Origin of the sequence: Acinetobacter sp. 5862 (assembly GCF_024494585.1) — a bacterium.
GTDB lineage: Bacteria > Pseudomonadota > Gammaproteobacteria > Pseudomonadales > Moraxellaceae > Acinetobacter.
In genome coordinates this window covers 56,344-114,014 of record NZ_JANHGP010000053.1, presented here as the reverse complement: position 1 = coordinate 114,014, position 57,671 = coordinate 56,344, and the positions used below count along the sequence as shown (strand labels likewise).

55 protein-coding genes and 6 pseudogenes (2 of these 61 only partly in view) are annotated in these 57,671 nt (G+C 37.6%); 27 read left to right on the top strand and 34 right to left on the bottom strand.

Annotation, left to right across the window (positions count from 1 at the left end):
• Window positions 1-31, bottom strand: the beginning of a protein-coding gene (metK, locus tag NO346_RS10110) for a methionine adenosyltransferase (protein ID WP_256415088.1). The gene continues 1,136 nt to the left of window position 1, outside the view; 31 of the gene's 1,167 nt are visible here — the first part of the coding sequence; the start codon lies at window positions 29-31; the stop codon falls past the left edge of the window.
• 385 nt (window positions 32-416) lie between these two features.
• Between metK and tkt the strand changes: the two genes are divergently transcribed.
• The gene (gene tkt, locus NO346_RS10105; protein ID WP_256415087.1) at window positions 417-2,405 is read left to right on the top strand and encodes a transketolase; all 1,989 of its coding nucleotides are present in this window, start codon (window positions 417-419) and stop codon (window positions 2,403-2,405) included.
• A 185-nt stretch (window positions 2,406-2,590) separates the two neighbouring features.
• Window positions 2,591-2,863 carry a hypothetical protein gene (locus NO346_RS10100; protein WP_256415086.1) on the top strand — a complete coding sequence of 91 codons (273 nt, stop codon included), beginning with the start codon at window positions 2,591-2,593 and terminating at the stop codon, window positions 2,861-2,863.
• A gap of 170 nt (window positions 2,864-3,033) precedes the next feature.
• On the opposite strand, the gene NO346_RS10095 is transcribed toward NO346_RS10100, so the two are convergent.
• A complete protein-coding gene (locus NO346_RS10095) occupies window positions 3,034-3,444 on the bottom strand; it encodes an OsmC family protein (RefSeq protein ID WP_256415084.1) in 411 nt (136 codons plus the stop codon).
• Window positions 3,445-3,671: 227 nt separating this feature from the next.
• Here NO346_RS10095 and NO346_RS10090 point away from each other — a divergent pair, with 227 nt between their 5' ends.
• The gene (locus NO346_RS10090) at window positions 3,672-4,250 is read left to right on the top strand and encodes a YceI family protein (protein ID WP_256415083.1); all 579 of its coding nucleotides are present in this window, start codon (window positions 3,672-3,674) and stop codon (window positions 4,248-4,250) included.
• 123 nt (window positions 4,251-4,373) lie between these two features.
• On the opposite strand, the pseudogene NO346_RS10085 reads toward NO346_RS10090, so the two are convergent.
• Window positions 4,374-4,487 (bottom strand): annotated as a pseudogene (locus tag NO346_RS10085) (GNAT family N-acetyltransferase); the annotation flags it as partial.
• Window positions 4,488-4,523: 36 nt separating this feature from the next.
• Window positions 4,524-5,063, bottom strand: coding sequence for a lecithin retinol acyltransferase family protein (locus tag NO346_RS10080; RefSeq protein WP_256415082.1), 540 nt, complete (start codon window positions 5,061-5,063; stop codon window positions 4,524-4,526).
• Between the two features lie 165 nt (window positions 5,064-5,228).
• Between NO346_RS10080 and NO346_RS10075 the strand changes: the two genes are divergently transcribed.
• The gene (locus NO346_RS10075; protein ID WP_256415081.1) at window positions 5,229-5,966 is read left to right on the top strand and encodes a phosphodiester glycosidase family protein; all 738 of its coding nucleotides are present in this window, start codon (window positions 5,229-5,231) and stop codon (window positions 5,964-5,966) included.
• A gap of 46 nt (window positions 5,967-6,012) precedes the next feature.
• Here the strand turns inward: NO346_RS10075 and NO346_RS10070 are convergent, their stop codons facing one another.
• From NO346_RS10070 to putA, 3 genes are all read right to left on the bottom strand, one after another.
• Window positions 6,013-6,240 carry a hypothetical protein gene (locus tag NO346_RS10070; RefSeq protein ID WP_256415080.1) on the bottom strand — a complete coding sequence of 76 codons (228 nt, stop codon included), beginning with the start codon at window positions 6,238-6,240 and terminating at the stop codon, window positions 6,013-6,015.
• A 249-nt stretch (window positions 6,241-6,489) separates the two neighbouring features.
• A complete protein-coding gene (gene trmA / locus NO346_RS10065) occupies window positions 6,490-7,575 on the bottom strand; it encodes a tRNA (uridine(54)-C5)-methyltransferase TrmA (protein ID WP_256415079.1) in 1,086 nt (361 codons plus the stop codon).
• A gap of 212 nt (window positions 7,576-7,787) precedes the next feature.
• Entirely contained in the window at window positions 7,788-11,549 is a 3,762-nt protein-coding gene (gene putA / locus NO346_RS10060; RefSeq protein WP_256415078.1) for a trifunctional transcriptional regulator/proline dehydrogenase/L-glutamate gamma-semialdehyde dehydrogenase, read from the bottom strand.
• Window positions 11,550-11,669: 120 nt separating this feature from the next.
• On the opposite strand from putA, the gene NO346_RS10055 reads away from it, so the two are divergent.
• Entirely contained in the window at window positions 11,670-12,161 is a 492-nt protein-coding gene (locus NO346_RS10055) for an Lrp/AsnC ligand binding domain-containing protein (RefSeq protein WP_004662457.1), read from the top strand.
• 45 nt (window positions 12,162-12,206) lie between these two features.
• Here the strand turns inward: NO346_RS10055 and putP are convergent, their stop codons facing one another.
• Window positions 12,207-13,703: a sodium/proline symporter PutP gene (gene putP / locus NO346_RS10050; protein WP_087545693.1), complete on the bottom strand. Its 1,497-nt coding sequence runs from the start codon at window positions 13,701-13,703 to the stop codon at window positions 12,207-12,209.
• Between the two features lie 484 nt (window positions 13,704-14,187).
• Here putP and aspA point away from each other — a divergent pair, with 484 nt between their 5' ends.
• Entirely contained in the window at window positions 14,188-15,630 is a 1,443-nt protein-coding gene (gene aspA / locus NO346_RS10045) for an aspartate ammonia-lyase (RefSeq protein ID WP_256415077.1), read from the top strand.
• Window positions 15,631-15,696: 66 nt separating this feature from the next.
• On the opposite strand, the gene gcvH is transcribed toward aspA, so the two are convergent.
• The 5 genes from gcvH to NO346_RS10020 all read right to left on the bottom strand — a co-directional run bounded on the left by gcvH (window position 15,697) and on the right by NO346_RS10020 (window position 20,403).
• The gene (gcvH, locus tag NO346_RS10040) at window positions 15,697-16,071 is read right to left on the bottom strand and encodes a glycine cleavage system protein GcvH (RefSeq protein ID WP_256415076.1); all 375 of its coding nucleotides are present in this window, start codon (window positions 16,069-16,071) and stop codon (window positions 15,697-15,699) included.
• Window positions 16,072-16,168: 97 nt separating this feature from the next.
• Complete coding sequence (locus NO346_RS10035; protein ID WP_256415075.1) at window positions 16,169-17,194, bottom strand: AraC family transcriptional regulator; 1,026 nt, start codon at window positions 17,192-17,194, stop codon at window positions 16,169-16,171.
• Between the two features lie 127 nt (window positions 17,195-17,321).
• Window positions 17,322-17,762 (bottom strand): MaoC family dehydratase, encoded by a 441-nt coding sequence (locus NO346_RS10030; protein ID WP_256415074.1) that lies wholly within the window; start codon window positions 17,760-17,762, stop codon window positions 17,322-17,324.
• The gene (locus tag NO346_RS10025) at window positions 17,762-19,612 is read right to left on the bottom strand and encodes an ABC transporter ATP-binding protein (protein ID WP_256415073.1); all 1,851 of its coding nucleotides are present in this window, start codon (window positions 19,610-19,612) and stop codon (window positions 17,762-17,764) included. Before NO346_RS10025 ends, NO346_RS10030 begins: the two co-directional genes overlap by 1 nt.
• Before the next feature lie 260 nt (window positions 19,613-19,872).
• Window positions 19,873-20,403 (bottom strand): hypothetical protein, encoded by a 531-nt coding sequence (locus tag NO346_RS10020; RefSeq protein ID WP_256415072.1) that lies wholly within the window; start codon window positions 20,401-20,403, stop codon window positions 19,873-19,875.
• Between the two features lie 605 nt (window positions 20,404-21,008).
• On the opposite strand from NO346_RS10020, the gene NO346_RS10015 reads away from it, so the two are divergent.
• Complete coding sequence (locus tag NO346_RS10015; RefSeq protein ID WP_004662441.1) at window positions 21,009-21,203, top strand: hypothetical protein; 195 nt, start codon at window positions 21,009-21,011, stop codon at window positions 21,201-21,203.
• 127 nt (window positions 21,204-21,330) lie between these two features.
• Window positions 21,331-22,067, top strand: a pseudogene (locus tag NO346_RS10010) (transposase).
• Between the two features lie 72 nt (window positions 22,068-22,139).
• On the opposite strand, the gene NO346_RS10005 reads toward NO346_RS10010, so the two are convergent.
• Window positions 22,140-22,919 carry a ferredoxin--NADP reductase gene (locus NO346_RS10005; protein WP_005159755.1) on the bottom strand — a complete coding sequence of 260 codons (780 nt, stop codon included), beginning with the start codon at window positions 22,917-22,919 and terminating at the stop codon, window positions 22,140-22,142.
• Between the two features lie 100 nt (window positions 22,920-23,019).
• On the opposite strand from NO346_RS10005, the gene tsaA reads away from it, so the two are divergent.
• On the top strand, window positions 23,020-23,754 hold the full coding sequence (tsaA, locus tag NO346_RS10000; protein WP_256415071.1) for a tRNA (N6-threonylcarbamoyladenosine(37)-N6)-methyltransferase TrmO: 735 nt from the start codon (window positions 23,020-23,022) through the stop codon (window positions 23,752-23,754).
• An 8-nt stretch (window positions 23,755-23,762) separates the two neighbouring features.
• Here tsaA and NO346_RS09995 read toward each other — a convergent pair whose 3' ends face one another.
• The gene (locus NO346_RS09995) at window positions 23,763-24,983 is read right to left on the bottom strand and encodes an MgtC/SapB family protein (protein WP_371924555.1); all 1,221 of its coding nucleotides are present in this window, start codon (window positions 24,981-24,983) and stop codon (window positions 23,763-23,765) included.
• A 281-nt stretch (window positions 24,984-25,264) separates the two neighbouring features.
• Between NO346_RS09995 and NO346_RS09990 the strand changes: the two genes are divergently transcribed.
• Window positions 25,265-27,022, top strand: a complete 1,758-nt coding sequence (locus NO346_RS09990; protein ID WP_087546957.1) for a GspE/PulE family protein — start codon at window positions 25,265-25,267, stop codon at window positions 27,020-27,022.
• A gap of 136 nt (window positions 27,023-27,158) precedes the next feature.
• On the opposite strand, the gene hemP is transcribed toward NO346_RS09990, so the two are convergent.
• On the bottom strand, window positions 27,159-27,329 hold the full coding sequence (hemP, locus tag NO346_RS09985) for a hemin uptake protein HemP (RefSeq protein WP_004661888.1): 171 nt from the start codon (window positions 27,327-27,329) through the stop codon (window positions 27,159-27,161).
• A gap of 176 nt (window positions 27,330-27,505) precedes the next feature.
• Between hemP and NO346_RS09980 the strand changes: the two genes are divergently transcribed.
• Window positions 27,506-28,417 (top strand): thiamine phosphate synthase, encoded by a 912-nt coding sequence (locus NO346_RS09980; RefSeq protein ID WP_256415069.1) that lies wholly within the window; start codon window positions 27,506-27,508, stop codon window positions 28,415-28,417.
• A gap of 9 nt (window positions 28,418-28,426) precedes the next feature.
• Here the strand turns inward: NO346_RS09980 and NO346_RS09975 are convergent, their stop codons facing one another.
• Window positions 28,427-28,996 carry a tetratricopeptide repeat protein gene (locus tag NO346_RS09975; protein ID WP_256415068.1) on the bottom strand — a complete coding sequence of 190 codons (570 nt, stop codon included), beginning with the start codon at window positions 28,994-28,996 and terminating at the stop codon, window positions 28,427-28,429.
• Between the two features lie 19 nt (window positions 28,997-29,015).
• Window positions 29,016-31,430 (bottom strand): penicillin-binding protein 1B, encoded by a 2,415-nt coding sequence (gene mrcB / locus NO346_RS09970; protein WP_256415067.1) that lies wholly within the window; start codon window positions 31,428-31,430, stop codon window positions 29,016-29,018.
• A 234-nt stretch (window positions 31,431-31,664) separates the two neighbouring features.
• On the opposite strand from mrcB, the gene NO346_RS09965 reads away from it, so the two are divergent.
• Window positions 31,665-32,573, top strand: coding sequence for an NAD(+) kinase (locus tag NO346_RS09965; RefSeq protein WP_256415127.1), 909 nt, complete (start codon window positions 31,665-31,667; stop codon window positions 32,571-32,573).
• On the top strand, window positions 32,570-32,842 hold the full coding sequence (locus NO346_RS09960) for a YeaC family protein (RefSeq protein ID WP_005230905.1): 273 nt from the start codon (window positions 32,570-32,572) through the stop codon (window positions 32,840-32,842). The genes NO346_RS09965 and NO346_RS09960 overlap by 4 nt, the downstream gene beginning before the upstream one ends.
• Window positions 32,843-33,052: 210 nt before the next feature.
• Here NO346_RS09960 and NO346_RS09955 read toward each other — a convergent pair whose 3' ends face one another.
• On the bottom strand, window positions 33,053-34,048 hold the full coding sequence (locus NO346_RS09955; RefSeq protein WP_256415066.1) for a glycosyl transferase family protein: 996 nt from the start codon (window positions 34,046-34,048) through the stop codon (window positions 33,053-33,055).
• Between the two features lie 249 nt (window positions 34,049-34,297).
• On the opposite strand from NO346_RS09955, the gene NO346_RS09950 reads away from it, so the two are divergent.
• The gene (locus NO346_RS09950) at window positions 34,298-35,443 is read left to right on the top strand and encodes an acyl-CoA dehydrogenase family protein (RefSeq protein ID WP_256415126.1); all 1,146 of its coding nucleotides are present in this window, start codon (window positions 34,298-34,300) and stop codon (window positions 35,441-35,443) included.
• Between the two features lie 40 nt (window positions 35,444-35,483).
• On the opposite strand, the gene NO346_RS09945 is transcribed toward NO346_RS09950, so the two are convergent.
• Window positions 35,484-36,110 carry a hypothetical protein gene (locus tag NO346_RS09945; RefSeq protein WP_256415125.1) on the bottom strand — a complete coding sequence of 209 codons (627 nt, stop codon included), beginning with the start codon at window positions 36,108-36,110 and terminating at the stop codon, window positions 35,484-35,486.
• Window positions 36,111-36,411: 301 nt separating this feature from the next.
• Here NO346_RS09945 and pheA point away from each other — a divergent pair, with 301 nt between their 5' ends.
• The 4 genes and pseudogenes from pheA to NO346_RS09925 all read left to right on the top strand — a co-directional run bounded on the left by pheA (window position 36,412) and on the right by NO346_RS09925 (window position 41,993).
• The gene (pheA, locus tag NO346_RS09940; RefSeq protein ID WP_004911627.1) at window positions 36,412-37,521 is read left to right on the top strand and encodes a prephenate dehydratase; all 1,110 of its coding nucleotides are present in this window, start codon (window positions 36,412-36,414) and stop codon (window positions 37,519-37,521) included.
• A 110-nt stretch (window positions 37,522-37,631) separates the two neighbouring features.
• Entirely contained in the window at window positions 37,632-39,881 is a 2,250-nt protein-coding gene (locus tag NO346_RS09935; RefSeq protein WP_256415065.1) for a bifunctional prephenate dehydrogenase/3-phosphoshikimate 1-carboxyvinyltransferase, read from the top strand.
• A gap of 280 nt (window positions 39,882-40,161) precedes the next feature.
• Window positions 40,162-40,431 (top strand): annotated as a pseudogene (locus tag NO346_RS09930) (hypothetical protein).
• A gap of 101 nt (window positions 40,432-40,532) precedes the next feature.
• Window positions 40,533-41,993 carry an aminoacyl-histidine dipeptidase gene (locus tag NO346_RS09925; protein WP_256415064.1) on the top strand — a complete coding sequence of 487 codons (1,461 nt, stop codon included), beginning with the start codon at window positions 40,533-40,535 and terminating at the stop codon, window positions 41,991-41,993.
• Between the two features lie 169 nt (window positions 41,994-42,162).
• Here NO346_RS09925 and NO346_RS09920 read toward each other — a convergent pair.
• The 3 genes and pseudogenes from NO346_RS09920 to NO346_RS09910 all read right to left on the bottom strand — a co-directional run.
• Window positions 42,163-42,467 (bottom strand): annotated as a pseudogene (locus NO346_RS09920) (DUF2157 domain-containing protein); the annotation flags it as partial.
• 124 nt (window positions 42,468-42,591) lie between these two features.
• On the bottom strand, window positions 42,592-43,023 hold the full coding sequence (locus NO346_RS09915) for a hypothetical protein (RefSeq protein ID WP_005159807.1): 432 nt from the start codon (window positions 43,021-43,023) through the stop codon (window positions 42,592-42,594).
• A gap of 28 nt (window positions 43,024-43,051) precedes the next feature.
• Window positions 43,052-43,681, bottom strand: a complete 630-nt coding sequence (locus NO346_RS09910) for an alpha/beta hydrolase (RefSeq protein ID WP_087546948.1) — start codon at window positions 43,679-43,681, stop codon at window positions 43,052-43,054.
• Window positions 43,682-43,805: 124 nt separating this feature from the next.
• Between NO346_RS09910 and yaaA the strand changes: the two genes are divergently transcribed.
• From yaaA to NO346_RS09895, 3 genes are read left to right on the top strand one after another with little or no spacing between them, the layout of a single operon-like run.
• On the top strand, window positions 43,806-44,588 hold the full coding sequence (yaaA, locus tag NO346_RS09905) for a peroxide stress protein YaaA (protein ID WP_256415063.1): 783 nt from the start codon (window positions 43,806-43,808) through the stop codon (window positions 44,586-44,588).
• A 21-nt stretch (window positions 44,589-44,609) separates the two neighbouring features.
• Window positions 44,610-44,873 (top strand): hypothetical protein, encoded by a 264-nt coding sequence (locus NO346_RS09900; RefSeq protein ID WP_087546946.1) that lies wholly within the window; start codon window positions 44,610-44,612, stop codon window positions 44,871-44,873.
• A gap of 9 nt (window positions 44,874-44,882) precedes the next feature.
• Complete coding sequence (locus NO346_RS09895; RefSeq protein ID WP_256415062.1) at window positions 44,883-45,500, top strand: metal-dependent hydrolase; 618 nt, start codon at window positions 44,883-44,885, stop codon at window positions 45,498-45,500.
• A 46-nt stretch (window positions 45,501-45,546) separates the two neighbouring features.
• Here the strand turns inward: NO346_RS09895 and NO346_RS09890 are convergent, their stop codons facing one another.
• Both NO346_RS09890 and NO346_RS09885 read right to left on the bottom strand, forming a co-directional pair.
• Window positions 45,547-45,858, bottom strand: coding sequence for a metalloregulator ArsR/SmtB family transcription factor (locus tag NO346_RS09890; protein ID WP_005215950.1), 312 nt, complete (start codon window positions 45,856-45,858; stop codon window positions 45,547-45,549).
• A 482-nt stretch (window positions 45,859-46,340) separates the two neighbouring features.
• Entirely contained in the window at window positions 46,341-46,910 is a 570-nt protein-coding gene (locus NO346_RS09885; RefSeq protein ID WP_087545325.1) for a TetR/AcrR family transcriptional regulator, read from the bottom strand.
• Window positions 46,911-47,468: 558 nt separating this feature from the next.
• Here NO346_RS09885 and NO346_RS09880 point away from each other — a divergent pair.
• The 4 genes and pseudogenes from NO346_RS09880 to NO346_RS09865 form a co-directional block, all read left to right on the top strand.
• Entirely contained in the window at window positions 47,469-47,690 is a 222-nt protein-coding gene (locus tag NO346_RS09880; protein WP_256415061.1) for a hypothetical protein, read from the top strand.
• Between the two features lie 23 nt (window positions 47,691-47,713).
• A pseudogene (locus NO346_RS09875) lies at window positions 47,714-48,010 on the top strand (transposase); the annotation flags it as partial.
• A gap of 87 nt (window positions 48,011-48,097) precedes the next feature.
• On the top strand, window positions 48,098-49,018 hold the full coding sequence (locus NO346_RS09870; RefSeq protein ID WP_162620833.1) for a LysR family transcriptional regulator: 921 nt from the start codon (window positions 48,098-48,100) through the stop codon (window positions 49,016-49,018).
• Between the two features lie 194 nt (window positions 49,019-49,212).
• Window positions 49,213-49,460, top strand: a pseudogene (locus tag NO346_RS09865) (IS3 family transposase); the annotation flags it as partial.
• 231 nt (window positions 49,461-49,691) lie between these two features.
• Here the strand turns inward: NO346_RS09865 and NO346_RS09860 are convergent.
• The 9 genes from NO346_RS09860 to NO346_RS09820 form a co-directional block, all read right to left on the bottom strand.
• The gene (locus NO346_RS09860) at window positions 49,692-50,942 is read right to left on the bottom strand and encodes a mechanosensitive ion channel family protein (RefSeq protein WP_256415060.1); all 1,251 of its coding nucleotides are present in this window, start codon (window positions 50,940-50,942) and stop codon (window positions 49,692-49,694) included.
• A 117-nt stretch (window positions 50,943-51,059) separates the two neighbouring features.
• Window positions 51,060-51,599, bottom strand: coding sequence for a DUF2058 domain-containing protein (locus NO346_RS09855; RefSeq protein WP_004662427.1), 540 nt, complete (start codon window positions 51,597-51,599; stop codon window positions 51,060-51,062).
• 3 nt (window positions 51,600-51,602) lie between these two features.
• On the bottom strand, window positions 51,603-52,283 hold the full coding sequence (locus NO346_RS09850) for a YoaK family protein (protein WP_256415059.1): 681 nt from the start codon (window positions 52,281-52,283) through the stop codon (window positions 51,603-51,605).
• 9 nt (window positions 52,284-52,292) lie between these two features.
• Window positions 52,293-53,492 (bottom strand): serine/threonine transporter SstT, encoded by a 1,200-nt coding sequence (gene sstT / locus NO346_RS09845; protein WP_256415058.1) that lies wholly within the window; start codon window positions 53,490-53,492, stop codon window positions 52,293-52,295.
• Window positions 53,493-53,914: 422 nt separating this feature from the next.
• Window positions 53,915-54,700, bottom strand: coding sequence for a thiazole synthase (locus NO346_RS09840; RefSeq protein WP_256415057.1), 786 nt, complete (start codon window positions 54,698-54,700; stop codon window positions 53,915-53,917).
• Window positions 54,701-54,723: 23 nt separating this feature from the next.
• Window positions 54,724-54,921, bottom strand: coding sequence for a sulfur carrier protein ThiS (thiS, locus tag NO346_RS09835; protein ID WP_005159852.1), 198 nt, complete (start codon window positions 54,919-54,921; stop codon window positions 54,724-54,726).
• Window positions 54,922-54,930: 9 nt separating this feature from the next.
• Complete coding sequence (locus NO346_RS09830; protein ID WP_005159854.1) at window positions 54,931-55,296, bottom strand: DUF423 domain-containing protein; 366 nt, start codon at window positions 55,294-55,296, stop codon at window positions 54,931-54,933.
• 107 nt (window positions 55,297-55,403) lie between these two features.
• Window positions 55,404-56,273: an RNA polymerase sigma factor RpoH gene (rpoH, locus tag NO346_RS09825; RefSeq protein WP_004662417.1), complete on the bottom strand. Its 870-nt coding sequence runs from the start codon at window positions 56,271-56,273 to the stop codon at window positions 55,404-55,406.
• A 131-nt stretch (window positions 56,274-56,404) separates the two neighbouring features.
• A complete protein-coding gene (locus NO346_RS09820; RefSeq protein WP_005159855.1) occupies window positions 56,405-56,644 on the bottom strand; it encodes a sulfurtransferase TusA family protein in 240 nt (79 codons plus the stop codon).
• 564 nt (window positions 56,645-57,208) lie between these two features.
• On the opposite strand from NO346_RS09820, the gene NO346_RS09815 reads away from it, so the two are divergent.
• Together NO346_RS09815 and rhlB are read left to right on the top strand one after the other, a co-directional pair.
• On the top strand, window positions 57,209-57,421 hold the full coding sequence (locus NO346_RS09815) for a cold-shock protein (protein ID WP_004653893.1): 213 nt from the start codon (window positions 57,209-57,211) through the stop codon (window positions 57,419-57,421).
• A 100-nt stretch (window positions 57,422-57,521) separates the two neighbouring features.
• On the top strand, window positions 57,522-57,671 hold the 5' portion of the coding sequence (gene rhlB / locus NO346_RS09810; protein ID WP_005159857.1) for an ATP-dependent RNA helicase RhlB. It continues 1,002 nt past the right edge of the window; 150 of the gene's 1,152 nt are visible here — the first part of the coding sequence; it begins with the start codon at window positions 57,522-57,524; its stop codon lies beyond the right edge, outside the window.

Below are 57,671 nucleotides of genomic sequence, written 5' to 3'. Positions count from 1 at the left end.
ATTCTGAAGTAAAAACAGCATACTCGCGCATGAACGTCCTATCATGGTTATTTTCAAAAAGACAGAGTATGTTACATCGACTTGGCGGATAGGACTAGCATAAGCTGACTAAAATGCATGAATTTATTTCATTTTCATTGTGTTTTTATTGATATGTGTATCAGTAAAACTAATATTAATGCTTTAATTAATAAAGTTTTTCTGAATTGTAAATTTTCATATTGGAGTGAATGCATTTTAGTGGTTGTTTAGATGGTGAGCATTTATATAAAGAATTGTATTTGAATGATCAAAATATAAGAAATATCGTGTATTGCACTTTACCCCATCTTGTTTTTTTAAGACAATAGTCGCAGTTTTTGAAAGATGATTTCTCATCTTCTCTCATCTTATTTGATTTAATCGGATTCTGACTTATGACAACCCCTTTAAATGAACGTCGTATTGCAAATGCAATTCGTGTCTTGGCTATGGATGCTGTGCAACAAGCAAACTCAGGGCATCCTGGTGCTCCAATGGGGATGGCAGATATCGCTGACGTAGTTTGGCGCGAATTTTTAAATCATAACCCAAGTAACCCACAGTGGGCGAACCGCGACCGTTTTGTATTGTCAAATGGTCACGGCTCAATGTTGCAATATGCATTATTGCATTTGACAGGTTATGAGTTATCTATTGAAGATTTAAAACAATTCCGTCAATTACATTCTAAAACACCAGGTCACCCAGAATATGGCTACGCACCTGGTATCGAAACCACAACTGGTCCATTGGGTCAGGGCATTGCTAACGCAGTTGGTTTCGCTTTAGCTGAAAAAACTTTAGCTGCACAATTTAACAAAGATGGTTTAAACGTTGTTGATCACTTCACTTACTGCTTCTTGGGTGATGGCTGCTTGATGGAAGGTATTTCGCACGAAGTATGTTCACTTGCAGGTACTTTGGGTCTAGGTAAGTTGATTGCTTACTACGATGACAACGGGATTTCAATTGATGGTGAAGTAGAAGGCTGGTTCAGTGATGATACTGAACAACGTTTCAAAGCCTATGGTTGGCAAGTGCTTCGCGTAGATGGTCATGATGCTGATGCGATTCGTCAAGCAACTGTTGAAGCGAAAGCTGAAAGCAATAAGCCAACAATTATTATCTGTAAAACGATTATTGGTTTAGGTTCTCCGAATAAACAAGGCAAAGAAGATTGCCACGGTGCGCCATTGGGTAAAGACGAAATTGCTTTAACACGTGAAGCATTAGGTTGGAAAGAAGACGCATTTGTTATTCCTGAAGATGTATATGCAGCTTGGGACGCAAAAGCTAAGGGTCAAACTTCTGAAGCCGCTTGGAATGAATTGTTTGCTCAATACCAAGCAAAATATCCAACTGAAGCAGCTGAATTGTTACGTCGTATGAATGGTGATTTACCTGCGGAATTTGCAGCACAAGCCGATGCATTTATTGCTGAAACCAATGCAAAAGCTGAAACCATCGCAACTCGTAAAGCTAGCCAAAATACTTTACAGGCATTCGGTCCATTACTGCCTGAATTATTAGGTGGTTCTGCTGACTTGGCTGGCTCTAACTTAACACTTTGGAAAGGTTGCCAAGGCGTACAAGAAAATCCAGCGGGCAATTACGTGTATTACGGTGTTCGTGAATTCGGTATGACTGCAATTGCGAATGGTGTAGCTTTACACGGTGGTTTTGTTCCTTACGTTGCAACATTCTTAATGTTTATGGAATATGCACGTAATGCGGTACGTATGTCGGCATTGATGAAGCAACGTGTGATTCATGTTTATACACATGATTCGATCGGCTTGGGTGAAGATGGTCCAACGCATCAACCAATCGAACAAATTGCATCGTTACGCGGTACGCCAAACTTAAATACTTGGCGCCCATGTGACACAGTTGAAGCAGCAATTTCTTGGAAATCTGCGCTACAACGTAAAGATGGTCCAACAGCATTAATTTTCTCTCGTCAAAACTTGCCATTCCAAGCACGTAATGAAGCTCAAATTCAAAATGCTGCAAAAGGTGGTTATGTACTTGCAGAAGAAAAAGGTGAGTTGAAAGCAATCATTATTGCGACTGGTTCAGAAGTTTCATTGGCGATGGAAGCATATGCACAACTTGAAGGTGTGCGTGTCGTGTCTATGCCATGTGCTGAAGAGTTTATGAAGCAAGATGCTGCTTACCGTGAAGCTGTATTACCTGCACATATTCGTGCCCGTGTAGCGGTTGAAGCGGCTCATGTGGATTACTGGTGGAAGTTTGTTGGTTTAGACGGCAAAGTGATTGGTATGACCACTTACGGCGAATCTGCGCCAGCAAAAGACTTGTTCCAGTTCTTCGGTATTACCACTGAAGCGATTGTTGCTGCGGTTAAAGAATTGACTGCTTAATTGAATTAAGTGGTATAAAAAAGCGCTCTGATTCAGGGCGCTTTTTTTATGATGAGACACAGGAGTAATAAGAAAAATGAGACGATTTTCTTGGTTGAATAATATAGTTAATTAGTTTAATTAATTATATTGAATCTATATAACCTAATGAAAATATCAATAATCCGTCGGAGGAAAATAATAATATGAATTTATTGGAAGCTTTAGTACAGATAGAAAAATATTCTGAGGAAGAAACAATTTACTCAACAAAACCATGGACACTAAATTCAGAGACAATCATTATGATTGAACCAGATGAAGGGGGGCTCGAATTTACAGTGGATGGACGAGTATATAGTTACTTTCTAGAAATTTTCTTAGTTAAAGAGCTCTTAAGTGATTTAGCTGCAGAAAATTGCCTGTCTCTGGAAGGAAAGGTGCTTCGTATCATTCAATATGCTTATAATGATGCATAATTTTTTAAAAGCACACTAGCGAAAGTGTAGTTATCCTCAACTGAGACGACAATATTATTTAAACAAAGTTGATTCTAGGTCGCAATTCTAGACCGGTTTAAGCCTAACCTGTTCTTGTGAGGAGATGACTTGCTGAAACCTAAATTGACAACAAGTCTATTGATATAAGTTTACCCAATACTTAATTCACTCTGAATCGAAATATTTGAGGTCAATAACTTATGAATCGGGCAGCTTTCCGCAACTTTTAACAAACGTTTGTGCTGATCTTCGGTAAATTCACCTTTTAAGATAATTTTACGTTCAATATTATTGTGTCCTGATTCAGGTTCACCGTTCGGATTTAAGGCTAAATCGACCTGCACATGCTCAAGCTTGATGCCTTTATGGTTTGCATACATTTCCAGTGTAATGGTTGTGCACGCACCTAAAGCTGAAAGTAGCAGTTGAATTGGATTTGGTGCTGTATCTTGACCACCTTTATCTGTTGGTTCATCTGCATACCAAGTATGACCCGAAGAATCCGTAAGCGTAACACGATAAGGGGTTGGGGTATTTAGAGCTTGAACTGTATGAGTCATATTCTACCTTGTTGTATATCTTTAAGAATTTAAATCTAAATTTATCAATCGATCATGTTATTCCTCAGATCAATTGTCCACTACCTAATGGTCTTATGATAATTGTGTTTGATATGTGCTGTAACGTTTTTATTGTTGCACGGATGAAACATATCGTTTTATAAAGAATAGTGAATAAAAATACTTGATCTATAAACTATTGCTTATATCAAACAAGGATACGAAAAATGCAATTTAAAACATTAAGCCTCGGTTTATCAGTTGCCATTGCAAGTTCAGTTGCTTTGGCTGCCCCAGTCGATTATAAAATTGATCCAACCCATACAGCCACCGTGTTTAGCTGGAACCATTTTGGTTTCTCTACGCCGAGTGCAAACTTCACTGATATTCAAGGTACAATTAAAGTTGATAATGCAAAACCTTCAAATTCATCTGTAGAAGTGACGATCCCTTTAAGCAGCGTAAATACCAATGTTGTTGCTTTGGATAAAGAATTCCAAGAAGAAGCTTGGTTTAATGCTGCGAAATATCCAAACATTACTTTTAAAAGTACTAAAGTAGAAACCAAAGACAAGAAACACTTCAAAATTACAGGTAATTTAACCGTTAAAGGTGTGACTAAGCCGGTGGTATTGGATGCTGTGCTGAATAAACAAGGCGAGCATCCAATGGCGAAAGTACCTGCGATTGGCTTCAATGCAACAACAAGCTTTAACCGCTCTGCATTTGGTATCGGTAACTACGTGCCGAATGTTGGAGATAAGATCACTGTGAATATTACGACTGAAGCAACTGCTGCAAAGTAATATCAAACAAATCGTTAGATTGATAAAAAAAGCTCATGGAACTAATCCCTGAGCTTTTTTTAATTTTGCGTGTAGATTTGGTGTATTGATTCAATATTATGCTGTTGCGTTGAAAGCTTCGGCTTAAACAACGCTACCTGTTGGGATGGTTTTGGAGAAAGCAAGCACCTGAAAATATTCAGCAGGTACATTTTCTAAAACCAGTCTCGGATCCGCTTTAAAGCCAAATCTGCCATAAACGATAAATCATTAATCTGATAAAGCCTACGCGTTTTAATCTTTCGCCTGTTTTTCTTCTGGCAATAAATATTCAGGCATAGATTTCTTCGCTTGTCTGCGTAGCATCATTTTGATGTATAAAACAATTGCAAAACAAGCCGTCGCAATCGTTAACATGATGCTATTCATATAACTCATGATCGAACTAATATAACCAATGGTCGCAAGACGGCGTTGCATACGCTCAACCTGCGTGCTGGACTCAACACCTGTAATTGCCCATGTACATAAATGTTCGCAGTTATTGATAATCAAATGATACTGGTTTTCATGCATACGTGAACGCATACGTCTTACTACAGCTTTGGCCTTGTAGCGAGGGGATAGATAATTCTTGATATGGATTGTTTTGCCATGTGCAAAACGTTGCAGTGAGGTTGTTTCAATCGGACGTTTTTTAAAAATATGGGCAAAACCTGAATAATGAATAACTCGTCCACGACCTGCATAAATACCATGGTGACTATAGCCAAAGTGTTTAACAATTAGGTGCGCACCGAGAGGGAAATGTCGCTGTGTTTGCTGTATACTCATACAAGACTATTGTATTTACAGATGTATTTTAATCAAAAAATATGAATCTATCGAGTGCATTTAAAGACTCATTTATACGATTATGTGTGGAGATTGTATCTATTCTTTTTATGTTGAAATACATTGTGGGACAATGCGGTTAGTCGATTTGAACAATATTAAATTATGCTAAAAAAATGGTTTATAGCCGCATTGGTCAGTATTTGTATGTCTCATGTTTATGCGATGCAGCATCAAATAATTAAAGTAGACAATATTTCATACGATGTAATTAAAGTAGACCATTTACAGCAACTCAGACTTTTCCTAAAAGATCCAAAGAATGCTCGTTATTATCAAAAATTTGCTCATATCCAAAAAATGCTTCCAACATGTGAACAGTTAAGTTTTGCTATGAACGCAGGTATGTATCACCCTGATTTTCAACCTGTCGGTTTATATGTTGAGGAGGGTAAAGAAATTGTTGAACTTAATGAAGCGCAAGGATTTGGTAATTTTTTTATGCAACCAAATGGCGTGCTTGCATGGAATGATAAATATGCTGTAATTAAAACAACGACAGATTATAAATCCATGAGATTTAAGCCACGGTTTGCTACGCAGTCTGGACCAATGTTGGTTTATAAAGGCCAAGTAAATCGCCAATTTTTAGCAGATTCAAATTCTCTAAAAATAAGAAATGGAGTCGGTGTTAGAAATAATCAGTTGTACTTTGTGATTTCACAACAACGGGTCAATTTTTATCAGTTCGCACAATTTTTCAAGCAAAATTTAAAAATTGATAATGCGTTGTATCTGGATGGTTCAATTTCAAGTTTATATTTATCCAAAACTAAACGTCAGGACAAGACTTTTAATTTAGGTCCAATCGTTGCTGAAATTGCTCAAGTGAATTGTAATTAATCAACTTCTCATCTTCTAGGCATTAGAAGATGAGAAGCGTTTATTTTTATTGAATTGGCGTTTTGATAAGAGCAAGAAGCTCTTTACGGCTATAGCCTCGGGAAATGAGAACTTTCTTTATACCTTTAATCACATCTTCATCTGTCGCTTTGACTAAAGCATCCAGTAGTTGTTCATTTGATTTGCAAGAACAATCATTTTCAACGCAAGAGGTTTGGTTCTTGTGTTCATTATATTGCTGATCTGCATTCAACAATTTTTGCCAAAAACTCATAGAGCCTTCATATACAACCTAACATAGATCGAAATATAGTCACTTTAAAATAAATTACAAGTCAGCTTAAGTGATAAAAGCAGCAGTTGATCTTCAGTTTTTTCGATGATTCTTTTTGTTTCTAACGAAATTATGACAGTTGAATGACTTGATCTTTGAAAAACATCATTTTTTCTAGTAAAAACTTTAAATAAAAATAGAGAGTTATGAGAACTCTCTATTTTTAATGGTTACTTTGCAATAATTTGTTTAAATCTTTTCGAGCAATACACCAGATTCCACATGATGAGTAAAAGGGAATTGATCGAACATCGCAAATTTTATAATACGATGTGTTTGACTGAGTGTTTTTAAATTATCGTGTAAGGTATCTGGGTTGCATGAAATATAAAGAATACGCTCAAAACCCTGTAGTAATTTCAGTGTTTCATCATCAATGCCTGCACGCGGTGGATCGACAAATACCGTGTCAAAGTCGTAGCTTTGAATGTCGATCTGAGCTTCCTGCAAACGTCTAAATTCACGTTCACCTTGATACGCCTGAGTAAACTCTTCGGCAGATAAACGCGCCACCTGAATATTCTCAATCTGATTTTGCTCAATGTTCCATTGCGCTGCGTAGACTGAAGATTTAGCAAGTTCAGTTGCAAGGACACGTTTAAATTTCAAAGAGAGTGGTAGAGTAAAGTTACCATTACCACAGTACAATTCTAATAGGTCTTTCTCAGAGCTTTCAGCAGCATCACAAGCCCACTCCAACATATGTTGGCACACTTTTGCATTGGGTTGTGTAAAGCTACTTTCAATTTGTTTGTATTTAAAAGTACGACCATGAACATTGAGTTGTTCAACCACGTAGTCGTCACCAATAATCACTTTTTGGCCACGGCTACGCCCCATAATTTTAATCTTCAGCTTTTCTGCTAAAGCTTTCGCAGCGATTTCCCAATCTGCATCTAAACGGCGATGATAAATTAAAGTCACCAACATTTCTCCGCTCAATGTGGCGAGGAAATCAGCTTCAAAAATACGTTGCGATAAAATAGGAATTGCTTTTAATTCTTCTAATAAACGTGGCATCAAATCATTGATGCTTTGATCTGCGATAGGAAACTCATCAACTCGTATAACTTCTTTTTGTTTACCATCTTCAGCACGTTCAAACATGGCATAGAACAAATCATTTTCGGTATGCCAGAGACGAAATTCTGCACGCATACGAAAATGTTGCTCAGGTGATTGAAATACTTCTAAAGCAGGGGGATTGAACGGTGCAAATTGTGCGGTGATTCGTTCAACTTTCTCTTGAAGTTGCTGTTGGTAAGATACGGTCATAAAAAGAAAGCTACAGCTGAAATCTAAAGCCGAATGGTATCAAAAAAGCAGTTAAAGGTGCAGGGAAATTATGATTATCCCTGATTTAAACGAATTAGTTTTATTTAAATGATCGTAGGGAAGTTTTTGCTGAAATCCATTTGCTTCAAAGCTAGAAAATAAAAACCCGAACCATGTAAACATGATTCGGGCTAGGAGATTGAAGACTTAAATTAGTCTTCAGATAAAGTCATCAAGCTTGCATTGCCACCTGCTGCTGCCGTATTCACACTGATTGCACGTTCGATAACAAGACGTTCTAAAGGAATCTGCTCATCTTTCTTGAGATGAGTAATGCCCACGATTGCTCCAGAACGGTTCGCAACTTTAGTTTGCAAATCTTGTAACTGTTCAACAGAACCATGATGAAGCACTGCATCAAACGCATCTTTTTCAACACTTGAAATCACAGTGATTGCATCTAAGACATCTTTTGGTAAAGACGCTTTGTGTTTTACTAAGAATGCATTGTCTTTCAACACAGCAGCAGTACTACTGACGGAGAAAATTGCAAGTAACTGTTGTAACTGGCTCGCTTCATCATCTGCGATAGAAAGCACACGATGACGAGGTAAGATAATATATTGATTGCTTTCGCCTGTTGGGCCTTGCAACTCGTAGAATTTACCAACACCAAATGCTGGAATTTTCGGAATTGCGTGAGGCATGTTTTGTTTAGCCCAAGTCAACAAGTTCTGGTAAGCAACATTTGATACAGCATCAAAGTTAGAGATTTCAGCTTTCACTGCAAATGGGGTTGCCAATACTTTCTCTGAACAATGTTCCATCAAACGGTACATATACAGAGGACCACCCGCTTTCGGACCAGTACCAGATAGGCCCTCACCACCAAATGGTTGAACGCCTACCACAGCACCAACGATGTTTCGGTTGATATATAAGTTACCCACTTCAGCACGTTGGATGACAGTATTAATCGTTTCATCAATACGTGTGTGTAGACCCATCGTTAAGCCGTAGCCTTTTGCATTGATGCGATCAATCAATTGCTCAAGTTCACCATATTTATAGGTAATGATGTGCAAGACCGGACCAAATACTTCACGCTCTAAATCATCAAGCTTTGGTAATTCAATCGCTGTTGGCGGAACGAAAGTACCTTGTGTAAGTGCCTGTTGGCTTGCAGCATCGTTAAACATCAATTGATGAACAGGGTAGCCCTTAGATTTCATCTTTTGAATGTGCGTATCGATGGTTTGTTTCGCTTCAATATCGATAACAGGGCCAATGTCAGTTTTTAAGATTGCAGGGTTGCCTACGATCAACTGCTGCATTGCGCCTTTCAACATTTTAATCACAGTTGCAGCACTGTCTTCTTGCACACATAAGATACGAAGTGCAGAACAACGTTGACCAGCACTGTCAAATGCAGAGCTTACAACATCGAGAACGACTTGTTCAGTGAGTGCAGAAGAATCGACGATCATCGCATTTTGACCACCTGTTTCCGCGATGAGCGGAATCGGTTGACCATTTGGAGATAAACGTTTTGCCACAGTTTTTTGCAAGATTTTTGCAACTTCTGTCGAACCCGTAAACATAATGCCTTGAATGCGATCATCTTGGCTAAGTTGAGCACCAACAGTTTCACCACGACCCGGCAGAAGTTGAACAACGCCGTGTGGCACACCAGCTTCCCAAAGCATTTGAACGGCTTGTGCTGCAATGAGTGGTGTTTGTTCTGCAGGTTTGGCAATCACACAGTTACCACTGACCAATGCAGCAGCAATTTGACCAGAGAAAATCGCAAGAGGGAAGTTCCATGGGCTAATACACAAGACTGTACCTAATGGCTTTACTTGTGCATTTGCAGGCAAGTTTTCGATTTGTGTCGCGTAGTAACGCAAGAAATCAACGGCTTCACGAACTTCTGCAATCGCATTGGCATAAGTTTTACCACTTTCACGGCAAAGTAATACCATCAATTCTTGGATGCGAGCTTCCATCAAATCTGCAGCGCGTTTTAAGCAAGCTGCACGTTCAACTTTATCTGCTGCAGCCCAGCTTTGTTCAGCTTGTACCGCTGCTTCTAATGCCAGTTGTACATCCGCACTAGTCGCTTCATTCACATGACCGACAATTTCACTATTTTGTGCAGGGTTTGTAATTGCAATCACATTACTTTGATCGTGAACAGTTGATTCAAATCCAAGTAAAGGCGCACTTTTCCAAATATGGCTACGGAGTTTTTGTGCTGTTGTATCTAATGCAGCTAAAGGCTGGTCGTTATTTAAATCAAAACCACTTGAGTTCGGACGTAATGGGTAAAGATCATGCGGAAGTGGAATCGCAGGATGTTTTAAGCCAATCTGACCTTCATCTTTCGCAGCAGTTTGAATATCTTTAATTGGAGACTGAATTAAGTCTTCAACTTTTAATGTCTTGTCTGCAATACGGTTTACGAATGAGGTATTTGCACCATTTTCAAGTAAACGACGTACCAAGTAAGCGAGTAAAGTTTCATGGTTACCCACTGGCGCATAGACGCGGCATGGTACACCAAGTTTATTGTCTGCTTTTGAACCTACAACTTGCTCATACAAAGGTTCGCCCATACCGTGTAGGCATTGGAACTCATATTGACCTGGATAATATTTGCTTGGGTCTGCAAGTGTATAAATCGTTGCAAGTGATTGTGCATTGTGCGTTGCAAATTGCGGATAGACTTGATCTGGTGCAGCAAGAAGCTTTTTCGCACAAGCAATGTATGACAAATCAGTGTGAACTTTACGAGTAAACACAGGGTAGTCAGTCATGCCGTCAATTTGCGCTTTCTTGATTTCGCTATCCCAATATGCACCTTTCACCAAACGGATCATCAGGCGTTTGTTACTGCGTTTTGCAAGATCAACGATATAATCAACCACGTAGAAACAACGTTTCTGATAAGCCTGAATAACGAAACCAATGCCTTTCCAATTCGCAAGTTTTGGTTCGAAACATAAACGCTCAAGCAATTCGAGTGAAATTTCTAAACGTTCAGATTCTTCAGCATCGATGTTTAAGCCGATGTCATATTGTTTTGCTAAGCATGCAAGTTCGAAAACTTTGTTGTAAAGCTCATGATGTACACGATCAATTTGCGCACGTTGGTAACGTGGGTGTAAAGCAGAGAGCTTAATCGAGATACCAGGACCTTCATAAACACCACGCCCGTTTGATGCTTTACCAATGGCATGAATCGCTTGAGTGTAATCGTTATAATAACGCTCAGCATCATGATCAGTTAGCGCAGCTTCACCGAGCATATCGTATGAATAGCGGAAACCTTTGTGTTCAAATGGTTTTGCATGTTCAAGTGCTTCTTCGATGGTTTCACCCGTAACGAATTGCTCACCCATCATACGCATCGCGACATCAACCGCTTTACGAATGATGCCACGTCCACTGCGAGCGAGAAGACCTGTTAAAATACTGGATAAGCTGGTTTGTTTAGGTGTTTCCATTAACTTGCCAGTCAGCATTAAACCCCAAGCAGCGGCATTTACGAACATCAGATTACTTTGACCCAAATGCTCTTTCCAATTGCCTTGGTTAATTTTGTCACGAATGAGTAAATCACGTGTTGCTGTATCTGGAATACGAAGTAATGCTTCTGCCAAACACATCAATGCCACACCTTCTTGTGAAGAAAGTGAGAACTCTTGGAGTAAACCTTGAACAATACCCGCTTTTCCAGCCGAGCTTTTACGTTCACGTAAATTATGTGCAAGACTGAATGCTAATTCATAAATTTTTTGATCAAGATCAGGAGAAATATCTGCTGATTCTGCAAGTTGTTTAACCGCTTCATGCTCAGCACGTCGCCAAGCTGTATTAATGCGTTGCTCAAACTCACTTTTTTCTTTAAATTCGGTGATATAACCGTTTGTGTGAGCTGTGTCCATTTGTGCAGGAGTATCCAATGTATTCATACTAAATTCCAATAACAATCTCTAGAACATATTGAGTAGAGAGGTTTAGATAATTTATGATTACAGAATAAAACCCGAGTAACTCACTATAATTTACCTATTTTTTAGAGGAAAATTCAGTTGAATGGCCCTATTTATACATTAGATCGTACCGATCTGAAAATTCTGGATATTCTTCAAACAGATGGAAGAATTTCCAACAGTAAATTGGCTGAATTAGTGAACCTTTCGCCGACTGCCGTGATGGCTCGTGTCCAAAAGTTGACGAAGGATGAATTTATCTTGGGATATGAGGCAAAACTCAATCCGAATAAGTTAAATGCGAGTTTTCTTGTGTTTGTTGAGGTGCTTTTAGATAAAACCACACCAAATGTGCTCGAGGATTTTATTGATGCAGTGACACAATATCCAGAGATTGTTGAGTGTCATATGGTAAGTGGTGGCTTCGACTTTTTGATCAAATTGCGTAGTGCAGGGATGGAGGAGTTTCGTCGTATCGCAGGGCAAATTTTATGGCAACTTCCTGGGGTGAAGGAAACACGTAGTTATCCTGTGATGCAGGTTGTGAAAGACAGCTCTAAAATAAAAATTAAATCAAGAACCAAATTTTAATAAAAGATTAAATAAAACAAAGGGGCTCGAAAGCCCCCTTAAATTTTATTTCATTTCTCTCGTATAGATTTCATCTGCTTGTTCAAAACGACCAGTCACAGTTGCGTTAGGTGCTTTACCAAGTAAGCTCACCACAACAATACTGATCAGGGCAAAAATGAAACCAGGAATAATTTCATAAATACCAGTACTAGCAAATACATTTTTCCAAACAATCACTGTAACTGCACCGATCACCATACCCGCTAAAGCGCCGTTTAGCGTCATACGTTTCCAGAACAATGACATGATAATCAATGGACCGAAAGCAGCACCGAAGCCAGCCCAAGCATAAGAAACTAAGCCAAGTACTTTACTATCGGGGTTTTGAGCTAAAGCAAGCGCCAACATTGCAACAGCGAGTACCATTCCTCGACCGATCCAAACTAACTCTTTTTGAGTTGCATTTTTACGGATCAAGCCTTTGTATAAATCTTCAGTTAATGCGCTTGAACATACCAATAACTGACAACTTAAGGTACTCATGACTGCTGATAAAATTGCAGCAAGGATCACACCAACAACCCAAGGGTTGAATAAAATTTTAGTGAGTTCCATGAATACTGTTTCAGGGTTAGCTGTCACAACCGCTGCAAATTCAGGATGTTGATGGAAATACGCAATCCCGACAAAACCAGAACCAACTGCACCTGCCAAGCATAAAATCATCCATGTCATACCGATACGACGAGCAGCAGGGATTGATTTAACAGAATCGGCAGCCATAAAACGAACTAGAATGTGAGGTTGACCAAAATAACCCAAGCCCCAAGCAGCTGCTGAAAGAATACCAACGATACTTAAATTTGAAACAAAATCATAAGCGTGTGGGCGAGCACTCTCAACAATTGCTGTAAATTCTTCGACACCTACACCCAAAGACATGTATGTGACGATAGGTAAAAGCAATAACGCAAAAATCATCAAACCAGCTTGGAACGTATCTGTCCAACTGATTGCCAAAAAGCCACCGATACAAACATAGCCAATTGTTGCAAACGCACCAAGCCATAAAGCGGTTTGGTAAGGTAAGTGGAACAATGTTTCAAATAGACGTGCACCAGCTACCATGCCAGAAGCACAATAAATCGCGAAAAAGATGAGAATAATCAGTGCGGAAGTTACACGTAAGATCTTTTTCTGATCATCAAAACGACCAGTGAAATAATCTGGTAACGTAAGCGCATTATTCTGAACCTCAGTATGAACGCGTAAACGTCCAGCCACAAGATACCAGTTGAGCCATGCACCAATGATCAAACCGATTGCAATCCATGATTCAGATAAGCCTGTCAAATAGATTGCCCCAGGTAAACCCATGAGTAACCAGCCACTCATATCGGATGCACCCGCAGATAAGGCGGTAACGAAACTACCTAGGCTTCGTCCTCCAAGAATATAATCATCAAGGTTTTTGGTAGAAAAATAGGCGTATAAGCCGATACCAAGCATGGCGATAATATACACCACGAACACAACAACAGTGGGATTCGAAAAATTCATAATGGATGCCTGTCCTTACATATCCATAACTGTGCAATCCCATCTGAATAGCCAAAAAATTGATTTACTATTCTAATAAGACTGATAAGGTCACAGATTCAATCACGAATGATTTTTAAAATACTGTTTTGTTTTTGTATATTGTTTGTATATTTTGTGTAATTTAAATTAAGTGTATGAATCTTAATTTTTAAATCTGAAAAAGCTCACTTTTTTTTAAATAAAAGAAAGATATTTGTGGCTTAAGAATAGGCTATATGTTTCAAATTATTACCAAAGCAAAAAAATGATAGAAATAACAGGCATTTTTGAACAGAAAAATAGGGTGAAATGACGACACATGTTATTACAAAAACAACAATACAGAGAAATTACATTATAAAAAGCTCGTAATGTTAAGCAATTCTGCTAATGAAAATTTATTTGAAATCTTCCATATTATTTCTTTGCACCATTAGGGTGCATTGTCTGAGAGAAATGGAAAGTGGACACGGTTCAAGCAGCAACTATAAGAATAGAGCATGATTTACTTGGCGCAAAAGAAGTGCCAATGGATTGTTATTACGGAATTCATACTTTACGCGCAATTGAAAATTTCAAAATCTCTTCGCAAAAAGTTGGACAAAATAGTCACTTTATTCGTGCATTAGCACAAGTGAAGAAAGCATCTGCTCAAGCGAATCTAAGTTTTGGAAAACTAACGGAAACACAAAGCCTTGCTATCCAGCATGGATGTGATGCTTTAATCAATGAAACTGAAAAATGGCAGGACTCATTCCCGATTGATATCTATCAGGGTGGAGCGGGTACGTCGATTAATATGAACACGAATGAAGTCATTGCGAATATTGCCCTTGAGTCATTGGGATATCAAAAGGGTCAGTATGATGTGATCCATCCAAATGACCATGTCAATAAATCGCAGTCAACCAATGATGTGTATCCAACAGCAATTCGTCTATCTACCTATTGTTCACTGGATGCCTTGTTTACACAAATGGATAAGTTGATCACTTCATTTGAGAATAAAGCAATCGAGTTTCGCTATATTTTAAAAATGGGGCGTACTCAACTCCAAGATGCAGTGCCGATGACACTTGGGCAAGAATTTCATGCATTTGCAACTTTATTAAAAGAAGATGTTCGTCTGATTAAACGTACACGCGAGTTGTTGCTTGAAGTCAATTTAGGCGCAACTGCAATTGGTACTGGTGTAAACACACCTAAAGGCTATGCTGTAAAAGTAGTTTCGTGTTTGAAACAAATTACAGGTTTAAATTTAGTTGGTGCTGAAGACTACGTTGAAGCAACCAGTGATTGTGGCGTCTTTATTATTTTATCGAGTGCCTTAAAACGTCTTGCATGTAAACTTTCGAAGATTAGCAATGATTTACGTTTGCTAAGTTCAGGACCTCGTACTGGTTTGGGTGAAATCCAATTACCTGAATTACAAGCTGGCTCATCAATTATGCCTGCAAAAGTAAATCCAGTTATTCCAGAAGTTGTAAATCAGATTGCATTTAAGGTGATTGGTAACGATCTTACGATTACATTTGCAGCAGAAGCAGGACAGTTACAGTTAAATGTCATGGAGCCTGTGATTGCAATTTCCCTCAATGAATCAATTGAGCTATTAACCCATGCGATTCAAAGTTTGGATGAAAAATGTGTACGTGGAATCAAAGCACATGAACAAGCATGCCATGATGCGGTCATGCGTAGTGTAGGGATTATTACTTTGCTCGATCCATTATTAGGTCATGCTTTGTGCGATGAAATTGGTAAGCAATGTATTGCAGAGAATAAAACGATTCAGGAAGTTGTGCTAGAGCGAGGTTTACTCACACAGGCTCAACTTGATGAAATTTTCTCTTTTGACAATTTGGTTTCAGAAGTAGATGGTATTCAGGTTGATTATGTTGCTTAATTAATTAAGCATAAATAAAAAGCCCAGTTCTTGACTGGGCTTTTTAATGTTTGAATTTATTTAAAATTATAAACCCGATTCATATTCTTGATTGGAAAGTAGTTTTTCAACATCAGCCATATTGTCTGGTTTGATTTTATAAATCCAACCTTTACCATAAGGCTCTTCATTAACAAAATCAGGATCATCTTCAAGCGCAGTGTTGACTTCAACCACTGTACCTGAAACAGGGGCATGAATGTCAGAAGCAGTTTTGACTGATTCAACAATACCCGCCTGTTCAGTTGCAGTCACATGGCTGCCTACTTCTGGTGTTTCCACATAGACTAAATCGCCCAACTCATCCTGTGCATGGTCACTGATTCCAGTAACAACTAAATCACCTTCGATTCTTACCCATTCGTGTGTTCGTGCATATTTTAAATCTGCTGGATGATTCATGACAACTCCTTAAACAATCTGTCGTATCATTTTATTTGGCTTTATACAGGTTTTTTAGTTAAAACAAAAGTGTTTATAAATGAAGCACTTTGCAATATTACAAATAAGGGTCTTTACGCCAGTTACTCGGACTGCGTCCACTCCAGCGCTTAAATGCACGGCTAAAATTTGCTACATCAGAATACCCTAATTCATCAGCAATTTGTTCTAAACTATAATCTGTTCTAGATAGTAAAGATGTTGCATGACGATAGCGTACTTCATCTACCAAGGTAGAGAAGGATGTACCCTCAGCTGCTAGTTGACGTTTGAGAGTGCGATCTGACATATGCAGAAGCTCAGCAACACTCTCGATGCTTAAATAATGCTGTTCTGAATTGGTTAAAATATCACGTACACGCATTGCAAGGCGACGACGTTCGCCTAAAGCAGAAAGTTCAGTTTCACACTGATTAATTGCAATTTGGCTGGCAATTGGATCTGCATTGACCATTTTTAAACCGAGGTATTTTTTATCAAAACTCGAAATTAAATGTGGCTGATTAAAACGTACTGTACTGGTTAATTTATCACGATATTTATCAAAGCCCACAGGCTCAGGGAAATCTAAATCAACTTCACTCTTTAAGTCTTCAATTCCTGTCAAGGCTTTGGCCATGGTCATAATACCAATCGTTAAACCTAAGATAATTTCAGTACGTAATGGTTCAACTTCAATATCACATTGTAGTTGTAAGGTTGCTTTAGATCCAAAAGTAGAAAAGTAAAGTTGTAAAAAAGGTAAGCGTAATTGAATGAAACGGCTTGCAAGTGCAATTGCATCGGTAATGTCATGCGCAGTCATAATGGCGTAGCCAATGAAACCATGAATCGAAATTCGCATTTGCGTACCTAGGTGAAATCCTAATGTACTTTCACCTGTTAAACGCAAGGAATGTTTAACTAATTCATTCGCGATAGGCGTAGGAATTCGATAATTTGGGTCAGCTAATTGCTCACTGGTTAAATGAAAAGGAGCAAATAAGGTTTCATCGCTATATCCCCAGCGTGAAACAACATCCAATAGCAATAAGCCATAGACGCCTGGTATACCTTGATCTTGACGAGTTGAAGTTGTTTTCATGTGCTTTCCGTGGCGCTCATCAATTTTGCCAATGTCTTTTAAACATTTAAGTCCGAAACATCTTTACACGAAATAAAATAATCAATCATAAAAATTGTTGGACAAAAGAGTTATCCAATCTCCAAAATTAAGCTGCTTTTCTAAAGACCATTATTTTGGTTGTTGATATTAATAGCACATCGCCATGTTGGTTCAAAGCTTGCGTAACGTAACTGACGATACCGCGATCGGTTTTGGTTTTAGACGGCACGATTGCCGTAATTTCAACTTCTACATGTATCTTATCGCCAACACGTGTTGGGCGGGGCCAGCGTAAACTGGATTCTGTTCCCACGAGACCACCTGCGACAGGAAAACATTCAGTCCATAAACGCATGGTGACTGCCGAGGTGTGCCATCCACTTGCTGCCAAACCCTGAAAAATAGGATGTTGCTCAGCTGCTTGCTCATCTAAATGAAATGGTTGGGGGTCATACTGGCTTGCAAATTGTTTCACTTCTTCAAGCGTGATTTCATAGTCACGACTAATGAAGCGGTCTCCAATATTTAAGTCTTCTAAATACAACATTATTCTGTGTCCTGAGCCACTGCTCGCTCCTCAACTAAAAAACCACCTGTTTGGCGTTTCCATAATTGTGCATACAAGCCATCATTTGCAATAAGCTGCTCATGTGTACCTTGTTCAGCAATTTTGCCTTGATCAAGTACAATGAGACGATCCATTTGAGCAATAGTAGATAAACGGTGTGCAATTGCAATGACTGTTTTGCCAACCATTAAGTCATTTAAACTGCTTTGAATCGCGGCTTCAACTTCTGAGTCAAGCGCACTTGTTGCTTCGTCTAAAATAAGAATAGGTGCGTCTTTCAAGAAAACTCTAGAAATAGCAATACGTTGACGTTGGCCGCCAGAAAGTTTTACGCCACGCTCACCGACATAAGCATCAAATCCAACACGTCCTTTCTGATCAGTCAATTGTGGAATAAATTCTTCTGCTTTGGCTTTTTTGATAGCAAGCTGAATCTCTGCTTCAGTCGCATTAGGGCGACCATATTTGATATTTTCAGCTACCGTACGATGCAGTAGAGAGGTGTCCTGAGTCACCAGAGCGATGTTGGCACGCAAACTATCCTGTGTAACTTCCTGAATATCCTGACCGTCAATCAGGATACGGCCTTGCTTGATCGTATAAAAATGCAGAAGCAGTTGAATCAGGGTAGATTTACCCGCGCCAGAACGACCAACAATTCCAATTTTCTCGCCTGGTTTGATGGTCAGGTTGAAATGATCAATGACATTTTTTTGATTATAAGCAAAACTAACATCTTCAAAACGAATTTCACCCTGTTGAACTTTTAGTTCAGTTGCATCTTTTTTATCTTGAATCTGGATAGGCTTACCTAGAGTTTTCATACCATCTTGAATGGTACCAACATTTTCAAACAGCATGGTGATGTGCCACATGATGAATTCTGCAAGGCTATCCAGTTTTAATACCATTGCTGTGGTCGCCGCAATGACCCCAATGGCAGCCTGACCCTGCGTCCACAGCCAGACCGATGTGCCAATTACGCCAATAAACAGAAAAGCACTCAATAGGCGAATACTGATCTGGTATTTCACAGCTAAGCGCATCTGTTTATAAACAGTGACCATAAATTCTTGCATGGACTCTTTTGCATACTGACTTTCACGACCAGCATGTGCAAACAATTTCACAGTTTGAATATTGGTATAAGCATCGGTAACGCGTCCAGTCATAATAGCGCGCGCATCTGCCTGTTGTTGTGAAACTTTACCAAGTCGAGGAATGAAATAACTGGCAATGGCGATAAATAAGATCAGCCATAAAAGCAAGGGGATGATTAAAACAGGTGAAATAGAGCCTAATACAAAGCTAATCGTAATAAAGTAAATCAGTACATAAACCAACATGTCACCAAGGATCATCCAAAACTCACGAACTGCTAATGCAGTTTGCATAACTTTGGCAGACAAGCGGCCAGCGAAGTCAGTGTGGAAAAAATCTAAGGTTTGTTGCAACAATAAGTTATGGAATAACCAGCGCATACGCATTGGAAAATTACTAAATAACACTTGGTGTTTGACGATAGATTGCAAACTTACGAAGAAAATATTTGCGAATAAAATACTTATGAGAATAGTTAGATTTTCATGATTCGTTTCTAAAAAGGTATTAGGCTGACTTTTAGTGAGCCAATCAACTAGTTTACCAATATAAGAAAAGAATAATGCCTCAAAGCACGCTGCAGCAGCTGTACAAGCAATAAGTAAAAAGAGGAATGGTCTGACTCCTTTCGTTGATTGCCAAACAAAAGCAAAAAAAGTAGTCGGTAATGGTTTGTTTAAATCTTTCGTTGGGTAAGGATCAACTAATTTTTCAAACCAACTCAGCATTACACTTATCCTCTGATGAAATTCTAATTCAGCTAGTTCAGTAGCATATCAGAAAATTAGCTTTAGAGATGAAAAGAGCGAATGTTGCTTAGTTCAAAAAAGGATAATTAAACTTGCAATTTAATTTCGAAAATAGTTTATCTCAAATAATATTTGTTATTAATTTTTTCTTAACAAATAATATGGTAAATGAAATTGCTATGAAACTGTCGCACCTCATGTTTGAATTCGCCGATCATTAGCAATCCAAATGGTTGATATTAACGAATGGTGTAAATGGTATCGAAGTTAACATCTACTGAACAAATAAGTAAATTACAAATTAAATTATTGTTTAGTAAATTTGAAATTTGATTACTTAGATTCATTTCAAATGCCGTTAATTCTCTCATGATTATTTGGCATGCATTATTAAATTCATGAATATTCCAGTCTTTATTAAATAAAAATTTTATAGCGCTTAAATTGTTTAATTCATACATCAAGGTGTGATGAAGTGAGAATCCTTTATCATCAACTATATTTGAACTTTGGAAGAGAATTGGTTCGAGTTGATTCGCTTTGATGAGCATTAATGAATCAATTATTTTGTTTCTAAGCTGATTATTTAAGCTATTGAAGAAGCCAAAAGAAAATGTTGCAATGACCGCAGCATCCATCCAAAGTGTAGATTTATGACTCATTTTTTCTAAATGAAGTTCTATAAATTCAGATTGATTTTCGATATTCTCAGTTTGGGAGAAAAATGAGTAATCTTTTTCATTTTTGAATTTTATTGCTGAGTGAGGCATCTTCTAACTCATTATTAGATTAATTAACAATATTGATACATAATGGTTTTTTTTAAATTAAAATTTAATAGGTTTTATTAATATTTATTTCTTTTGATTGGTTATTGATCCGAAAATGCCTATTTGATCAATCTTTCTATTTGGAGAGTTATAATAAGTTAATTATATTAAATTAATATGAAAGGTATTTAATAATATTTAAAACTTAAGGGTATTATCTCATTTTTTATAGAAACTGCGAATGAGATCTAAGTTTTGTATTCAAATAACTATTAGTAGGATAGAAAATTTCTGTCTTTTCCCCACAAGTGTTTAGGAGATAAAACTGATATAAGTGAAAGACATTTTAGATGTATGTTGAACGAGTCGGTTTGATACAAAAGATGGGAAACCTAAGCGAGTAGTTAACAGGCTACGGATTGGTAATGGAGAGGAGTGTACCCACTTAAAGTTCTATTTGTTTCATAGAGGAAGAGCAAGACACTACGCTAGGCAATTATTTAAAAATTCATTTGAGATACGGCTTTTACAGTGAAAAATCAATACATGAAATGTGATACAAGGCGTATACTCAAATTAACCATTACAATCACATAGGATTAGAAATGCTTCTTAAATTTGCGATTCGCTTTATGGCTGTCCTCCTTTCAGTACTTATCTTGGCTGCTATCGTTATTCAGTTCTTCTTCTCAAGCAAATTAACCACAGATTTGTGGATTATTGTAGTTCCTGTGATCTTGGGTATTCCAATTCTTACCTCAGTCGTCATTGCTAAAGACGATGAGTTAAGCATTCAGTGATACATACATGAATAATTAAAGTAATTATTTAAAAAGCCCATGCCAATGGGCTTTTTTCTTTGTACACGACAAAAAAGATAACTCATTGAAATAATGGCATAATACTTGTTTTCTGAAGACGAATATGATGAAATATTTCAATGAGTTACATCTCATCTTAAAACAAATATCTAAAGTGGAACAAGTCACATGTAAAATGTTTTACACTGATTATGCTGGCATTAATTGTAAAACAGACATGTAACCTTTCTTCTGCATCTAAAGCCTTACCCATCAAGTGCTTACCACAATCATTTTATCGACGTATACAACGCTTCTTTGCAGATCAGTATTTCAATTATCGTCAAATTTCTCAGTTAATTTTCAATATATTTTCATTCGATAAAGTCCAATTAACTTTGGATAGAACCAACTGGAAATGGGGAAAACGAGATATCAATATCTTGATGTTAGCCATCGTCTATCGTGGAATAGCGATACTTGTTGTTTCTCCTATGTTTAATGCTTCAGCTATTCGTGATTATGCATTACGCTGGGAAATCGAAACCTTATTTAGTTGTCTCAAAGGACGTGGATTCAATCTTGAAAATACTCGTTTAACAGACCCTAGACGAGTCAAGAAATTGATAGCAGTGCTAGCGATCGGTTTCTGTTGGTGCTATTTAACAGGTGAATGGCAACATGATCGAAAAAAGCGATAAAAATAAAGAAGCATGGACGACTTTCAGTAAGTTTATTTCGCTACGGTTTGGACTATGTTCAAATGGCTATTCTACGTTTGATTGGTTTTGGAAAAAAGAAGAATTTAAGAAAGTGCTCGCAATTTTAAGGAAGAAAAAGCCTGATAGGACAAGGGCCCTATGAAATTTGTCGTGTACAGAGAGATAAAAAGAAACCGAGGGATCACCTCGGTTTCTTTTATATCGTTATTGACGTTTATTTTTCAACAAATGCACGTTCAATAACATAATCACCCATTACACCCATACGAGGGGATTCAACTAAACCATGTTGGTCAAGTAAAGCAGCCACGTCTTTTAGGAAAGCAGGGCTACCACAAAGCATTGCACGGTCAGTTTCACGATTGAAACGTGGCAAACCAATTTTTTCAAATAATTGACCAGATTCAATTGCGGTTGTAACGCGACCTTGGGTGTGGAAAGGTTCACGAGTCACTGTTGGATAGTAGATTAATTTATCTTTGATACCCAATTCTTCAAAGAACTCATGGTTTGGTAGTTCATTTAAGATTAAATCTTGGTATGCAAGCTCTGATACATAACGCGTACCGTGAACCATGATCACTTTTTCAAATTTTTCATATGTTTCAGGATCACGTAATAAAGCCAAGAATGGTGCTAGTCCTGTACCTGAAGATAACAGATATAGGTTTTTACCTGGCAATAAATCATCATGTACAAGAGTACCTGTAGGTTTTTTAGAAATAAGGATTTCGTCGCCCACTTGTACTTTTTGTAAGATAGAAGTGAGTGGACCATCTTGTACTTTAATTGAGAAGAATTCGAGTTCTTCTTCATAATTCGCACTCGCAATCGAATACGCACGCATTAAAGGCTTACCATTCACTTCAAGTCCGATCATCACAAACTGACCATTTTTAAAACGTAAGCTTGTATCGCGCGTGGTTTTAAAACTGAAAAGCGTGTCATTCCAGTGGTGAACATGAGTAATGCGTTCAACGTTAAAAGCAGCCATTAAAGGTCTCGATCACAGTTAAAAGAAACAGATTGCTATTCTAATCTAAAATCATTCTCTATAAACTGAATATATTTAATTGTGTTTATAAGAAAAAGTGATGAGCAATTCTGTGGTCATGCCGATCATCGGTTATATGCATTCTCCTTATCAGGAGAAATTTGGTATTCCAAGACAGCCAAATTTGGTGCAGGTGGAGTCCTATATAGAGTTGTCAGAACCTTATAATGATCTTTCGGCATTTGAGGGAATTGAAGACTTCAGTCATTTATGGTTATTGTGGCAATTCCATGATAATAAAAATACTGATAACTCTTTGAATCAAATGTCTAAATTTCGTCCACAAGTACGTCCACCTAGATTAGGTGGTAATCAAAAAATTGGAGTATTTGCAACGAGGAGTATGTATCGTCCATCTCCTATAGGTCTGTCGGTCGTTCGCTTTTTACGTGTTGAAAAATGTGCTAAGAGTGTTCGAATGTATGTGATGGGAAGTGATTTACTCAATAAAACTCCAATTTTGGATATTAAACCTTATATCCATTATTCAGATGCTGTGATGGATTCGGTCAGTGGCTATGCGCAAGATGAGCCGATTCGAAAGCGTGTTCTATGGAGCGAATTAGCACAATCGATTAAGCACAAGTTCATTCAAGAGAATGACACTCAGCCGAGAATCTTTGATGAGTTAGAACAAGTTTTATCTTTAGATCCACGGCCTGCTTATCATGATGATGCGAGTCGAATTTATAAAATGAAGTTTTCCACGTTCGATGTGAGTTTTAATGTTGACGATGAAAAGATCAAGATATTAAAGCTTGAAACTCTCAATTAGCATTGATATTAGTGTTGCTGCATCCAGAACATGATAATTAACACAGTCATATGTATGATTTGGGCTGGAATAAAAGCAAGAGCAAATTTATATCCTCCTGTTAGCGCAGCGTTGATACTTTTCGCTAAAGCATGGACAGCGAGTCCAATCATTAATGCAATCATAAGTGTTGTTGCTTGAACGGTATCAGGCTCTGCTTGAACAACGATTGCAGCAATTGCCGCATGTATTTCAAAAAGAGATGCGATTAATGTACCTAAAATCAGACCTGAACTACCGAGCCAAAGGTTGAGAGCATATACTGCGGCTTGAATTGCTGATAAGGCAAAAGTAATAATGATGGCATTTTTGAAGCTGAACATGCGGCTGTTATCATTGGTTGCGATTGTTTCACCATCGCCAATAGATGTCCGCATCAAATATAAAGCCCAAATAGATAGAACGATGGTAGAAATGATAGTTGGCAAAAATATGATTTTGAACCAAGCCAAGCTAATGCTTGCAACAATAATGAGCATTTGAATAAGCGTAGATACGCAGGACATCAAGGCAGCACCAGCATTTACATGAGGGTTCGCACCATTGTTACGAACTTCCATACCCAGATTTGCGATAGTTGCTGTGCTTGAGACAAAACCAGATGCCAAAGCAGAAAATACGATTGCATTTTTTGATGATAGAAGTCTTTTGGCAAAATGTGCTAATGCTTGTACAAATAGTATGAGGCTTAATAATTTCAAAATTGTATAGGGATTTAATACTGGTCCCCAAAATGCTTGGTTAGGTACTAAGGGCAGTGCAATCAGTATTAAAGCCAGTAGTAGCACGCCATCCCTTAATTCACTTTCATTAATCCACTGGTTTGCGAGCCCGTGAAGTGATTGTTTTGCAAAAAGTAGAATGGTCAGCGTCACTGCAAGCCCAGCAGCTAAATTGATATTCCATATGCAAACAGCACCAATGAAATAGGTCATTATGAGTGCAAGTTCAGTCGTCACACCAGGATCATCGGGTTGATTTTTAAGTGATGCAATACTTATAGCACCAATTAAAATTGCCCCCGTAATTCCTATTTCTAAATTAAATAAAAAGCACAGTGTTCCTAAAAGAGAGCTAATTGCAAACGTTCTAAAACCAGCAAAGGTTTTGGTCTTATGTTTAGCTTTGCTTTGTTCTCGTTCTAAACCGATCAATAATCCACAACCGAGCGATACAGCAAAGATCATCATTAACTGATTTAAAGCCGTATTTTGTATTGATAAATCAAGTAAATCAGTCATGTCATATCCTTTCGTTTAGAGGATCATCATTATTGTTTAGGCAAAATTGAGTTGAATTTATATACTTTAAAATTGCATAAATGCATCGCTCTATCTTAACCCTTTTTGCTTTTATGACTAAGTTATCTATATGTTTTTTAAAGTGCATTTAATCATTCTTGAGTCATGAAATGATTTGGGAGATTTCAATAAATCTCTGTTATATTATAGAAATAACTTGGGGTATAACAATGACGTTTAATTTTCAAATCGATATTTTTTGGTGCTTAGAACAATTACAAAAAGATGGACGAATCACTGAACGGGATAAATTATTAGTACAAACAACACATCGTCAAAAAGATGAATTGAAGTGGCATCCTTTACAGTGGGTTGCAAAATTTAATCTGAAAGATCAATTAAATCAAGAAACCATTTTAACACTCAATCGTCTATGTCTATGGTTAGCTGAAAAATCGCATGTTCCTTTGTTTGTCATTGATCCTCTAAAGGCTGATGTGACGGCATTAACCAGTGTTATGTCTCAAGAGTTTGCAGCTCGAAATCATATTTTGGCAGTAGAAGTTCACTCTGATCGTATTTTAATCGGTACAGATCAGCCGTTTATGATGGAATGGAAAAATAATTTAGAAAGAAGTTTGAGCCCAAAAAAAGTTGAAGCTGTACTATTAAATCCAGAACAGCTACAACGTTATTTGATTGAATATTATCAAGTTAGTCGAGCGGTGAGCTCTTCTCAAGGCACAAGTGCTTTTGACCGTGACAATAAGGGGGTCGAAGCTTTACTGCAATTAGGCGATACACAAAACCCTGATGCCAATGACCAGCATATTGTGAAACTGGTTGATTGGGTATTGCAATTTGCTTTTGAGCAGGGTGCAAGTGATATTCATTTGGAGCCTCGCAAAGACAAAGGCAAGGTACGTTTCCGTATCGATGGTGTGTTACATACTATTTATAACATGCCAGCCAATACGCTTACAGCAGTGATTTCCCGTATTAAAATCTTAGGTCGTATGAATGTTGCGGAAAAGCGTAAGCCTCAAGATGGACGTTTAAAAACGCGTACACCGAAAGGTCAAGAAACGGAATTACGTCTTTCTACGTTGCCAACTGCTTTTGGTGAAAAGTTGGTCATGCGTATTTTTGATCCTGAAGTATTAGTGCGTAGTTTTCAGCAATTAGGATTTGAAGGGCATTTATTACACAGTTGGCAACAACTGACACAGCATAGCCACGGTATTATCTTGGTGACGGGACCAACAGGTTCAGGTAAAACCACAACGCTATATTCGTCTTTAAAGCAATTAGCAACTGAACAAGTGAATGTCTGTACCATTGAAGATCCGATTGAAATGTTGGAACCAAGTTTTAACCAGATGCAGGTGAATCCAAATATCGAACTTGGTTTCGCCGATGGTGTTCGCGCACTGATGCGTCAAGATCCTGACATTATCATGGTGGGGGAGATTCGTGATCATGACACCGCAAATATGGCGATTCAAGCAGCCTTAACAGGACATTTGGTTCTTTCGACTTTGCATACTAATGATGCACCTTCAAGTCTGACCCGTTTGCATGATTTAGGCGTACAACCATTCTTAACTGCAGCAACGATTTTAGGTGTTCTAGCACAACGTTTGGTGCGCCGACTCTGCCCACTTTGTAAGCAAGAAACGGCAATTAATGAACAAGAGTGGGAGCATCTTACTTTTGATTATATGATGGATATGCCAACGACGATGTATAAAGCAGTTGGATGTGAAGCATGTCGCCATACAGGTTATAAAGGCCGTGTAGGTATTTATGAATTTATGCCAGTAAGTTTAGAGTTGAAGTCTATTATTAGTGCTCATGGCACACTGAATGATCTGAAAGCACAATCCAAGAAAGAAGGTGTTGAGCCACTGCGGATTGCAGGTGCACGCAAAGTCATTGAAGGTGCAACCACGTTAGAAGAGGTATTGCGTGTTGTTCCTTTAAGTTAAGCAAATTATTGATCTTCAGATTCACCTCATCTTCATTTGTTTTAAAGAGGTGGTCCCACTTGTTTGATCAAACAAAAAGCAGTACGCGCTGACATACTGCTATTTCCACGTTTATTATTATGCGGTTGTTATTATATTACTTCGTTAAAATAAGACGATTATTACGCGTTAAACGCAAGCGGTATTCTTCACCCGCATGCATTATGCGTATTTCCCGACCTAAGGCAAAAAGATTATTGGAATGCAACATTGGCAATGATTGAGCTGCATCTGTGCTACGTGTAAATAGGTTAAATGGTGCGTTCATTTGTTATGCTCCGTGGTGTGTTTTTTAGTTATTTAAATGATAATCATTATCGAATAGGCCTGTCAATGTAAATTTCAAGAATTTACAAAATCATTGATTATTGATGTTTTTAGCATGTGAAATCGTTGTTAAATTCATTAAAATTATTGTGAAAAAAATAGAGATATTAGACTGTTATGGCAAAAGCTATAGTTGATGTTGCGATTGCAATTTTACTGCATAAATCTAAAGTGTTAGTGGGTTGGCGACAAGCAGATCAACATCAAGGTAATAAACATGAATTTCCTGGTGGAAAAGTCGAATTAGGGGAATCACCTGAACAAGCTTGTCGTAGAGAGATTTATGAGGAAGTAGGCATTGGTTTAAAAGAGTGGCATCCGTTTGATATTATTCGTCATGAATATGAAGATGTTATTGTTAATTTACATCTTTTTCATGCACATGTACCTGAGGAAATGCTCAATCAAATTCATCAACCTTGGACTTGGTATCAACGTGATCAACTAGCGAGTTTAAACTTTCCGAAGGCAAATGCTGTAATTCTGGAACGCTTAATCTGGTCTCATTTGATTAAGATCAGTGATCAAATTGATGCATTACCACACCATAACTTTCAAATGTATTGGCGCATTCAAACAGCTGAAATTGAACAGATTGAACAGCAGTTAGAGCTTTTAACTGATGAGGAATTACAAAAAATTATAATAAATACTGATATTTATCAAAATATGAACATGGTTCTACAGTCTAGAGTGAAGACAATTCATCTTAAACAATCACAATTAATGGCACTTAAAAAAGGTGAATTGATTGTTGGTAAACGTTTTATTGCAGCCTGTCATGATGCTGTTTCATTACAACATGCACAGCATATAGGTTGTGATGCCGTATTTTTGAGTCCTGTGAAAGCAACTGAAACACATCCAAATGCAAAAGTATTAGGTTGGAGTGATTTTGCTGCATTAGCTCAGCAGAGTGATATTCCAGTTTTTGCTTTAGGTGGCGTAGCACCTGAAGATTTAGAACAAGCCCAAAAACATCATGCTTATGGGCTTGCTGGGATTCGTCAATTTAGTTCAATTGATTGATCAAACTTTTTATAACGCTTGAATGGCTTTTTTAGCTTCTTGGGCTTTTACTGGATGATTACGTGCTTCGCTTGCTCGGAGCACAATAAACCAAAGTTGTTTTTTCATCGAGTTACTTTGCGCATAACTTAAACCACGACGCGCCAAAGCTTCCGCATTCGCATATTGTTTGCGTTGGTCTGCAATCAGTGCCAAATACAAATAAGTTTCGGTCGCTTGGGGAGCAATACGTTGAGCTTGAAGAGCATAACGTTCTGCTTCCGCAAGTTGCTGTTGCTTATAAGCGACTTGGGTTTTTTGCATTAATGTTCTAAATGCTGGTAATTGGCTCCCATCATTGAACTTTTGCTGTACTTTTTGCTCAGGTACAACCACTGGTACGTTTTGACGCTTTATTTCTTTCTGCTCATACGGCGTAATTTTTACATTCGACGCGGGCGGAGCAGTTTTCTTTTTCTGCGTGTTTGACGTATTTGGTGGTTCTCCCAATTTAATTACCACTTTTTTATTTGGAGGCGGTGCTGAATTACAACCTGCAAGCAGCAATGCACCAATCACAATCGTTATTTTCTTCATCATGTCCAATCATCCTTGTAACTTAGTTTTCACCGCTATAACTACCGCTCGAAATCACACGTGTAGAATTATGATTGGATAAATCGGTGTCCATTTGATTTTCACTTTCTCGAATATAATTGGTATTAGTATTGCCATCACTGTAATGATCCCCCTGAGTGTCTTCCTCGGATGGGATATTGGTTGGTTCAACTTCATAATGTGATTGGCCGCATAGGGTTGCACGACGAGGTACAGTTTGTCGAAGTAGGGGAATATACATTGCGCCATCACAGCCTTGCGCAGATAAATCACCAGTTGCGCTGTCTATCCATTGCCATTCTACATTGTCAGTTTGACGAAGATTGACGGGTTCTTGACGAAGCTGTTTCATTATATTGGTCCAGACAGGTAATGCGCCTGAAGAACCCGTGAGACCAGTAACTTTATTATCGTCTAGACCTAACCAGACGACAGCGACATGATTGCCTGAATAACCAGCGAACCATGAATCGCGTGTATCATTAGTGGTGCCTGATTTACCAGCTAAATTTAAGGTTTCAGGTAAGCTGCCATAAGCTGATCGTCCAGTACCTGAACGCATAACTTGTTGCAAACCGTAGTTCAAAATATAGGCAGCAGCAGGATCAATCGTTTGTTGAACATTTAAGCTATAACGTTCAAGCAAATGTCCTTTTGCATCAACAACAGTACGAATAGAGCGAGGAGGATATTTGAAACCACCTGTTGCAAAATTACCATAAATGCCAAGTACTTCCATTGGGGACATATTTACTGCACCCAAATAGATAGATGGATAAGCTGGAATATTCGAACTGACACCAAATTGTTTTAGCTTATTAGAAAATGCTGATAATCCAAATTCATTTCCTAAACGAACAGCAGATAGGTTATATGAATTTGCCAAGGCTTGTTGCATAGGTACTACACCGTGTTCACCACCACTATAATTTTTTGGTGTCCAACTCTTATCACCTTCAACTGGAATATTAACGGCACTATCTTCAATCGGACTCGCCCACGTATAACGTCCAGATTCGATCGCATTTAGATAAATAATTGGTTTTAACAACGAACCGACTTGACGTTTAGCATCTAGTGTACGGTTAAAGCCAGTAAAATCTTGGGTTGAACCAACAGCAGCAACCAATTCACCATTCTCAGGATGGGCTACAAGCACAGCACCTTGTAAGTTTTTCAAACGTGCTGGATTTGCTTTTGCTAAACGTTCAACAGAGTCTTTAAAAGCATTTTGAACTTGGGTCTGTGCAATCGGGTCAAGCGTTGTGAAAATTTTCAGGCCTTGATTGGTAATATCACTTTCTTGATATTCTGTACGTAATTGGCGACGTACGATATCAAGGAAATCTGGGAATTTTGCAGGCCCTAAAGTTGGTTTACTCACAATATTTAAAGGACGTGAGATTTCATCTTGATATTCTGTTTCAGATAAATAGCCCATCACCATCATATTGTTTAATACAACATCACGGCGCTTTTTAGCCGCTTCAGGATTACGCCAAGGATTATATAAAGTTGGACCCTGTACTAAACCAACCAAAAAGGCTTGTTGGGAAATATTCAATTCACTCAGAGGTAAACCAAAATAGAATTGTGAAGCTAAGCCATAACCGTTAATTGAGTAATTACCATTTTGACCTAAATTTACTTCATTTAAATAGGCCTCTAGAATTTCATCTTTGCTGTAATGTAGCTCAATCAACAACGCCATAAGCGCTTCATTGACTTTACGTTTGAGCGTTTTTTCTGGTGAAAGATAGAAATTTTTAACTAATTGTTGGGTTAATGTCGAGCCACCTTGACGTCGACCACCGGTTGCATTACTGACTAAGGCACGTGCTGTACCTCGAATAGAAACACCATGATGGTGATAAAAATTTCGGTCTTCTGTTGAGATCAATGCTTCAATTAGTGTTTTTGGTACTTTATTTAGCTTAATGAGGACACGGTCTTCATTATGTTGTGGATAGATACCACCAATTAATAGAGGTTCTAAACGAGCAATGCCTGTGCTCGAAGGTTTAGTGGAACGAATTTCACCGACTTGACCTTGATTGAAAGCAATCTCAAGCACCTGTTCAGGTTCATTACTATCACCATAGTCAAAACCACGTGTGTGAACATACATTTGGTTGCCTTGAATGATGTAACTTCCTGATTTTTCATAGTTCGCTGTATTTTTATAGCCCAATAATTTTAATTCTTGGATAAAATTTTCTTGAGTAATAGGGGCGTTCGCATAGATTTCTAATGGACGAGCAAATACCTTGGCAGGAATATCCCAACGCTGACCTTCAAATTTATTGCGAATAATATTATCCAAACGGATCAGATAGATACTAAAGGCAATAAACACACCAATCACTAAAATTGAAAAAATTAGTGCTAGAAAACCAATACCACGTTCACACTTCATAGACTTGCGTTAAAACCGAAACAATGTGAGTAATGATGCGATAGCTTATTGTCATTTTGCAATCATAAAACTGTGAATAAATAGCAACATGCAATAAAAACTTTCAGAAGGTGTTGACATTAATCGTATAAAAAAACAACGAATAGACATTTTTATACTTTTTAATCAATCATCAACGAAAATTTGATTGTTAATGATATGATAGTCAATAGTCGCGGTGGAGCTGAGTTATTCGTGCTAATTTCACATAAATCCTTTCGAAATATTGGTCTAATTGGGCGACCAGATAAGAATTCTGTAGTAGAAACGTTATGTTTAATTCATGATCATTTGATCACTTTAGGCTTAAATCCCGTTTTTGATCAGGAAACAGCCAAACTTGTACCTTATAGTTATGGTCAGACCGTGAGCCGTAATTTATTAGGTGAAGTGGTGGATTTGGTGATCGTTGTAGGTGGCGACGGTTCTTTACTTCATGCGGCACGTGCTTTAGTCAGATACAATACACCCGTTATTGGGATTAACCGTGGTCGACTCGGATTTTTAACTGATATTAAGCCAGCAGAAGCAATTTTTAAACTGGATCAGGTACTACAAGGTCAATTTCAACTCGATCGACGTTTCTTGCTCGAAATGGAAGTTCGCACCAATAACGAAACCATTTATGATGCAATTGCCTTGAATGATGTGGTGTTACACTCAGGTAAATCGGTTCATATGATTGATTTTGAGCTGAGTATTGATGGGCAATATGTCTATCGTCAGCACAGTGATGGTTTAATTGTCTCAACACCAACAGGCTCGACCGCTTATTCGCTTTCAGGCGGTGGGCCAATTTTGCATCCAAGTATGGATGCGATTGCACTCGTACCAATGCACCCACATACTTTGTCATCACGTCCAATCGTTGTCGGTGGACAAAGTGAGATTAAGATCACCATCCGTGAAAATCGTGTCTTACCGATGGTGAGTGCGGATGGACAACATAGTGTTGCATTAAATGTAGGTGATACGGTGCATATTCGTAAACATCCATTTAAACTAAGCTTATTACATCCACCTGGTTATGATTTTTATATGGCTTGCCGTACTAAACTGGGCTGGAATCAAGATTTTGAATCTTTTCAACAGGATGACTCATGAATATTGAACAAATGCTCGCTATTTTAAATCCTGAAATTGTTGAGCGTCTCCGTACTGCTGTTGAAATTGGTAAATGGCCAAATGGCGTTGCACTCACTAAAGAACAGCGTGAAACCTGTATGCAAGCCGTTTATGCATGGGAAATGGAAAATTTACCAAAAGAACAGCGCAGTGGTTATATCGACCGTGGCACTAAAAAAGACGGTGAAGAGTGTGATGACGACCATCACAAAAATGAACCTGAATTTAAGCCGATTCGTTTTGTTTAGTTAATATAAGTAGTATTTAAAGCGATGATTTTAATAAAGTCATCGCTTTTTATTACGCTGTCTATTATTGATGTAATTTCTTTAAATAAAATACTGATTACTTTAACGAATAATTTAATGGTTGCTCTTTATATATTTTATTTTTAGGATCAAAAAGATATAGTTTTGTAGAAAAGGTGATTTAAAAAATCACCTTATTTATTTTTTGGTTTAAAAACGATTGTCCCAAAGCGCTTTCGCTTTAATCATTGCTTCATCATAACTATTCACAGCACCCATGGTATACAAAGCGATTCCCATGGTTTCAATCACTGCCATTTCGCCATATTCATGCTTTTGCTCACCGAGCCAAACTGCTTTAAATACTGCAAGATCAAGTTCTTCTTCAATCGGACTACGGTCAGGTGTTAATTTTGGTAGCTCATGTTCATATAGCTCACCATTTTTAATCCCACAAATTAATGTTTTGGCATCAGGATTGCGCTCAAACTCACCACCTTCACCTTTAATCACAGCACTATTTTGATAGCCTAAACGAAAAGCGGTGTGTTGATGTGAAGTACGATAAGCAGGGTGGAAAATTGCTTGTAAAGTGGCTTTTGCATTAAATGGATTAATTAGACGAGCAAGCGTATGAATTGGAGAACGTAAGCCCATCACATTGCGGAGTGAGATTAATTCACTCAGAATTGGTGAAATGGCTTCAAGTGGCAAAAATGCAAAATTATGTTGATCTAGTTGTTTGCGAACATCTAGCTCATTCTCACAAATAGAATAGCCTAAGTATTGTAAAACTTGCTCGGTATAAACACGGTTAATAGTATGACCCGATGCGCCGTGCATCACAATTCTATAGCCATGATGAGCCAGTGTTAATGCCGCCAATAAAAACCACGGATAGTGCTTACGCTTGCCTGCATAAGATGACCAGTCAAGATCGACATCAAGTGGCTGAAAATTGAGTTGATCACGTGTTGCTTGAACAAAACCAGCCAATTCATCGACAGATTCTTCCTTAACACGTAAAAGCATTAAGAATGCACCCAACTGAACATCCAAGACTTCATCTTTTAAAATCATGCTAAATGCTTGATAGGCTTCTTCATAACTGAGCGAACGAGAACCTGTTTTCCCTTTACCCAAGATACGAACATACTGAGCAAAGGGGTGTTCTACAGTTTTATAAATATTTCGTTTTGTATTCATGATCGTATGAGAAGTCTTCGCCAACAATAAAAGGAATATGACATAAAAGTGACGTATTTAGCGTAAAAAAATATGAGGAGCTGTCTAATCAATAAACAATTAGCGTTTGCTTATGCAGAGTGCAAACAAAATTATTGACCGAATCAGTCTAGTGATTTGATGTAAACGGAACATGACATCCAATCTAAAAATCATTAGCATGGCTGCAAATCGAATTTTTAAAAACAATGAAAGCGAAAGGAAATAATGATGTTAGCTTACGATGCAGATTTGGAACTCTTCCGTGATAACTTTAAACGTTTTATGAGCGAGCAAATTGCACCTCATTATGATCAGTGGGAACGCGAAGGCATTATGCCACGTTCAGTTTGGTCTTCATTGGGTGAAAATGGCTTTCTCTGTGTAGATGTACCAGAAGAATATGGTGGTTATGGTGTACCAACCCATTATTCATTAATGTTAGTTGAAGAATCTGCACGTGCGGGTTATTGCGCATTATCAACAGCGATTTCTTGTCATTCTGAAATTGCGGCACCGTATATTCAACATATCGGAACTGAAGAACAAAAGCAGTACTGGTTGCCAAAAATGGTTTCTGGCGAAGTTGTTGGTGCGATTGGTATGACTGAGCCAGGTGCTGGTTCTGATTTACAGGCAATGCGTACGAGTGCAATTTTGCAAGATGATCATTATGTGTTAAACGGTTCAAAAACTTTTATTTCAAATGGTCAGCATGCTGACGTTGTTGTTCTAGCAGTCAAAACTGATCCACAAGCACGTGCTAAAGGTGTGTCTTTATTATTGGTTGATACACATTTGGAAGGCTTTAAAAAGGGCACGAACTTAGACAAAATTGGTCTGCATTCACAAGATACCTCTGAACTTTTCTTTGATAATGTGAAAGTACCTAAAGACCAGTTATTGGGCAATGCAGGTTCAGGTTTTGCTTACTTGATGCAGGAATTACCACGTGAGCGTACTGCAATCGCAGCGACCTCTTTGGGTGCAATCCGTGGTGCAATTGATTTAGCAACAGCTTATGTAAAAGAACGCCAAGCATTTGGTCAAGCAATTGCTCAATTTCAAAATACACGTTTTGTATTGGCTCAAGCAAAAATTGATGAATTAGCAACAGCCGCTTTCTATAACCAAAACGTTGCTTTGTATAATGAAGGCAAATTGGATGTAGAAACCGCAGCGGCATTAAAGAGCTTTAGTACCGATATGCAAATGAAAGTAGCCGATAATTTACTTCAATTATTTGGTGGCTATGGCTATATGACAGAATATCCAATTTCACGTTTCTTCGTTGATGCGCGTATCCAACGTATTTATGGTGGTACCAACGAAATTATGAAAGAAATCGTTGCACGTGGATTGATTGGTAAATCATAAGCCGACTTTGATATCCTAAGCCTGCTTTTAGCAGGCTTTTTTATTGTTCTTCTGTTGAATATTGAATCACTGGATAAGTTTTCTGTTTAGGGAGCTTTTGTAAAGCACGATTGATATCAAGCAGAAATTTATCTGCTTCATCTTGGTTTGGCCAATGATTATTATATTGACTTCTTTTTTGAATATTCACGCTACATCCTGTAACTTCCATATTTTCTGGATTAAATGACCAATCATTTGGATTTTTCAAAGTAACGTCCAATGCACTATCACAACTTTTCCAGAGCTTTACGAATGAATTTTCTATTTGAGGTTTCAGCTCTTTAACAGGATAAATAGAATATCCTTTCATTTCTGAATTAAAAAATTTGATAAATAAATAAGAGGGCATTCCTCCCCAATTGATCGCCGTATTTGGTGGAAGTTCAATGCTTGTTAAATCTTTTTCATTTAATGGATGTTGCTGTTGGTCTTTTTGAAATGAATTTTTTGATTTGTATTTGAGTTTGGTTGCCTTAGGAACAGTTATTCCTCTGATTTGAGTTGTTGTCGTTGTAACATAATAGGGTGAAGAATCTTTATTACATCCTGTTGGATTATAGCAGCCTATGCATCCTGCTAGACTTGTGGCGATTACGCTAATCAGTAAAGGTGTTTTTATATTCATTATCATGGATGGCATCAATTTTTATTTATTACAGATTTTATCAAACTTGATTGAATTTTGTCTGTTGTGATTGAATAAAGCGCAATCTGATGCTTGATGAATAATTTTAAAAACAAAGGTCGGGATTGTAATGATTTGCGAAAAACCATTTATAAAAATACGCAAGGGCTTTGACCTAAGCAAAAAGAGTTAAATCTTCACGTGTTTAAAGCGTTAAAGTCTTGTTATACTAGCTTCGCATAACAGTTCATAGATGAATTGTAACCCATTTATATAGATGATTTTGCTGAGGCTGCATTCAATGGTAAACGATGGACAAAACACATCGACGTCACTTAATTTAGAACAAATTCGTAATGATATAGATAGTGTTGATCAACAAATCCAAGAATTACTTAACCGTCGAGCTACGCTGGCTGAAGCTGTAGCAAAAGCAAAATTTGCAGCTGAAGAAAACCCATTATTTTATCGTCCTGAACGTGAGGCTCAAGTTCTCCGCAAGGTGATGGAACGTAATCAAGGTCCATTGTCTGATGCGACGATGGCACGTTTATTTCGTGAAATCATGTCCGCTTGTTTAGCACTTGAAGCACCTCAAAGCATTGCATTTTTAGGTCCTGAAGGTACATATACGCATTCAGCTGTGCTAAAACATTTTGGTAAAGATGCAGTTGTGCGCCCATTGCCAACGATTGATGAAGTGTTCCGTGAAGTTGAAGCTGGTGGTGCGCATTATGGTGTTGTTCCAGTTGAGAATTCATCAGAAGGTATCGTAAACCACACTTTAGATTGCTTTAAATCATCTACTTTAAATGTGATTGGTGAAGTAGAACTTCGCATTCATCATCAATTTCTCGTATCTGAAAATACTCGTAAAGACAGCATCAAACAGATTTATGCACATCAACAAACCCTTGCTCAATGTCGCAAATGGTTAGATGCGCATTATCCAGGTGTAGAGCGTGTAGCGCTTAATTCAAATGCGGAAGCTGCTCGCCGTATTCGTAATGAGTGGCATTCTGCCGCTATTGCTTCAGATATTGCTGCAAGTATGTATAACTTAGAGATATTACATAGCAACATTGAAGATAACCCTGAAAATACGACACGTTTCCTTGTGATTGGTCGCGAGAAAATTCCACAAAGTGGTAATGATAAAACGTCTTTACTGATCTCTGCACATGATCGTGCGGGTGCTTTATTGGAAATCCTTGCGCCATTTGCTAAACATAAAATTAGTTTGACTAGTATTGAAACTCGTCCAGCGCTTCCTGAGAAATGGGCTTATGTTTTCTTCATTGATTTGGAAGGGCATATTGATCAAGAAAATGTAGCTGCAGCATTAGATGAAATTCGACCTAATGTAAAAGAATTGCGAGTTTTGGGTTCATATCCTATCGCTGTTTTATAGTTCAATTTATTGTATTTTGAATCCCTCCCAGCCTCCCTTTAAAAAGGGAGGAGTTTCCCCTCTTTTTAAAGAGGGGTTAGGGGAGATTTTTACATAGGCAAAAATGTTTTATGTCTCAACCATTATTTAATAAAGTTGCATTTATTGGGCTTGGGCTGATAGGTTCGAGTCTTGCTCGTGTGATTGTGGCAGAACAGCTTGCTGGTCAAATTGTAGCTTCAACACGCTCAAAAAAAACATTAGAAGATGCCAAAACACTAGGGCTTATTCAACACGGTTATGCAACACCTGAAGAAGCTGTTCAAGATGCAGATTTAATTGTTTTAGCCTTACCTGTCAGAGCGACGCAAAAAGTACTTGAACAGATCAAACCTTATCTAACTGAAAATGTCATCATCACAGATGTTGGTAGCACTAAAGGTAATGTGGTTGAAGCTGCTAAAGCAGTCTTTGGTGAAGATTTACCTATAGGTTTTGTACCAGGACATCCAATTGCAGGTGCCGAACATACAGGTGTGCATGCGGGTAAAGTTGATTTATTTGCCAATCATAAAGTGATTTTGACGCCACTACCGACTAGTGCAGATTGGGCTGTTGAGAAGTTGATTCAACTATGGTCTGCTGCAAAAGCAGAAGTTATATGCATGGATGTGAAGAAGCATGATGAAGTGCTTGCACATACAAGCCACTTACCACATTTGATGGCATTTAATTTGGTTGAGCAGCTTGCAAACCGTGAAGATAATTTAGACATTTTTCGCTATGCTGCAGGTGGTTTTCGTGATTTCTCACGTATCGCAGCAAGCGATCCTCAGATGTGGCATGACATTTTCTTTGCCAATAAAACTGCAATCTTGAATGCTGTAGAGGGTTTTGAACAGCAGTTATCAGTTTTGAAGAAACTGATTGAACAAGAAGATTCACAAGCATTGATGGGTTTGCTTGGCCATGCGCAAGCTGCACGCCAACACTTTAATCATATGTTAGCCAAAAAACCTTTGATGGAGAAAAACAAGGTGACACAGCAATTTACCATTTTGCCCGGAAAGAAAACATTTACAGGTAAATTCACCGTACCAGGTGATAAGTCTGTGTCACATCGCTCAATCATGTTTGGTGCGATTGCAGAAGGCACAACTCATGTAACAGGTTTCTTGGAAGGCGAAGATGCTTTAGCAACTCTCCAAGCTTTTCGTGATATGGGAGTGAGCATCGAAGGTCCAAAGAATGGTGAAGTGACGATTCATGGCGTTGGAATGCAAGGTCTAAAAGCACCTGCTGGTGCTTTATACATGGGTAATTCAGGCACAAGTATGCGCTTGTTGTCTGGAATGCTTTCTGCTCAAAAATTTGATTCTGTCATGACTGGTGATGCGTCGCTGTCTAAGCGTCCTATGGAGCGTATTGCAAAACCATTGCGTTTGATGGGAGCGCAAATTCAAACCACAGGTGAGAAAGGTACACCACCAGTTAGCATTACGGGTAGCCAAGTTTTAAAGGGTATTGATTACGACTTACCAATGGCTTCTGCTCAAGTCAAATCAGGTATTTTACTAGCAGGTCTATGGGCTGAAGGTGAAACTTCGGTAACAGAACCAGAGCCAACGCGTGATCACACAGAACGTATGTTGCGTGCTTTTGGTTATGATGTGAAAACCGAAGGTAATAAAATCTCACTTGTGGGTGGTGGTAAGTTAGTTGGTACTGATATTCAAGTTCCTTCTGATATTTCATCGGCTGCATTCTTCATGGTGGGTGCCGCAATCACAGAAGGTGCTGATGTAGTTCTTGAAGCTGTTGGAATCAATCCAACACGCACTGGTGTGATCGAAATTCTGAAACAGATGGGTGCTGATTTGACGGTAGAAAATGAGCGTATTGCAGGTGGTGAACCTATCGCAGATATTCATATTAAAGGTTCTCGTACACTCAAGGGTATTCACATGCCTGAAGATCAAGTACCTTTGGCAATTGATGAGTTCCCAGCATTATTCATTGCTGCTGCATGTGCAGAAGGTCAAACCGTATTAACGGGTGCAGCTGAACTTCGTGTCAAAGAGTCTGACCGTATTCAAGTCATGGCTGATGGCTTGAAAATCATGGGCATCGACTGTACGCCAACAGAAGATGGCATCATCATTGAAGGTAAAGGCAAGTCAGGTGACTGGTCGGCAATCTTTGCTGGCGGTGAAATTGAATCTCACCATGACCATCGTATTGCCATGAGTTTCAGTATCGCAGGTTTGCGTACTTCCGGTGAAATTACCATTCATGGTACGGAAACGGTTGCAACCAGTTTTCCAACCTTTACTGAGCTAGCAAACTCAGCAGGTTTAGATTTACAAGTCGTAAATCAGTAAACGAATTGAAAAATGCAGCATTTAGAATAGCTAAATGCTGCATTTTTTATTTGTTTATACATAAAAATAAGTTGTTAGGTGCAAACATAAAACGTATAAATAATGAAAATGATGAGTTTGGACATGTACATATCTAATTAGGTCTAAATTTATCAATTTAGTAAAATAAGTAAGACAATCGTCTAATCAATTAAAGACAATTGTATATATAATCATTCTTACCGTACCAGTCGATTCTATGCTGCGATCCAGCTAAAAAAATAAAAATAGTGGGAATACCATGAAAACATTGCAATTTATAGCAGATTGCCCTAAACATGGGGTAATTATCATCCACTAAATGAATGCTATATCACGCAAGAATATGTTGCAGCGCTACTCTATAAACAATTAGAACATTATTCTCTGTGAAATCTCTGCCAATTCATAGCAAGAACAAGCTTGGTTTGAACAAATCGAAACGCAAAGTATTATCCGACAGTTGGCTCAAGCCGTAGAAAATAGCTTAAAAGCAGAGCATAGCTTTTCTCAATTTGTATGGAAAAGCTAAGACGATTTTGCCAATAAAATCTTAAATAAAGTGATTTAAGCATCGCCATTTAGGTGTATGGTGTATATTTGTTTAAACACTTTATTTGAGAGTATTGGTGCATGATACAGGTCAATTTTTCTAAATTATCTCCACAAGTAGTTTGGCGGCATTTTGAGACCTTATGTACAATTCCTCGACCATCTAAACATGAACAACGGTTAAGACAGCATTTAAAAGATTGGGCAGAACAGCGCAATTTGGAAACCTATGTCGATAACATTGGTAACCTAATTATTCGAAAAGCGGCAACTACGGGTAAAGAACAGGCTGCTGGTGTGATTTTGCAAGGCCATCTGGATATGGTGACACAAGCCAATCGTGGCACCCAGCATGATTTTTTTAAAGATCCAATTCAACCAGTCTTAAAAGATGGTTGGCTGATTGCTGAAAATACCACGCTTGGTGCAGACAATGGCATTGGCGTTGCACTTGCAATGGCGGTATTAGAATCAAATGATATTGCTCATGGGCCGATTGAAGTCCTCTTGACCATTGATGAAGAAGCAGGAATGAGTGGTGCTCGTTTGCTTGAGTCAGGCGTGTTAACTGGACAGTGGCTTTTCAATATTGATACCGAAGAATGGGGTGAGCTGTATCTTGGCTGTGCAGGCAGTATTGACCTAGAAGTGGGACAGACACTTGAATATGAAACAGCACCAAGTGATTTAATCTTTGTAGATTTACTGGTATCAGCTTTGAAAGGTGGTCACTCTGGGGTTGATATTCATTTAGGTCGTGGGAATGCCAATATCATTCTAGCCCATTTCCTCAATGATTATTTGGCACCATCCAATGGCCGATTGGTTGAGTTTGTCGGTGGATCGGCACGAAATGCCATCCCGCGTGAAGCTGTGGCAACCATTGCAATTAAAGCAGAGCAATTACCCGCGTTGGAAAATGTCGTTGCTGTGGCACAAACTGAATGGCAACAAAAGTTACAGAACATTGATGATCAGCTACAGATCAGCTTACAGCAAAATGCTAACCCGATAAATGAAGTTATAACATTGCAGCAACAGCAAGCTTGGTTGCAAGCATTGGCAAGTTGTCCATACGGGATTGCCCAGTGGAGTAGCGCTTTAGCTGATGTGGTTGAGACTTCGAATAATATTGGTGTGGTCAAATTGACCAAAGATGAAGCGAAAACCTTAATTATGGTTCGTTCGATGGTGAATCAAGAAGCAGTAGCATTTGCTCAAAAGATTCAACAGCACTTTGCCAGTTTTGAAATTCAATCTGAATTAACGCCTTTAGTATCAGGTTGGACACCGAATCCAGAATCGGCTGCATTAAAGTGCTTACAACAGGCTTATCAATCTGCATTTGATATTGAACCTAATTTAAAAGTCATTCATGCAGGTTTGGAGTGTGGCATTATTGCGGAACATTATCCTGATTTACAGATGGTGTCGTTTGGCCCTGATATTCAAGGGGCGCATGCACCAGGTGAGCGTGTGAAAATAGATACTGTAAATAAATGCTGGAAGTTACTGGTGACTGCACTGGAAAGTGTGAAGTAACGAATTAATCCTGAGATCAGACCGATGATCCTGTCTTGGTCTGATCAATCAGTGATAAATATTGTGTTGGTATGTGTATTGTTAGCCAAACACCATTTTCTGCTTGATAAAACTCAAAGCCGTGTTTATACATTTGCGGTGTGTTAATTATGAATAGCACAGGCTTACCATAGTGTTGGCCTACATTGGCCACCGCAACTGCAGCAAAAATCAGACAAGGGATGATTTTGGAGTCAATAAAGATTTTTTCGATCAGTTCCATTAAGAACTTATCGGCTGTCATTGCAGCAATCGCAATCACGGCGTAAATCATGAAAATCCAGAATGAGTATTTTGCCAAACGTTCCCAGTCAAAAGATCGAATCGAAGAACTTTGATTTAAATCATTGGCAATATCGGGCGTAATCGTGCCTTGTTGTTGCCAATATTCAATTGTTTGCTTTAAAAAAGTCCCTGTTTTTTATTTAATTTGATTATTAAAAATCCGAATGCTCATTTTATCGATATTGATAAAGCAGAAATGGGGCGTTAGGAGTATTTCTTTTAGTAATCGAATGAATATTTTATTATATGTTTCAATGGTTAATATTTGATTTTATTATTTGAAAATGGGTATTTTTTGATCTTTTGTTGTCATCCAATAATTGCTTTCATGGTGGAAATCTGAATAGGCATAAGGCAGCTCTTCAATAGTTAAACAATTAAGCATATTTTGATACCACTCAATATAGGCAGAATTCTTATTTTTGCATTGGTTTAAAAACTCTTGATGTTGTTGAATAAATAGCTCAGTCAGTTCAGTAATATCTTGAGTGATTTCTGTTTTGCGGATATCTCTATTTTTTTGAATCCAGCTAGAAATAATAATGGTAGATGCATTTTTATGGCTATTCAAAAAAGAGCATCTCCAATAACAACCAGAAGGAGATAGAGAGGGTTCAACATATAAAGATTCAAATCCTCGTTTGTGTAATTCATGTGCAATATAAAGTGTTTTTTTTAGATTGGTGATGTAAAAATCCTTTTTCACTGTCAATGTCCTGTTTTTCTATTTAAGTCTACAGTTTCAAAAAGTGAGCAATCACTTGGCGTAACTGTTTTAGATAGCCAGTAAAGAAATGGTTTGCACCTGGCAAAATCGTGATCGGATGTTTTTGTGGTTTTGCCCAAGCAATCATATCTGAAAGCAAGGTGATGTCATCTTGTTCGCCATGTACAAATAAGATATTGCCATCAATTGCTGGGGTTGTGTAGTGGCGTAAGTCAATCACTGAGCCTGTTGGCAAGCCACATAACACTAATTGCTTCGGACGTAATTCTTCGCTGAGTTGTGCTTGGCATTTTGCCAGTACATGTGAACCAAAGCTAAAACCACCTGCATAGAAGGTTAAACCTGCATGCTTCTCACGGGCATATTCAATCACTGCCATAATGTCATCTGTTTCACCATGACCTTGATCATGTGTACCTTCACTGCCAGCTAAGCCACGGAAGCTAGGACGGTAAACCACGCATCCCATCTCATTAAAAATCTGAGCCAGTAGTACAGGAACTTTATGATGCGGTGTACCACCTTGCAAAGGATGTGGATGGCAGACGACAGCAAAACCTGTGATTTCACCTTGGGGTTGATCTACAAACATTTCAATTTGACCAACAGGACCTTGGATGAATACTTGCTCAGACATAAGATACGCAATGGATAATGGAAGAATCCACTATTTTACCGATAAAACTGAACGAGAACACGAATTGGCATTAAAAATTATCAACTGATATAGTTTCACCAAGATAAATTTATTCTGATTGATTATGCTTGCTTTAATTTCTCCAGCGAAAACACTAGATTATGAAACTACATTACCGACTGATACATATACTCAGCCTCGTTTGTTGGCGCAATCTCAACAATTAATTGATGTTTGTCGCAAGCTTTCTGCGAGTGAAATCGCATCATTGATGACGGTGAGTGAGAAAATAGCTAACTTAAATGTAGAGCGCTTTCGTGACTGGAATGCAGATTTTGATTTTTCTAATTCACGTCAGGCATTATTTGCATTTAAAGGCGATGTGTACACAGGTTTAGATGCCTATCACCTAAAAGACCGAGAGATTGATTTTGCCCAGCAGCATTTGCGTATGTTATCTGGTCTTTATGGCTTATTGCGCCCGTTGGATTTGATGATGCCATACCGTTTGGAAATGGGAACTAAACTAAAGAATAGCCGTGGTCATAATCTATATGAATTTTGGGGCAGTATGATCACCGATCAAATTAACCAGGATTTAGCTGAAATTGATGCAAAAGTGTTGGTAAATTTGGCCTCTGACGAATATTATAAATCTTTGAATGAAAAGAAAATTCAGGCAGAAATTATCAAGCCTGTATTCTTGGATCAGAAGAACGGAAAGTATAAAGTTATTAGTTTCTATGCGAAAAAAGCGCGTGGCCTGATGGCGAGATACTTGATTGAAAATAAATTAAGCCAAGTAGAACAATTAAAAGCATTTGATAGTGAAGGGTATTACTTTGATGCTGAAAGTTCATCGAATAAAGAATTGGTCTTTAAGAGAGATGAGCAACACGCAGCTTAGATTTACTTTGGGCAGGGTGGGATGTTAACCAAAGAACATTTATTAAAACACGCGATATCGTCTGATCAAGTTCGGATTAAAGGGCAATTGACAGAACCGCGGAGTTATGGGGTATATGCGCTACCTTTAGATCGTGATGGAACCAGACGTTTTCGATTTGGTAATCATCCTGTACGTCAGCAAGAACTAAAACATGAGTTTGGCTCCTGTATCTTGTATCAGCTTTTTCTAGAACGTAAAGATGCTGAATCACTGGCAAAGTGGCTGAATAAAGAAATCCAATGAGGATGAGCAATGCCGCAGTATTTATCTACATTAGAAAAATCATGGTTTGAGCTGCATCAGCATTATCATTTTTCAGAGCCGCAGAAAGTTTTTAATAAGTTGATTGCTGCCTACAGTGAAAAGCAGCGGGCTTATCATACGCTGCAACATTTGTATGAATGTCTAGTTCTAGTTGACTCGATTCGAGCTGATTTAATTGATGCGGATGCTGTAGCATTGGCGCTCTGGTTCCATGATGCAGTTTATGACCCACAAGCCAAAGATAATGAACTTAAAAGTGCTGAGCTGTTCGAGCAGTATTTGGCTCAAGATTTATCATTTGAAATTGTTCAAAAGATTAAGCGATGGATTCTTGTCACGCAAAAGCATGAAGCAACGAATGAACTAGATTTACAGTTTTTACTGGATATTGATTTGGCGATTCTAGCAGCTTCAGCTGAGCGTTTTACGGAATATGAACAGCAGATTCAGCAGGAATATGCTTGGGTATATCCAGATATTTATTTGATTAAAAGAAAACAAGTTCTAGCACATTTTTATCAGACAGAACCGCTGTATCAAACTGAATATTTTCAACAGAATTTTGAGCAAAGGGCGAAAGAGAACTTAAAATTTAACCTTTTTTAGAGAATTAAGAATTTCAATAATTCTCTAATAATCTTTCTAGTAAAATTCAGATATTAGGACAATAATTTTCATAAAGCGTAGTTAAAACAACCTGTAACTTAGGGTCACTAATTGAATAAAAGATTTGCTTTCCATCCCGACGTGTAGAAACTACATTACTTTTTCTTAACATCATAAGCTGTTGTGACAGTGTAGGTTGTAGGATATGAGTAGCTTCTTCAATTTGAGACACATTTAATTCTTGTTTGGCTAAATGACATAAAATAATTAAGCGATCTGTGTTTGCCAAAGACTTAAGTACATTGACAATAGAGCTTGCAGACTCTCTCATCACGTTGATCTCTATATCCTTTTGCATACTTTTCTCACTACATTCAAGCCGAACTTAGTATAAGGTGAGAAAAACATAAAAATGTATTAAAACTTGAAAAATACAATGGTTTTTTGTGAATATCTATATCAGTGAAACTTATATTTGTCATTAATAACGCTTAGACTTTAAAATTTGAGAGTTTAGATATTTTGAGCAATGTTAGAAATTGTTAAAATTTTATAAATAATAAAATTATGTAATTAATTTAATTAATAAATATAAAAATTTTTAAAATTTTATTTGTACTTTCAGGAAAAATGTATATAATAAAGAACAAGACAGAAAGATCTGTCTTGATAAGAAGGATCGGGATGTGCAATTTGTACGACCGCCAGAGGGTAATATTTTTATTATTCTTTTTCCAACTCAGACGCAAGCGTGAGCCACAATAATAACTATAAATCACGCTTTATTTTTTTATACTTTCAATTTCATATTATTTGTTTTAACTCAGCTTTCTGAGAATTTTATGATGTTATTTGCTTTTCAAAATTAATTAAATGTTCTACGCGAGTCCAATACTCACTCATTTCAACAGAGTTTTTATTTACATGCGCTTGGATGGTCATTCCATCTAAAATACTTACGATTAATGTAGCTAAGTGTGTCGGGCTTCGAATATCTAAATGAGTCAGTAAGTTTTGGATCAAGGCTGTTAGCCATATTTTATATTGTGTCGCAGGTTCAAGAGTTGAAGGGTAAATTTTAATCACTTCTTCAAGTGCTTTTTGGAACATACAGCCGTTAAAGTCTTCGCTTTGGAACCAGGCATTGTACCATTTGAATATCGATTCAATTTGCTCTAAATAATTTGATTGATCACATTGAGCTAATGTTTCATTCAATGAGATTTGAAGGTTAATATTACGTTGAAGTAAACATTCCTCAATAAGCTTTTCCTTCGATGGAAAATATTTATAGAATGTCATTTTTGCAACGCCTGACTCACTAATAATTCGATCAACCCCAATCGAATTGTAGCTATGCGAGTTAAAAAGTTTTAATGCTGTGTTAATAATATCTTCTTTTTTTGACATACAAGCCTCGCATTCGCTCTCTGCTAATATGAGCTGAGCATTATTTGCATTCCATCATGCAATTTTGGCACGAATTTTACATGGTATTAAATAAACATCATAGAAAAAAATAATATTATTTATTTAATTGATTCTTAAATTTACAGTTTATCCATTATTTTTCAGTTAAATATATGAATTAATTAAATTAATTTAAATAAAATACAGTACTTATAAGGTGATTTATAACTCTATAATATGAATTTAAACTAATTCACATTTATTTAAAATTATGATAATTGAATAATAAAATTCAGTTATTAAATTTCAAGATAAATAACTGACTTTTATATAATTTATTAAAAATTAGCTTCTTGGTAAAGTTTCAATTAAACGCGCAAAATTTTGATAAAGCGTTGATTGTTGAGTAGGCGTATATACAGGGCGTTTAATTGTCCTTTTATTGGTTTGAATCATTAAATCGAAATTTTTGCATTTCTAAGTTTATTAAGAAATAAACTCGGGATAATAAATACAGAACAAACCCGAGTTAAACTACATGAAGAATACGAAGTGTCCGTGTCTGTTGAAACCATTCGTAAGTTTTTACGTGATTCAGGTATGGTCTTCAAGCGTACCCGTCATAGCTTAAAAAAAAGAGATCCGATTGCATTTGAACAAGCAACACAGCAGATTGAAGAATTACGAGAGCAAGCGGCACGTGGTGAAATTATACTAGGTTATGTAGATGAAACAGGGTTTTCTCTACACCTGATAACCGCTATGCGTGGACAAAGATAGGTGATGTTCATGCGGTTGATGCAATAAGATTAAAACGAGTTAATGTCATGGGGTGTTTGCTTTTAACGGGGAAACTGGTGACAAGTTGTTTACAAGAATCAGTTACAAGCACTTGGTTTTATGCCTATTTAACTGGAATAGCTCAACAAGTAAAACAGACGTATAACCTTCCATTGGTTCTTATTGTTGATAATGCCTCGATTCATAGAAGTAAAAAGATGGCTGATTACAGAGAACTACTTAAAACTAACTTTTCGACGAATCTGTATTTTATTCCAGCTTATAGCCCTGAGTTAAATCGAATCGAGATGGTATGGAAGCATAAACAATAATGAAATAAAATTCATAGTGAGACACACTCATGAATAACATGATAGGATGAATTAAATTCAATTGTGGTGATCGTTGTGTTAGAACTTCGTCATTTAAAAACATTAATTGCACTACGTGAGCATGGTTCATTGGTTGCTGCTGCGACAGATCTATGCCTAACTCCTTCAGCAATTTCGCATCAATTAAAAGAACTTGATCATTGGTATGGTGTAGAAGTTGTTAATCGCCGTAGTCGTCCAGTAAGTTTTTCCAATGTCGGCGAGCGATTGCTTCGACTAGCAGATGATGTGTTGCCTCAGGTTCAGATAGCACAAACGGATATTACTCGTATCGTGCATGGACAAACGGGGAGAATTATTTTTTCATCTGAATGTCATAGTTGTTTTGACTGGCTGATGCCTTTATTAAATCAATATCGCCAGCAATATCCAGATGTCGATTTAGATTTTGCAGCGGGTTTTGAGTCTAATCCGCATGAATTATTGCAAAATGCCGAGTTTGATTTATTAATCACTGCTGATCCAATTGCACTCAAAGGGATTGAATACTTTCCGATTTTTGAATACGAGTCACGGTTAGTACTCTCAACGACACATCCATTGGTGCGTAAAGAAATAATCCTAGTTGAAGATTTGGCTGAACAAACGTTGATTACTTATCCAGTTGATAAACATCGTTTAGATATCATGGCGCATTTATTCATTCCAGCAAATATTCAACCTAAGCATATTCGAACGACTGATTTAACGCAGATGTTAATTCAGTTGGTTGCCAGTGGGCGTGGTATTGCTGCTTTACCTGATTGGGTCGTTAATGAATATGAACAAAAGGGATGGGTTGTCAGCCGTCGTTTAGACTGTGTGTCGCCGCAAGGATTGAGACGCACATTATATGCAGGCTACCGTACTGAAGATAAGGAGAAGAATTACTTTGAAGGTTTTCTGAAGCAACTTGAGAAATTTTCAAAGAAGCGTGCGATGTATTATGAAGATTGAATAACTTCGTTATCTAGGTTGTAAAGGGAGATACACATTCTGTTTGAACGGCTTATATACTCTTATTTGCATATATAGAATGATTAACCAAGATGCCAATCCATAAGTGACCCTAGCCAAAATAATGTACACATAGTCCCTCTAAAGCTAACTTCATGCTAACTTTGGAGATGTAAAAATGGCTAAATGCTTTTTTAACGAATAACTGTATTCAAAGTATGTCACGCAGCTTTGCGCAGTGCACTGCTCATGTTGGGATAATGCAGTGACAGAAAGCTTCTATCATACTCTGAAAGGTCATGTGATACATGGTAGTGTGTTTGCCACTCGAAAAGAGGCGAATGCTGTCTTGTTTGACTATATTGAGATTTATTACAATCGGGTCAAAAGGCATTCCGCAAACGGCTGGTTAACCCTAGAAGCCTTTAAACAGAAACATTAATTAGGTGTGGCTTATTCAACCATAGATAAAGCGCATGTGTACTTTCTGATTCCTTATCTTAGTTTATTGCAAAAATTTTTTAGACACTCAACCGATAAGAATAAAACTGCATTATCTACACATTTTAAGGTTTCATAGAAAATTTTGGGAAATTAGGTTTAAAGGTTTTTCTATTTGAATACTCTAAGGCTTTAGTATTGAAAAAAGCAAAGCCTTAAAGCTTAGTTCACATTAGATTTGAGCATCTTTAACAGGTAAATGGTTTTTAAAATCATATCCTGACGGTGCTTGATAAATTCTCAAACCAAATTCAGGAATAATTGCAATTAAATGATCGAAGATATCAGATTGAATTGCTTCGTAAGATGCCCATGCTGTCGTATTTGTAAATGCATAAATTTCTAAAGGTAGACCTTCACTAGTGGATTGTAGTTGACGAACTAAAATAGTTTGATTCTGCGCAATACCTTGATGTTGGCGTAAATAGAACTCTACATAAGCACGGAATGTTCCCACATTGGTTAAACGACGTTGGTTGCATTCTGATTGATTGCTTAAATGATCATTAAACTTATTAATTTCATCTTGTTTTGCATCAAGATAATGGTCTAAAAGTAAAAAATCTTTAAATTTTCGCTGTTCACTATCAGTCATAAAGTGAACACTACTTTGATCAAGAAATATCGAACGTTTAATACGACGGCAGCCTGAATTACTCATACCACGCCAGTTTCTAAATGTATCAGTGACAAGTTTGTTGGTCGGAATGGTAGTCAGTGTTTTATCGAAATTTTGTACGGTCACTGTATGCAGAGATATATCAATCACATCGCCATCCGCATTTAAAGAGGGCATCTCAATCCAGTCTCCAATGCGAACCATATCATAAGAGGCAATTTGTACACTTGCGACTAAAGAGAGGATCGTATTTTGGAAGACCAGCATGAGAACTGCTGCCATTGCACCGAAGCCTGCGAGTAAAGTAAACACATCTTTTTTAAGAAAAGTACCTAAAATCATAAGACCACAGACAACGAATAAAATCAGTTTGATCAGCTGTAAATAACCTTTGATGGGTTTATTTCTCGATTTTGGATTGCGTTGATACACTAAGTTAAAAATATTCAGTGCTTCACTAATTGATAAAGCAAGCGTGAGAAAAATAAATGCCTGCGCTCCCATTTGTATTAATGTAATTACTTTTAATGGAAGATGGGGAACTGCACTGATCCCATTCATGATCACTATCGCAGGAACGATATTTGCAAATCGACGTGTAACGCTGTGTTGGGCAAAAATTGATTGATGGGGTGACTTAAGCTTTGTAATGATATGGCGGATACCACGCACAATAATTCTTTTGGCAATAAAATTTGCTAAAGCCGCCAGAAAAATCAAAATTGCGAATGAAATGAGCATTTCTAACCAAGGGTATTGGCTTAATTCACTTCTAATTTCGCGAATAAAACTTAAATAATTCAAATCAAAACACCTTACAATTTTCATTTTGTTAATTGTAAGGTGTTAAAAGATATTATGATGAGTTGATCACATTTTGAATACGATCTGTAAGATTGTATTACATTAATGAGGTGTGATTTACCACATTAAATCATCTGGAATGACATAAGCCGCGTATGGGTCTTCTTCATCAGTTGCTTGATCATTTTTCTCAGTATTATTGTTAACCAGAATAAATCCTTGCATTTTCTGATCAATTTTTTCTGCAAGAGCTTTAGGGAGATAAGCATATTTATCTTGATCTTTAGCAATAACTAAAGAACCCGTCACTAACGCATTATAAACTTGTTGTGAAAGATAAACCTTTTTGATTTTCCCCTCATCAATGAATTGATAGGTAACATCACCCTCTGTTTGCAAAATTTTATGTTGCTTGATCATTTGAATAATTGAAGCTTTAAGGGCCTTTTCTTCTAAAACCTTTTGTTTTTCTAAATTCAGTGCTTGGTCTTTGGCTAATTTCTCTTGATTCACTCGATCGATTTCAGCTTTTAATGAGGCATCATCATGTTGTCCAGTGCGTTGCTCATGTTGCACCTGTTTGGTTAATTTTTTGGCTTTTTTATTGTCGACCAAACCCGCTTTGAGTAACTGAGCTTGTAATGCATTTTTAACCATAATTCAATCCGAATTCGAGTTTGATGAAGAGCGAAAGTAAATTACCCAGTAAGCTATACTCATGGTCAGACTTAAACTTGCTGGTATTAGAAAAGTTTGTAATTTTAAATAAGGATAAAGCAAACTCGCAATAAGCCCACCGATAAAAAATCCTAGAAAGATGAGCAAGTGTAAAAAAATACGCCTATTTTCTATTTTTAGACCACGAACTTTATAACCTAAGGTTAAACCAATATCCGTTAAAACGCCTGATAAATGTGTTGTACGGATAATTGCACCTTTATAGTGACTGACCATCGCATTTTGTACGCCCATGGCGACACATGCCCACAACAAACCATAGCGCGGGAAGTAAGGTAACAAAAGCCAAGTTAAAAATAGAAATGCAGCAACTAAACTAAGTGGGAAACCGTAATGATGACCAAAAGAGACATTACTATCCCCAAGAATGAGACCGCTGTAAAACGATCCAATCACGAAGCATAAAACTACTAAACTGAGATAAATAAAATGCTCTGGTTGCCATTGTAGCAAAGTCATTGCCAGCATGCTGACGTTGCCAGTCATGTGTGAAACTGATTGATGTAGAACAGTAAATAGCCCCAATACGTTAACCATACCAGCATTTAGTGCGAGTAAAAAAGCACCAAGTTGAATCCAGTTTGGTAAACGCTGTAAGGGCATAACAATCTACTAGTTTTTTCGGTTTCGGAAATCTACAGCAGCAGTAAATAAAACGTCAGTTGACGAATTCAGCGCAGTTTCAGTCGAATCCTGTAATACACTGATAATCATACCAATCGCAACTACTTGCATCGCAATTTCAGATGATATACCAAATAAACTACAAGCAACAGGGATAAGCAGTAATGAGCCACCTGCAACACCTGATGCACCACATGCTGAAACGGTCGCAACGACTGAAAGGATAATCATCGTGCTTAAATCAACATGAATATCTAATGTATGAACAGTAGCAAGCGTTAATACTGTAATTGTAACCGCTGCACCTGCCATGTTGACTGTTGCTCCAAGTGGAATAGATACACTTGCGGTTGCTTCGTTTACACCTAAGCGTTGTGCTAAATCTAGATTCACAGGAATATTGGCAGCAGAACTACGCGTGAAAAATGCTGTGATTCCACTTTCTTTTAAACATTTGAACACTAATGGGTAAGGGTTTGCTCGCATCGTCAATGCGACTAGGATTGGATTAATCACTAATGCAACAAAAAGCATTGTTCCAATTAGTACAATTAACAAATGTGCATAGCTAGATAAGGTTGCTAAACCTGCATCCGCAAAAGTGACTGCGACTAAGCCAAAAATTCCCACGGGGGCAAAACCAATCACGGTGTGAATAATTTTATTCACTGCATCAGCTACATCAGTAAGCACTTGTTTCGTAGTCTCAGAACTATGACGTAATGCTAAACCTAAGCCGATTGCCCAGGCCAAAATACCAATAAAGTTGGCTTCACTAATCGCTTGTACAGGATTGGCAATAAAGCTTAATAATAAGTTCTTTAAAATTTCAGCCAAACTACCGGGTGCTTGTAGAGCTGGTTGAGTTGATAAATTAAGAAATAGCTGACTTGGGAAGGCAATACTTGCTACAACAGCACTAAATGCTGCGAGTAGCATTCCAACCACATACAAAATCATAACAGGTTTTAAGTTTGAGTTTTGCCCAACTTTGAAATTAGCAATCGAAGCAAGCACTAAAACAAAAACAAGAATCGGGGCAACCGACTTTAATGCTTTAATAAACAATTCACCTAATAAACTCAAATAAGGTGTAAAGTTAGGAAAAAGCAAAGCTACGCCAATCCCTAAAAAAATAGCAATAATAATTTTGCTGACTAAGCTCAAGCGAGACAATACATTAAACATATAAAAGCCTTATAAACCTATATGTGGTTTAAGGTTAAACAAGCGCCGTATTCTATACCTAAGCACTGTATTTTTTTAAATTTTTTTGATGAACGAATTACTTTAAAAATACCATAAAAATTAAAATAATGTTTTTAAAAGTATTTTATTTAAAAATACAGAATCTTTTTGTGTAAAAAAAGATCTTCTCTATGGTTTTACTAAAAAACTATAAGTAAAAAGTCAGTATTCTTCTATCTAGTGCTTAAAATTTAGATTGATAACTTATTGATAATTCTAGGAACAATAAATCATTTTATCTCAAAAAATATTGTACAAATGAGTGGTTTTTTAAGAATTTGGTCTTATCCATATAATTATTGCATTAAGCAAATAGTGATTAATACAAATAGAGAAGGGACTTATTTAGTCCCTTCTTTCTCTTACTTGAAAAAATATCCTGTTTCAGGTGAGCTTGCATTCGCCATACGTTTACGAGGCATACGACCTGCTAAGAATGCTTCACGACCTGCTTCAACCGCTTTCTTCATCGCTGAAGCCATTAAAATTGGATTTTGAGCAGCTGCAATCGCTGTATTCATTAATACGCCGTCGCAACCCAATTCCATTGCAATTGCAGCATCACTGGCAGTACCCACACCAGCATCCACTAAAACAGGGACTTTGGCATTTTCTTTGATGATGGAAATAGTATGTGGATTCAAAATACCAAGACCAGAACCGATCAAGCTACCTAAAGGCATGATGGCAACACAGCCCATACTTTCAAGTTCTTGCGCAACAATAGGGTCGTCTGAGGTATAGACCATGATTTCAAAGCCATCATCAATCAAGGTTTGCGCTGCTTTAAGCGTTGCAGTGATATTTGGATATAAAGTTTTTTCATCACCAAGGACTTCTAACTTCACCAAATTGTGACCATCAAGCAGTTCACGAGCTAGCATACAAGTCCGAATCGCGCTATCTGCGTCAAAGCAACCTGCGGTATTTGGCAGGATTGTGTATTTCTCAGGTGGAATCACAGAAAGTAGATTTGGTTGATCGGCATGCTGACCGATGTTGACACGACGAATTGCCACTGTGACAATTTCAGCACCACTGGCTTGAATGGCTAAATCAGTTTCATTGAGATCTTTATATTTACCAGTTCCGACCAATAAACGAGATTGGAAAGTACGAGAACCAATAATTAAAGGGGAATCTTGCATGGGCTTACTCCATTTTTAGCCGATTAGCCGCCACCAACAGCTTGAATAATTTCAATACGATCTTCAGGAGCAATTGTCGTTTGCTCAAGTCTACTTTTCGGAATAATCTGTTGGTTCTTCTCTACAGCAAAGCGTTTGCCCTCTAAGGCTAAATTCTGAATCAATTGCTGTAGGTTTTCACAAGACGTGTCGATTGACTCGCCATTTAAATAGATGTGCATGATTAATCCTTATTTCGCATGCTTGATTGCTTGCCATGCGAGTAACAGCCAGCCCGCTATCATAAACGCACCGCCAATCGGTGTAATCGCCCCTAAAATACGCGGTAGACCGAGCGCCATAATGTACAATGAACCGCAGAAAAAGATGATACCAATTTGGATCAAAATAAAAGGAATTTTTATTGGAAATGTTGCTGTGGTTTTATGCAGGACGCCTAAGATAAGCAAACCAATTGCATGATAGAAAAAGTATTGAGTTGCTGTACCCCACCAAGCGAGTTGTTCTAGGGTTGCAAAAGATTTGAGTCCATGAGCACCAAAAGCACCCAACATAACTGCAAGCGCAAGATTAAGCGCCGAGATAGCTATCCACATAATGATAATGGAACTGGAAATTTGATGAACAAACTTAACATATTCGAGTGCTTAAACAAAGCCAGATAAAACAAAAGGGCATGAAAGCCCTTGTGTTTGATTCGATTTTAGCTTGCAGACATGGCAGTTTTGATTTTTTCCATTGCATTCTTTTCAAGCTGTCTAATACGTTCTGCTGAAACGTTATATTCTGCAGCTAGTTCATGCAAAGTCGATTTATCATCATCTAACCAACGACGTTGCAAGATATTACGAGAGCGATCATCAAGCTGTTCCATTGCCTCATGTAAGGCAGAACTACTTTGCTCTTCATAATCTTCTTCTTCAATCAGTCGAGCTGGGTCGTATCGATTATCTTCAAGATAAAGTGCAGGAGCTGTATGTGGGGTATCGTCATCATCATCACCTTGAGCTTCAAAAGCAGCATCATAAGCGGTTAGACGACCTTCCATTTCGAGCACTTGCTCTGGTGTCACATTCAAATCATTGGCAATTGATTTCGCTTCTTCTAATGTGAGTCGTTTGCTTGATTTTTTAAGACTACGTAAATTAAAGAATAATTTACGTTGTGCTTTGGTCGTTGCGATTTTGACAATACGCCAGTTACGAATCACATATTCATGAATTTCAGCTTTAATCCAGTGCACTGCAAAAGAAACTAAGCGAACACCCATATTTGGATCGAAGCGTTTGACCGCTTTCATTAATCCAAGGTTACCTTCTTGAATAAGATCGCCTTGTGGCAATCCGTAACCTGCATAGCTACGTGCAATATGTACGACAAAACGTAGATGTGACATTACCAATAGTTTGGCAGCATCAAGATCTTGGTCATAATAATAACGTTCAGCAAGTTCTTTTTCTTGCTCGGCCGTTAGAATTGGAATTTGATTGACAGTACTGATATATGCACCAAGATTTACACCTGGCGCAGACAATGACAGGGGCATCAATTGATTGCTGCTGTCAGTAGTCATGGAGTCTCCTTATAGGATGGTATTTAAGTCAACAATTTCATCTTAATGCGAATGTTCTTCATCACTAAGAAAATTTGAGTATAAAAATGTAAAGTTATCTAGTTTATCTTTAGCTAGAGTTTATCAAAGAATTACATAGATTCAATTAAATAGTGAAACTCATTCTCTGAAATTTTTTGTGTCTGGCATTGAAGTTGCTGGATTTGGCAATATCGTGTTACATCAATTTCGCTATGTGGATCAGATGATTTCAATAAATACTGTTTAGATCCTTCAGCTTTTTTTAAAGCACGTTTCAACATCAATAGTGGCATTGGACAGGGTTGCCCAAGTGCATCAATCACTTCAGGGCATGCGGATATTTGGGTCATAAAGTTTTAATAAATTGAGTTCGATATGATTTTAACAAATTTATATGGTGATTACTGAGGATTTACTCTGAATTATTTGGGAAGTTATATTAATTCGGTTTTTCTCTTTTGAGCTTTTAATCTTAAAAATGGTTGTGAATGTTTTTTAAACCTAATAACTAGCTCAATAGCGTTGAATGCAAATGAATCGCTTTGATTTTCTTTTCTGATTAATTTTATCTAAAATTGTTTCTTGTTTTATGGCAATAAAGCAGTGCATTTTTATACTAAAAAAAGCACTTGAAAACTGCTAAATTATTGAAAAAAACAGATAGAAACATTGGAAATAACTCAAAATAAATCTATTAATTATCATGAACCCATGTTAAGCTCGATGCGTTTTAGGATGTATGCTATACGATAAGATCGTTAAAAAAACCTATAACAAATGGATGTAACCGGAAATTGTTGATAGTTTTACAGAATGATTACAAGCTTTGAAATTATAAAAATTTTAAAACCTTGTTGGCTCTGCTGTTTGCAACACCGGAAGGTCCTTATCTTTCAATATCTGAGGATTGACTTATGACAGCTCGTGAACAAGGCGTAGTAAAGTGGTTTAATGACACTAAAGGCTTTGGTTTTATTCAACGTAATGGTGGTGATGACGTATTTGTTCATTTCCGCGCAATTATGGGTGACGGTCACCGTTCTTTACGTGACGGCCAACGCGTTGAATTCAGCGTAGTTCAAGGACAAAAAGGTTTCCAAGCTGAAAACGTTCAGCCTTTAGACTAATTTGTTGCTTTAACGCAATATAAAAACGCTCCAATGTTATTTGGGGCGTTTTTGTTTATAATGCCACTTTCTTTTGATCATTGATGGTTCGAGAGCATATATGACATCTGGTTTTGAAACCTTAAATTTACATCCGCAGTTGAAGAAAGCAATTGATGCTTTGGGTTTTACACAAATGACCCCAATTCAACAAAAGGTTTTGAAATATACATTAGCAGGGCATGATGCCATTGGTCGAGCGCAAACTGGT

Excerpts from the sequence above, each read along its gene's own strand:
- tkt (WP_256415087.1), top strand. The coding sequence starts at position 417 with ATGACAACCCCTTTAAATGAACGTCGTATTGCAAATGCAATTCGTGTC.
- NO346_RS10100 (WP_256415086.1), top strand. The coding sequence starts at position 2,591 with ATGAATTTATTGGAAGCTTTAGTACAGATAGAAAAATATTCTGAGGAA.
- NO346_RS10095 (WP_256415084.1), bottom strand. The coding sequence starts at position 3,444 with ATGACTCATACAGTTCAAGCTCTAAATACCCCAACCCCTTATCGTGTT.
- NO346_RS10090 (WP_256415083.1), top strand. The coding sequence starts at position 3,672 with ATGCAATTTAAAACATTAAGCCTCGGTTTATCAGTTGCCATTGCAAGT.
- NO346_RS10080 (WP_256415082.1), bottom strand. The coding sequence starts at position 5,063 with ATGAGTATACAGCAAACACAGCGACATTTCCCTCTCGGTGCGCACCTA.
- NO346_RS10075 (WP_256415081.1), top strand. The coding sequence starts at position 5,229 with ATGCTAAAAAAATGGTTTATAGCCGCATTGGTCAGTATTTGTATGTCT.
- NO346_RS10070 (WP_256415080.1), bottom strand. The coding sequence starts at position 6,240 with ATGAGTTTTTGGCAAAAATTGTTGAATGCAGATCAGCAATATAATGAA.
- trmA (WP_256415079.1), bottom strand. The coding sequence starts at position 7,575 with ATGACCGTATCTTACCAACAGCAACTTCAAGAGAAAGTTGAACGAATC.
- putA (WP_256415078.1), bottom strand. The coding sequence starts at position 11,549 with ATGAATACATTGGATACTCCTGCACAAATGGACACAGCTCACACAAAC.
- putP (WP_087545693.1), bottom strand. The coding sequence starts at position 13,703 with ATGAATTTTTCGAATCCCACTGTTGTTGTGTTCGTGGTGTATATTATC.
- gcvH (WP_256415076.1), bottom strand. The coding sequence starts at position 16,071 with ATGAATCATCCAGCAGATTTAAAATATGCACGAACACACGAATGGGTA.
- NO346_RS10035 (WP_256415075.1), bottom strand. The coding sequence starts at position 17,194 with ATGAAAACAACTTCAACTCGTCAAGATCAAGGTATACCAGGCGTCTAT.
- NO346_RS10030 (WP_256415074.1), bottom strand. The coding sequence starts at position 17,762 with ATGTTGTATTTAGAAGACTTAAATATTGGAGACCGCTTCATTAGTCGT.
- NO346_RS10025 (WP_256415073.1), bottom strand. The coding sequence starts at position 19,612 with ATGCTGAGTTGGTTTGAAAAATTAGTTGATCCTTACCCAACGAAAGAT.
- NO346_RS10020 (WP_256415072.1), bottom strand. The coding sequence starts at position 20,403 with ATGCCTCACTCAGCAATAAAATTCAAAAATGAAAAAGATTACTCATTT.
- NO346_RS10015 (WP_004662441.1), top strand. The coding sequence starts at position 21,009 with ATGCTTCTTAAATTTGCGATTCGCTTTATGGCTGTCCTCCTTTCAGTA.
- NO346_RS10005 (WP_005159755.1), bottom strand. The coding sequence starts at position 22,919 with ATGGCTGCTTTTAACGTTGAACGCATTACTCATGTTCACCACTGGAAT.
- tsaA (WP_256415071.1), top strand. The coding sequence starts at position 23,020 with ATGAGCAATTCTGTGGTCATGCCGATCATCGGTTATATGCATTCTCCT.
- NO346_RS09995 (WP_371924555.1), bottom strand. The coding sequence starts at position 24,983 with ATGATGATCTTTGCTGTATCGCTCGGTTGTGGATTATTGATCGGTTTA.
- NO346_RS09990 (WP_087546957.1), top strand. The coding sequence starts at position 25,265 with ATGACGTTTAATTTTCAAATCGATATTTTTTGGTGCTTAGAACAATTA.
- hemP (WP_004661888.1), bottom strand. The coding sequence starts at position 27,329 with ATGAACGCACCATTTAACCTATTTACACGTAGCACAGATGCAGCTCAA.
- NO346_RS09980 (WP_256415069.1), top strand. The coding sequence starts at position 27,506 with ATGGCAAAAGCTATAGTTGATGTTGCGATTGCAATTTTACTGCATAAA.
- NO346_RS09975 (WP_256415068.1), bottom strand. The coding sequence starts at position 28,996 with ATGATGAAGAAAATAACGATTGTGATTGGTGCATTGCTGCTTGCAGGT.
- mrcB (WP_256415067.1), bottom strand. The coding sequence starts at position 31,430 with ATGAAGTGTGAACGTGGTATTGGTTTTCTAGCACTAATTTTTTCAATT.
- NO346_RS09960 (WP_005230905.1), top strand. The coding sequence starts at position 32,570 with ATGAATATTGAACAAATGCTCGCTATTTTAAATCCTGAAATTGTTGAG.
- NO346_RS09955 (WP_256415066.1), bottom strand. The coding sequence starts at position 34,048 with ATGAATACAAAACGAAATATTTATAAAACTGTAGAACACCCCTTTGCT.
- NO346_RS09950 (WP_256415126.1), top strand. The coding sequence starts at position 34,298 with ATGTTAGCTTACGATGCAGATTTGGAACTCTTCCGTGATAACTTTAAA.
- NO346_RS09945 (WP_256415125.1), bottom strand. The coding sequence starts at position 36,110 with ATGAATATAAAAACACCTTTACTGATTAGCGTAATCGCCACAAGTCTA.
- pheA (WP_004911627.1), top strand. The coding sequence starts at position 36,412 with ATGGTAAACGATGGACAAAACACATCGACGTCACTTAATTTAGAACAA.
- NO346_RS09935 (WP_256415065.1), top strand. The coding sequence starts at position 37,632 with ATGTCTCAACCATTATTTAATAAAGTTGCATTTATTGGGCTTGGGCTG.
- NO346_RS09925 (WP_256415064.1), top strand. The coding sequence starts at position 40,533 with ATGATACAGGTCAATTTTTCTAAATTATCTCCACAAGTAGTTTGGCGG.
- NO346_RS09910 (WP_087546948.1), bottom strand. The coding sequence starts at position 43,681 with ATGTCTGAGCAAGTATTCATCCAAGGTCCTGTTGGTCAAATTGAAATG.
- yaaA (WP_256415063.1), top strand. The coding sequence starts at position 43,806 with ATGCTTGCTTTAATTTCTCCAGCGAAAACACTAGATTATGAAACTACA.
- NO346_RS09900 (WP_087546946.1), top strand. The coding sequence starts at position 44,610 with ATGTTAACCAAAGAACATTTATTAAAACACGCGATATCGTCTGATCAA.
- NO346_RS09895 (WP_256415062.1), top strand. The coding sequence starts at position 44,883 with ATGCCGCAGTATTTATCTACATTAGAAAAATCATGGTTTGAGCTGCAT.
- NO346_RS09890 (WP_005215950.1), bottom strand. The coding sequence starts at position 45,858 with ATGCAAAAGGATATAGAGATCAACGTGATGAGAGAGTCTGCAAGCTCT.
- NO346_RS09885 (WP_087545325.1), bottom strand. The coding sequence starts at position 46,910 with ATGTCAAAAAAAGAAGATATTATTAACACAGCATTAAAACTTTTTAAC.
- NO346_RS09855 (WP_004662427.1), bottom strand. The coding sequence starts at position 51,599 with ATGGTTAAAAATGCATTACAAGCTCAGTTACTCAAAGCGGGTTTGGTC.
- NO346_RS09850 (WP_256415059.1), bottom strand. The coding sequence starts at position 52,283 with ATGCCCTTACAGCGTTTACCAAACTGGATTCAACTTGGTGCTTTTTTA.
- sstT (WP_256415058.1), bottom strand. The coding sequence starts at position 53,492 with ATGTTTAATGTATTGTCTCGCTTGAGCTTAGTCAGCAAAATTATTATT.
- NO346_RS09840 (WP_256415057.1), bottom strand. The coding sequence starts at position 54,700 with ATGCAAGATTCCCCTTTAATTATTGGTTCTCGTACTTTCCAATCTCGT.
- thiS (WP_005159852.1), bottom strand. The coding sequence starts at position 54,921 with ATGCACATCTATTTAAATGGCGAGTCAATCGACACGTCTTGTGAAAAC.
- NO346_RS09830 (WP_005159854.1), bottom strand. The coding sequence starts at position 55,296 with ATGTGGATAGCTATCTCGGCGCTTAATCTTGCGCTTGCAGTTATGTTG.
- rpoH (WP_004662417.1), bottom strand. The coding sequence starts at position 56,273 with ATGACTACTGACAGCAGCAATCAATTGATGCCCCTGTCATTGTCTGCG.
- NO346_RS09820 (WP_005159855.1), bottom strand. The coding sequence starts at position 56,644 with ATGACCCAAATATCCGCATGCCCTGAAGTGATTGATGCACTTGGGCAA.
- NO346_RS09815 (WP_004653893.1), top strand. The coding sequence starts at position 57,209 with ATGACAGCTCGTGAACAAGGCGTAGTAAAGTGGTTTAATGACACTAAA.